General features: G+C 70.3%; 53 protein-coding genes and 3 pseudogenes (1 of these 56 cut by a window edge). 21 read left to right on the top strand and 35 right to left on the bottom strand.

The window, feature by feature from the left end; genetic code table 11:
- On the top strand, nt 1–542 hold the 3' portion of the coding sequence (locus FKV25_RS07355; protein WP_141518136.1) for a fasciclin domain-containing protein. 10 nt of this gene lie to the left of the window's left edge; only the last 542 of its 552 coding nucleotides appear in the window; its start codon lies beyond the left edge, outside the window; the stop codon is at nt 540–542.
- 521 nt (nt 543–1,063) lie between these two features.
- Nucleotides 1,064–1,453 (top strand): BON domain-containing protein, encoded by a 390-nt coding sequence (locus FKV25_RS07350; RefSeq protein WP_141518135.1) that lies wholly within the window; start codon nt 1,064–1,066, stop codon nt 1,451–1,453.
- A gap of 91 nt (nt 1,454–1,544) precedes the next feature.
- On the opposite strand, the gene FKV25_RS07345 is transcribed toward FKV25_RS07350, so the two are convergent.
- From FKV25_RS07345 to FKV25_RS07325, 5 genes are all read right to left on the bottom strand, one after another.
- Nucleotides 1,545–3,710, bottom strand: a complete 2,166-nt coding sequence (locus tag FKV25_RS07345) for an NHL repeat-containing protein (RefSeq protein ID WP_141518134.1) — start codon at nt 3,708–3,710, stop codon at nt 1,545–1,547.
- Between the two features lie 137 nt (nt 3,711–3,847).
- On the bottom strand, nt 3,848–4,621 hold the full coding sequence (locus tag FKV25_RS07340; RefSeq protein WP_211345394.1) for an MliC family protein: 774 nt from the start codon (nt 4,619–4,621) through the stop codon (nt 3,848–3,850).
- 92 nt (nt 4,622–4,713) lie between these two features.
- On the bottom strand, nt 4,714–5,364 hold the full coding sequence (msrA, locus tag FKV25_RS07335; RefSeq protein ID WP_141518133.1) for a peptide-methionine (S)-S-oxide reductase MsrA: 651 nt from the start codon (nt 5,362–5,364) through the stop codon (nt 4,714–4,716).
- 57 nt (nt 5,365–5,421) lie between these two features.
- Nucleotides 5,422–5,949 carry an adenine phosphoribosyltransferase gene (locus FKV25_RS07330; RefSeq protein WP_141518132.1) on the bottom strand — a complete coding sequence of 176 codons (528 nt, stop codon included), beginning with the start codon at nt 5,947–5,949 and terminating at the stop codon, nt 5,422–5,424.
- Nucleotides 5,950–5,960: 11 nt separating this feature from the next.
- Nucleotides 5,961–6,233: a putative signal transducing protein gene (locus tag FKV25_RS07325; protein ID WP_141518131.1), complete on the bottom strand. Its 273-nt coding sequence runs from the start codon at nt 6,231–6,233 to the stop codon at nt 5,961–5,963.
- A 124-nt stretch (nt 6,234–6,357) separates the two neighbouring features.
- Here FKV25_RS07325 and FKV25_RS07320 point away from each other — a divergent pair, with 124 nt between their 5' ends.
- The 5 genes from FKV25_RS07320 (at nt 6,358) to FKV25_RS07295 (ending at nt 11,403) form a co-directional block, all read left to right on the top strand.
- A complete protein-coding gene (locus FKV25_RS07320) occupies nt 6,358–8,121 on the top strand; it encodes a glutamine--tRNA ligase/YqeY domain fusion protein (protein ID WP_141518130.1) in 1,764 nt (587 codons plus the stop codon).
- Nucleotides 8,122–8,306: 185 nt separating this feature from the next.
- Nucleotides 8,307–8,744, top strand: a complete 438-nt coding sequence (locus FKV25_RS16670) for a hypothetical protein (protein ID WP_425462614.1) — start codon at nt 8,307–8,309, stop codon at nt 8,742–8,744.
- A gap of 23 nt (nt 8,745–8,767) precedes the next feature.
- Nucleotides 8,768–9,343, top strand: a complete 576-nt coding sequence (locus tag FKV25_RS07305) for a nucleoside deaminase (RefSeq protein ID WP_141518129.1) — start codon at nt 8,768–8,770, stop codon at nt 9,341–9,343.
- A 78-nt stretch (nt 9,344–9,421) separates the two neighbouring features.
- Nucleotides 9,422–10,483, top strand: coding sequence for a 23S rRNA (cytidine(2498)-2'-O)-methyltransferase RlmM (rlmM, locus tag FKV25_RS07300; protein ID WP_141518144.1), 1,062 nt, complete (start codon nt 9,422–9,424; stop codon nt 10,481–10,483).
- Nucleotides 10,484–10,614: 131 nt separating this feature from the next.
- Entirely contained in the window at nt 10,615–11,403 is a 789-nt protein-coding gene (locus FKV25_RS07295; RefSeq protein WP_141518128.1) for an EF-hand domain-containing protein, read from the top strand.
- 51 nt (nt 11,404–11,454) lie between these two features.
- Here FKV25_RS07295 and FKV25_RS07290 read toward each other — a convergent pair whose 3' ends face one another.
- Entirely contained in the window at nt 11,455–12,642 is a 1,188-nt protein-coding gene (locus FKV25_RS07290) for an FAD-dependent oxidoreductase (RefSeq protein ID WP_141518127.1), read from the bottom strand.
- On the bottom strand, nt 12,639–13,913 hold the full coding sequence (ubiH, locus tag FKV25_RS07285) for a 2-octaprenyl-6-methoxyphenyl hydroxylase (RefSeq protein ID WP_141518126.1): 1,275 nt from the start codon (nt 13,911–13,913) through the stop codon (nt 12,639–12,641). The genes FKV25_RS07290 and ubiH overlap by 4 nt, the downstream gene beginning before the upstream one ends.
- A gap of 164 nt (nt 13,914–14,077) precedes the next feature.
- Between ubiH and FKV25_RS07280 the strand changes: the two genes are divergently transcribed.
- The 9 genes from FKV25_RS07280 to FKV25_RS07240 all read left to right on the top strand — a co-directional run bounded on the left by FKV25_RS07280 (nt 14,078) and on the right by FKV25_RS07240 (nt 23,231).
- Nucleotides 14,078–14,683: a DUF6580 family putative transport protein gene (locus tag FKV25_RS07280; RefSeq protein WP_211345393.1), complete on the top strand. Its 606-nt coding sequence runs from the start codon at nt 14,078–14,080 to the stop codon at nt 14,681–14,683.
- Between the two features lie 21 nt (nt 14,684–14,704).
- Nucleotides 14,705–15,259, top strand: coding sequence for a cob(I)yrinic acid a,c-diamide adenosyltransferase (locus FKV25_RS07275; protein WP_141518125.1), 555 nt, complete (start codon nt 14,705–14,707; stop codon nt 15,257–15,259).
- Nucleotides 15,260–15,281: 22 nt separating this feature from the next.
- On the top strand, nt 15,282–16,208 hold the full coding sequence (locus tag FKV25_RS07270; protein ID WP_141518124.1) for a histone deacetylase family protein: 927 nt from the start codon (nt 15,282–15,284) through the stop codon (nt 16,206–16,208).
- A 115-nt stretch (nt 16,209–16,323) separates the two neighbouring features.
- The gene (gene lptD / locus FKV25_RS07265) at nt 16,324–18,717 is read left to right on the top strand and encodes an LPS assembly protein LptD (protein WP_141518123.1); all 2,394 of its coding nucleotides are present in this window, start codon (nt 16,324–16,326) and stop codon (nt 18,715–18,717) included.
- Entirely contained in the window at nt 18,714–20,051 is a 1,338-nt protein-coding gene (locus FKV25_RS07260) for a peptidylprolyl isomerase (RefSeq protein ID WP_141518122.1), read from the top strand. The genes lptD and FKV25_RS07260 overlap by 4 nt, the downstream gene beginning before the upstream one ends.
- Nucleotide 20,052: 1 nt before the next feature.
- Nucleotides 20,053–21,057 (top strand): 4-hydroxythreonine-4-phosphate dehydrogenase PdxA, encoded by a 1,005-nt coding sequence (gene pdxA, locus FKV25_RS07255; protein ID WP_141518121.1) that lies wholly within the window; start codon nt 20,053–20,055, stop codon nt 21,055–21,057.
- On the top strand, nt 21,054–21,899 hold the full coding sequence (rsmA, locus tag FKV25_RS07250; RefSeq protein WP_141518120.1) for a 16S rRNA (adenine(1518)-N(6)/adenine(1519)-N(6))-dimethyltransferase RsmA: 846 nt from the start codon (nt 21,054–21,056) through the stop codon (nt 21,897–21,899). Before pdxA ends, rsmA begins: the two co-directional genes overlap by 4 nt.
- Before the next feature lie 56 nt (nt 21,900–21,955).
- Nucleotides 21,956–22,339 (top strand): Co2+/Mg2+ efflux protein ApaG, encoded by a 384-nt coding sequence (gene apaG, locus FKV25_RS07245; RefSeq protein WP_141518119.1) that lies wholly within the window; start codon nt 21,956–21,958, stop codon nt 22,337–22,339.
- 13 nt (nt 22,340–22,352) lie between these two features.
- Nucleotides 22,353–23,231: a symmetrical bis(5'-nucleosyl)-tetraphosphatase gene (locus FKV25_RS07240; protein WP_141518118.1), complete on the top strand. Its 879-nt coding sequence runs from the start codon at nt 22,353–22,355 to the stop codon at nt 23,229–23,231.
- 20 nt (nt 23,232–23,251) lie between these two features.
- On the opposite strand, the gene FKV25_RS07235 is transcribed toward FKV25_RS07240, so the two are convergent.
- The 19 genes from FKV25_RS07235 to nudE all read right to left on the bottom strand — a co-directional run bounded on the left by FKV25_RS07235 (nt 23,252) and on the right by nudE (nt 38,717).
- Nucleotides 23,252–23,770, bottom strand: coding sequence for a dihydrofolate reductase (locus tag FKV25_RS07235; RefSeq protein WP_246071984.1), 519 nt, complete (start codon nt 23,768–23,770; stop codon nt 23,252–23,254).
- Nucleotides 23,767–24,561, bottom strand: a complete 795-nt coding sequence (locus FKV25_RS07230) for a thymidylate synthase (protein WP_141518117.1) — start codon at nt 24,559–24,561, stop codon at nt 23,767–23,769. The genes FKV25_RS07235 and FKV25_RS07230 overlap by 4 nt, the downstream gene beginning before the upstream one ends.
- A 3-nt stretch (nt 24,562–24,564) precedes the next feature.
- On the bottom strand, nt 24,565–25,449 hold the full coding sequence (lgt, locus tag FKV25_RS07225; RefSeq protein ID WP_141518116.1) for a prolipoprotein diacylglyceryl transferase: 885 nt from the start codon (nt 25,447–25,449) through the stop codon (nt 24,565–24,567).
- 94 nt (nt 25,450–25,543) lie between these two features.
- Entirely contained in the window at nt 25,544–26,044 is a 501-nt protein-coding gene (locus FKV25_RS07220; RefSeq protein WP_141518115.1) for a TPM domain-containing protein, read from the bottom strand.
- Nucleotides 26,045–26,051: 7 nt separating this feature from the next.
- On the bottom strand, nt 26,052–26,969 hold the full coding sequence (locus tag FKV25_RS07215) for a TPM domain-containing protein (protein WP_246071982.1): 918 nt from the start codon (nt 26,967–26,969) through the stop codon (nt 26,052–26,054).
- A gap of 6 nt (nt 26,970–26,975) precedes the next feature.
- The gene (locus FKV25_RS07210; RefSeq protein WP_141518114.1) at nt 26,976–27,614 is read right to left on the bottom strand and encodes a LemA family protein; all 639 of its coding nucleotides are present in this window, start codon (nt 27,612–27,614) and stop codon (nt 26,976–26,978) included.
- Nucleotides 27,615–27,736: 122 nt separating this feature from the next.
- Nucleotides 27,737–28,471 carry a TerC family protein gene (locus FKV25_RS07205; RefSeq protein ID WP_141518113.1) on the bottom strand — a complete coding sequence of 245 codons (735 nt, stop codon included), beginning with the start codon at nt 28,469–28,471 and terminating at the stop codon, nt 27,737–27,739.
- 37 nt (nt 28,472–28,508) lie between these two features.
- Entirely contained in the window at nt 28,509–28,889 is a 381-nt protein-coding gene (locus FKV25_RS07200) for a diacylglycerol kinase (protein WP_141518112.1), read from the bottom strand.
- Between the two features lie 107 nt (nt 28,890–28,996).
- Entirely contained in the window at nt 28,997–30,016 is a 1,020-nt protein-coding gene (locus tag FKV25_RS07195; protein WP_141518111.1) for an isoaspartyl peptidase/L-asparaginase family protein, read from the bottom strand.
- Between the two features lie 60 nt (nt 30,017–30,076).
- Nucleotides 30,077–31,312, bottom strand: coding sequence for an ABC transporter permease (locus FKV25_RS07190; RefSeq protein WP_141518110.1), 1,236 nt, complete (start codon nt 31,310–31,312; stop codon nt 30,077–30,079).
- The gene (locus tag FKV25_RS07185; RefSeq protein WP_141518109.1) at nt 31,309–32,016 is read right to left on the bottom strand and encodes an ABC transporter ATP-binding protein; all 708 of its coding nucleotides are present in this window, start codon (nt 32,014–32,016) and stop codon (nt 31,309–31,311) included. Before FKV25_RS07185 ends, FKV25_RS07190 begins: the two co-directional genes overlap by 4 nt.
- Nucleotides 32,013–33,542, bottom strand: coding sequence for an efflux RND transporter periplasmic adaptor subunit (locus FKV25_RS07180; protein WP_141518108.1), 1,530 nt, complete (start codon nt 33,540–33,542; stop codon nt 32,013–32,015). The genes FKV25_RS07185 and FKV25_RS07180 overlap by 4 nt, the downstream gene beginning before the upstream one ends.
- A 91-nt stretch (nt 33,543–33,633) precedes the next feature.
- On the bottom strand, nt 33,634–34,908 hold the full coding sequence (locus tag FKV25_RS07175; protein ID WP_141518107.1) for a sensor histidine kinase: 1,275 nt from the start codon (nt 34,906–34,908) through the stop codon (nt 33,634–33,636).
- Between the two features lie 25 nt (nt 34,909–34,933).
- On the bottom strand, nt 34,934–35,644 hold the full coding sequence (locus FKV25_RS07170) for a response regulator transcription factor (protein ID WP_141518106.1): 711 nt from the start codon (nt 35,642–35,644) through the stop codon (nt 34,934–34,936).
- Between the two features lie 162 nt (nt 35,645–35,806).
- A complete protein-coding gene (locus FKV25_RS07165; protein ID WP_141518105.1) occupies nt 35,807–36,106 on the bottom strand; it encodes an Mpo1-like protein in 300 nt (99 codons plus the stop codon).
- A gap of 10 nt (nt 36,107–36,116) precedes the next feature.
- Nucleotides 36,117–36,467 carry a hypothetical protein gene (locus FKV25_RS07160; protein WP_141518104.1) on the bottom strand — a complete coding sequence of 117 codons (351 nt, stop codon included), beginning with the start codon at nt 36,465–36,467 and terminating at the stop codon, nt 36,117–36,119.
- Nucleotides 36,468–36,502: 35 nt separating this feature from the next.
- A complete protein-coding gene (mazG, locus tag FKV25_RS07155; protein ID WP_141518103.1) occupies nt 36,503–37,354 on the bottom strand; it encodes a nucleoside triphosphate pyrophosphohydrolase in 852 nt (283 codons plus the stop codon).
- 2 nt (nt 37,355–37,356) lie between these two features.
- Entirely contained in the window at nt 37,357–38,169 is an 813-nt protein-coding gene (gene cysQ / locus FKV25_RS07150; RefSeq protein ID WP_141518102.1) for a 3'(2'),5'-bisphosphate nucleotidase CysQ, read from the bottom strand.
- A complete protein-coding gene (gene nudE, locus FKV25_RS07145) occupies nt 38,166–38,717 on the bottom strand; it encodes an ADP compounds hydrolase NudE (protein ID WP_141518101.1) in 552 nt (183 codons plus the stop codon). Before nudE ends, cysQ begins: the two co-directional genes overlap by 4 nt.
- 68 nt (nt 38,718–38,785) lie before the next feature.
- Between nudE and bioA the strand changes: the two genes are divergently transcribed.
- Nucleotides 38,786–40,207, top strand: coding sequence for an adenosylmethionine--8-amino-7-oxononanoate transaminase (gene bioA / locus FKV25_RS07140; protein ID WP_141518100.1), 1,422 nt, complete (start codon nt 38,786–38,788; stop codon nt 40,205–40,207).
- Nucleotides 40,204–40,941 carry a 16S rRNA (uracil(1498)-N(3))-methyltransferase gene (locus FKV25_RS07135; RefSeq protein WP_141518099.1) on the top strand — a complete coding sequence of 246 codons (738 nt, stop codon included), beginning with the start codon at nt 40,204–40,206 and terminating at the stop codon, nt 40,939–40,941. Before bioA ends, FKV25_RS07135 begins: the two co-directional genes overlap by 4 nt.
- A 29-nt stretch (nt 40,942–40,970) precedes the next feature.
- On the opposite strand, the gene FKV25_RS07130 is transcribed toward FKV25_RS07135, so the two are convergent.
- From FKV25_RS07130 to FKV25_RS16665, 4 genes and pseudogenes are all read right to left on the bottom strand, one after another.
- Complete coding sequence (locus FKV25_RS07130) at nt 40,971–42,068, bottom strand: acyltransferase family protein (RefSeq protein ID WP_281286212.1); 1,098 nt, start codon at nt 42,066–42,068, stop codon at nt 40,971–40,973.
- Nucleotides 42,065–42,562, bottom strand: coding sequence for a chemotaxis protein CheW (locus tag FKV25_RS07125; RefSeq protein ID WP_141518098.1), 498 nt, complete (start codon nt 42,560–42,562; stop codon nt 42,065–42,067). The genes FKV25_RS07130 and FKV25_RS07125 overlap by 4 nt, the downstream gene beginning before the upstream one ends.
- A gap of 11 nt (nt 42,563–42,573) precedes the next feature.
- The gene (locus tag FKV25_RS07120) at nt 42,574–44,340 is read right to left on the bottom strand and encodes a chemotaxis protein CheB (RefSeq protein ID WP_141518097.1); all 1,767 of its coding nucleotides are present in this window, start codon (nt 44,338–44,340) and stop codon (nt 42,574–42,576) included.
- Nucleotides 44,333–46,678 (bottom strand): annotated as a pseudogene (locus FKV25_RS16665) (response regulator); the annotation flags it as partial. The pseudogene FKV25_RS16665 and the gene FKV25_RS07120, both read right to left, overlap by 8 nt.
- Nucleotides 46,679–46,992: 314 nt before the next feature.
- Here FKV25_RS16665 and FKV25_RS16660 point away from each other — a divergent pair.
- Nucleotides 46,993–47,469, top strand: a complete 477-nt coding sequence (locus FKV25_RS16660) for a pentapeptide repeat-containing protein (protein WP_425462613.1) — start codon at nt 46,993–46,995, stop codon at nt 47,467–47,469.
- A 367-nt stretch (nt 47,470–47,836) separates the two neighbouring features.
- On the opposite strand, the pseudogene FKV25_RS16655 reads toward FKV25_RS16660, so the two are convergent.
- The 5 genes and pseudogenes from FKV25_RS16655 to FKV25_RS07095 form a co-directional block, all read right to left on the bottom strand.
- Nucleotides 47,837–50,656: pseudogene (locus tag FKV25_RS16655) on the bottom strand (Hpt domain-containing protein); the annotation flags it as partial.
- A gap of 113 nt (nt 50,657–50,769) precedes the next feature.
- Nucleotides 50,770–52,779, bottom strand: a complete 2,010-nt coding sequence (locus FKV25_RS07110; protein WP_425462612.1) for a methyl-accepting chemotaxis protein — start codon at nt 52,777–52,779, stop codon at nt 50,770–50,772.
- An 8-nt stretch (nt 52,780–52,787) separates the two neighbouring features.
- Nucleotides 52,788–53,399: a chemotaxis protein CheW gene (locus FKV25_RS07105; RefSeq protein ID WP_141518094.1), complete on the bottom strand. Its 612-nt coding sequence runs from the start codon at nt 53,397–53,399 to the stop codon at nt 52,788–52,790.
- A gap of 20 nt (nt 53,400–53,419) precedes the next feature.
- On the bottom strand, nt 53,420–53,785 hold the full coding sequence (locus FKV25_RS07100) for a response regulator (RefSeq protein WP_141518093.1): 366 nt from the start codon (nt 53,783–53,785) through the stop codon (nt 53,420–53,422).
- 18 nt (nt 53,786–53,803) lie between these two features.
- Entirely contained in the window at nt 53,804–54,217 is a 414-nt protein-coding gene (locus FKV25_RS07095) for a response regulator (protein ID WP_141518092.1), read from the bottom strand.
- A gap of 222 nt (nt 54,218–54,439) precedes the next feature.
- Between FKV25_RS07095 and gshB the strand changes: the two genes are divergently transcribed.
- Together gshB and FKV25_RS07085 are read left to right on the top strand one after the other, a co-directional pair.
- Nucleotides 54,440–55,399 (top strand): glutathione synthase, encoded by a 960-nt coding sequence (gene gshB, locus FKV25_RS07090; RefSeq protein ID WP_141518091.1) that lies wholly within the window; start codon nt 54,440–54,442, stop codon nt 55,397–55,399.
- A 46-nt stretch (nt 55,400–55,445) separates the two neighbouring features.
- Nucleotides 55,446–55,828 (top strand): annotated as a pseudogene (locus FKV25_RS07085) (energy transducer TonB); the annotation flags it as partial.

Raw genomic sequence — 55,828 nt, 5'->3', positions numbered from 1 at the left:
CGCGATTCATCCTTGCAGTCTCACTTGCCCTGCTGGCCCCCACCGCGTTCGCCGCCACCCCCGCTGCGACCGCAGCGGCGGCATCGACGGCGCGCCCGTCGACCGACATCGTCGGTGGCGCCATGGCCTCGCCCGACCACGGCACCCTGGTCGCCGCGGTCAAGGCCGCGGGCCTGGTGGATACCCTCAAGGGCAAGGGCCCGTTCACCGTGTTCGCGCCCACCAACGCGGCCTTCGACGCGCTGCCCGCGGGTACGGTCGAGACGCTGCTCGAACCGGCCAACAAGGCCAAGCTGGCGTCGGTGCTCACTTACCACGTGGTCGCCGGCAGCGTCGACGCCGCGACCCTGGTGGGACAGATCGAGGCCGGCGGCGGCAGCGCGACCCTGACCACGGTGCAGGGCGAAGCGCTCACCGCGCGCCTGGCGAACGGCGGCGTCGCCCTCACCGATGCCCAGGGCAACACCGCCCGGGTCACCGCCACCGACCTTCGGCAGTCCAATGGCGTCATCCACGTCATCGATACGGTCCTGATGCCCTGACCTCGCTCCTGGGCAGGGCATCCCCGGAGGCGTACTCCCCGCCTCCGGGTTCTTCAACGGGCGGCTCCGCGCCTCGTCGTGGTGTCTCCTCTCCGCGGAGTCGCCCCCCTTTTTTTTCTTGACCCTTTTCCCGTTCCAGGACGGTCCGACGAAGACACGGCATCCCATCCCGGCACGTGCCTTGGCATCACCCGCGAGACCCGCGGTCGCTGCGTGGATGAACCACAGCGCCTGCGCCCCCCGGTCTCGGGCGCGCTATCGTTTCCCGTCCGCGCCCTGAACGCCGTGCGGGTTGCGTTCGATCGTTCAGCCGCGCGTGGGCCGGAAGTGTGACGCGTTGTCGCGTTACACGTGGATTTCGCGGCATTTGAACGCCTGCGCAACGCGTCGCGCACGCATCGTTAACATGACCCTCCCTCGTCGTTCACTGCCGCCTGCGTAGCGTCGGCACTGGAGTTTCCGCACGGCGTCATCCCACGCCACCACGCGGAAGCCACCCCACAAACGACGAGGAGTTCACCATGCGCATCAACACCCGGAACACCAAGCGAATCTCGAACATCGGCGCCAGCACCCTGATGGGCGCGATGCTGCTGGTCGGTACCGGCTACGCGGTCGCCAACCCGGCCGGGCAGCAGACCGAGCCGGAGGAGACCGTCAACGACGCCGAATCGGCCCAGCCGATGGGCGATACCTGGATCACCACGAAGGTGAAGAGCCAGTTGCTGGCCGACGACCTCACCAAGGGCACCGAGATCGACGTCGACACGCTCAATGGCGTGGTCCACATGTCCGGCGCGCTGGGCAGCCAGGCCGAGATTGACAAGGCCGTCGAGATCGCCCGCAGCACCGAGGGCGTGACCGACGTCGACACCAGCGACCTCACCCTGTCGAACGCCGACACCAAGTAAGCACGCCCACGCGGCGCCGCGTCATCGACACAGGTGGGCGGCCTGGTAGCCGGCACGCGAAGGCCCTGCCCCGGCAGGGCCTTCGTTCTGTTCAGGGCGTGGCCGCACTCGCGGCCGGGGCTGGCCGCGGCAGGATACGCACCGGCAGGTCGCGTCCCGCCTGCGCCTCGTTGCCGCTGTAGTCGCGTGCGTGGACGCGCAGCAGGTAGTCGCCCGGCGCCATGTCGTCCGGACGCCAGGATCCGCTCGCGATGCGGCCGTCGCGAACGGTGTTGGTCAAAGCGTAGCGGAAGCGCGTCACCGCGCTGCCGTGCACGGTGATCCCGCTGCCGGGCGCGTAGGCCATGAGCACCGCGTCGTCCTGCGGCGGCATGCGGTTGAACTCGATGTTGAAACGCGGCGCGTCGAAACCCGCCAGGGGCCGGCCGTCGGCATCCAGCCACTGGTAACCGAGCGCATACAGGCCCAGGCGGCGACGCGGCAGGTTGTCGTCGACCTGGTCCCAGGCTTCGACCACCATCTGCAGGTCGCCGGCATCGGGCGCGACGTCCACCCGTCCGTCGACACGCGGCAGCGAACGCCCCGATGCGTCGACGAGTTCCACCGCGTCGATGCGGGGCGGCACCCGGTCGGAGAAGTTGGCGAAACCCAGCGCGATCGCGTTGCGTTCGTAGCCGCTGTTGCCCACCACCAGGTGGACGTGGGCCATGCGGTTGATCGTCCCGAGCATGTCGCCGGCGCGGAATCGCGCGCCCCGTCGCACGCGCACGCGGGCAGGCGTGCCGTCGTCGCCCGCCACCAGTTGGAAGCGCTCCGGGTCGAGCAGGTCGCCGCGTGGCGTGCGGCCGACCCGCATGTGGATGTACTGCAGGGTGTCGAGCGCGAAGCCCTCGCCCAGGCGCTCGATGCCCCAGGCCGCCAGCGGCAGGTTGACCTTGGCGTCGGCGATGGCGAGGACCGGCTGGCCGACGTCGCCGCGGATGTCCAGGCCGCCATGGAGGTGGTGACGGCTTTCGCCCTGATAGTTGCCGCGGACCTCGCCCAGCGTGCCCACCACCTCGTGCCATCCCCGCTGCGGGCGCAGCGGCCAGCGTCCGCCCGTGGCCGGAAGGGGATCGTCGGACGCAGGGCCGTGCTCCGGAAAACCCGCGCCCTCGCCCGCTGCAGGATCGCCACCGGCGCGCGCCCGCGGACGGCGCGACGCCCGTCCCGCCTGGACCATGCGGTGCACCCGGTAGGCCCCCGCGTCGCTGACGAAGACGCCACCACGGCGGTCCACGGCGATGCCGACCGGTCGCGAGAAGCGCGCCTCCGGGCGCTCGTCGCTCTGCAGGACGCGCCAGCGGCCGTCGCGACCGGCCTGCAGCACCCGGCTCGGCCAGATCCCGGCTACGTGGAGCACGCCATCGTGGCTTCGCGCCAGACCGATGGGGACGCTGGGCACGTCGGCCAGCACGGTCGAGACACGTCCGCCGCCGTCGACGTGGCGGATGGCACCGTTGCCGCTGTCGGCGATCCACAGCTCGCCGCGCACACCGGCCACCAGGTCGGTCGGCGTATCGAAGCGGGCGACGGCACCCGGGCCGTCGGCGGCGCCGGTGCGACCGTCGCCGGCCAGGGTGGCGACGCGACCGTCGGGCTCGATCACCCGGATCCGGTCGTTGTAGGTATCGGCGACGTACACGCGCCCGCTGGCGTCGACCGCCACGCCCATCGGCGCATCGAACTGCGCCTCGGTGCCCGGTCCATCGCGATACCCGCGACGACCGTTGCCGGCGAGCGTGCTCACCGTTCCATCCGGATGCAGCTTGCGGATCGCATGGTTGCCGGTGTCGGCGACGTAGAGGTTGCCGGCCAGGTCCAGCGCCAACCCGGAGGGCGTGTCGAAGGCCGCCAGCCTGGCGGGACCGTCGAGGAAGCCTTCGCGCCCACCCGCCAGCGTGACCACGGTGCCGTCCGGGGCGATGCGGCGGATGCGGTTGCCCTCGCCCCCGTCGGCCACGAACAGATGGCCGTCGCGAGAGAGCGCCAGCCCCCAGGGGTCGGCGAAACGGGCGCGACGTCCCTCGCCGTCGAGCGTGCCGCGAATGCCCTCGCCCGCCAGCAGGCGCACCCGCGACGGCCCACCGATGGGGGTGGCGGGCGGTCCTGCGTCCTCGAAGCGCGGCAGGGGCGCCGGGGGAACGAACAGGAAGGTGGCCGCGAGGGCCGCGAAGGTCGTGGCGACGACCAGCCAGAGCCACGTGCTGCGGGTCATGCGATGGAAGATCCTCGGCCGGGACGCGACGACGGCCGCGATGACGTCCGATTCTATCCACCCGCGCACGCGGGGGGCGCCTCCTTGCCCGCGCCGATCGACCGGCGCCGGGATGCCTCAGCCCCCGGCGTGCCTCGTCATTGGGCCGCGCGGCAGCTCAGGCGCGTGCCATAGAAGTCGACGGTGGCTTCGCCCTGGTGCTCCCAGAACTCCACGCCCTCGCGTCCGTAACGGCTGCCGCTCGCGGCCGGCTGGGCGATGGCGATGGCCTGGTCGTCGCCCAGGGTCAGCACGGCCGCGCGCGGTTCGATGTCGTTGTAGAACGTCGCCGTGAAAGGCTGGCGATTGCCGTCGCAGGTGAACTCGACGGGCGTGGGCACCATCACCTCGCCGCTGTCGATCTGCAGTTCGACCAGGCGGGTCTGGTAGGCCTCGCGTATGCAGCGCTGCGTGTCCTCGGCCTTGCCGCACTCGTCGCGACCCTTGACCCAGCCGCGCTGCATGGCCTGGAGGCGATCGTGGTCCGCGCCCGAGGTCGCCGCCAGTCGCCGCCCGTACAGGGCCTCGAGTTCGCGATCGAGCGCAGCCAGCGCGGGGTCGGAACACACCATCTTCTCGCTCGAACTGCTGGCGCGGCTGCAGTCGAAGGAGGGACCGCTCGCGGGATCCGCGTCCGCCGGGGACATGATCGAGGGCGGGGCCAGGTCGGCGTCACTCATGCCTTCCGGCGCGCCGATGTCGTCGGCATCCATGCCCTCCGCCGCCCCCATCTCCGAGTCCGTCATGCCAACCGGCGCCGACGCGGCGTCGGCAGTGGCGGCCTCGTCGTCGCCCGCGGGGGCCTGGGGTTGGCAGGCGGCCAGGGCAAGGATGCCCAAGGCCAGGAAAAGCGGGGGGATGGCGTTCTTCACGGAAAACCTCCTTGGATTGGCTCTATTCCGGGCTGGAACGCGAAGCGTCCGCCGCGGCGCGTGAGCGTGGGGAAAAGGCCGGGCGCGTTCGTTCAGGCCGCAGTGCCGACGGGACAGCTGACACCGGTGCCCCCCAGCCCGCAATAGCCGCCGGGATGCTTGGACAGGTACTGCTGGTGTTCGTCTTCGGCGTAGAAGAACCGGGGTGCGGGATACACGATTTCGGTGGTGATCGCGCCCAGCCCTGCTTCGTCCAGGCGGGCCTGGAAGGCCTCGCGGCTGGCCAGCGCGGCGTCGTACTGGGCCTGGTCCGTGCAATGGATGACGGAGCGGTACTGGGTGCCCACGTCGTTGCCCTGGCGCATGCCCTGGGTCGGGTCGTGGCCCTCCCAGAACGCCTTCAACAGCACGCCGACACCGACCCTTGCAGGGTCGTAGACCACCCGGACCGCCTCGGTGTGACCGGTCTGCCCGCTACAGACCTCCCGGTACGTCGGGTTCGGCGTCTGCCCGCCGGCGTAACCGACCGCCGTGGTGACCACCCCGGGGATCGACCAGAACATCCGCTCCGCGCCCCAGAAGCAGCCCATGCCGAACTGCAGCCAGGCCAGGCCCTCGAAGTCGTCGCGAAGCGGCCGGCCGTGCACGTGGTGGGCATTGTGCAGCGGCAGGGGCTGGTCGCGACCCGGCAGCGCATCGCCGGGCGCGGGCAGGCGTTGTTTGTAGGCACCGATGCCGAGCATGGATCCTTCTCCATCGTTGTGGACAGGGGCGACGATCGGCGACCGCCGCGGGTTCGTTCAGTAGTGCAGGACCGCGTGCAGCGGCACGTCGCACGGCCACCGCGCGCGTCCGGCGAGCGCTTCGATCTCGATGACGACCGCCGCGCCGGCGACGCCGGCACCGAGGCGCCCGACCAGTTGATGGGCCGCGGCGAGGGTTCCGCCCGTCGCCAGCACGTCGTCGACGAGCAAGACGCGCCTGGCCCCCTGCAGCGCCCCCGCCGTGGCCTGCAGCCGGTCGGCGCCATACTCGAGCGCGTACTCGACCTCGACCACCGGAGGCGGCAGCTTGCCCGGCTTGCGCAGGGGCACGAAGCCGGCGTCGAGCCGACGCGCGAGGGCGGCGCCGAAGATGAAACCACGCGCCTCGATCCCGCAGACCGCCTCGATCCCGGCGGCATGCCACGGCGAGGCCAGCGCATCGATGCAGCCGGCAAAGGCCGCGGGGTCCGCCAGCAGGGGCGTCAGGTCGCGGAACAGCACGCCTGGGGACGGGAAATCCGGGACGTCCCTGACCTTGTCGCGCAAGGCCTCGATCGATGCCATCGCGGCCACGCTCAGGCCGGGACCCAGCCCGCGCCGTCGAGGGGCGCCGCGTCCGCGGCCGGGGTGGCATCGGCCTCGGCGATGGGCAGCGTGGCGACGATCTCGCTGGCCTCGGGCCAGGCGCTGTCGGGCACGCATACCGCGATCACTCCGAACAGGGGCAGCTCGCCCATGCCGCCGACGAGGTTCTCGCCGCGCAGGAACACGGGGATGCCGCTGTCCTCCAGGGCGTGCTTGACCAGGTGGGCATCGATCAGGTTGGCGGCTTCGTAGACGACCTTCATCGTCACACCTTATGCGAGGGGGCCTGAATCGAGCATACGCCTGCCGTCAAGGGGCGCGCGTCAACGCCGCCCCCGGCGGCGTAACCCGCTAAACTGGGCGATCCACCCCGCCTGTGCCCCACGCATGTCCGCCACGCCCGATCGTCCCGCCACCGCCCACCCCGCCACCGACCCGGCGCCCCCGAAGCAGGACTTCATCCGCCAGATCGTCCGCGACGACCTCGCGAGCGGCAAGCACACGGCGATCAAGACGCGCTTCCCGCCCGAGCCCAATGGCTACCTGCACATCGGCCACGCCAAGGCGATCTGCCTGGACTTCGGCATCGCCAGCGAGTTCGGCGGCGTATGCAACCTGCGCCTCGACGACACCAATCCCGCGAAGGAAGACCCCGAGTACGTGCGCGCCATCCAGGAGGACGTGCGCTGGCTGGGCTTCGAGTGGCATTCCCTGCGCCACTCCTCGGACTACTTCGAGGTGTATTACCTCGCGGCGGAGAAGCTCATCGCGCAGGGCGATGCGTTCGTCTGCGACCTGAGCGCGGAGCAGGTGCGCGAGTACCGCGGCACGCTGACCGAGCCGGGCCGCGACTCGCCCTGGCGCGATCGCGGCGTCGAGGAGAACCTGGACCTGTTCCGGCGCATGCGCGCGGGCGAGTTCGCCGACGGCACGCGCACGCTGCGCGCGAAGATCGACATGGCCAGCGGCAACATGAACCTGCGCGACCCCGCGCTGTACCGCATCAAGAAGGTCGCGCACCAGAATACCGGCGACGCCTGGCCGATCTACCCGATGTACGACTACGCGCACTCGCTGGGCGATGCCATCGAGGGCATCACCCACTCGTTGTGCACGCTGGAGTTCGAGGACCACCGCCCGCTCTACAACTGGTGCGTGGAGAAGGTCGACCTGGCCGGCTCGCCGGAACTGCTCAAGCCGCTGGTCGATGCCGGCCTGCCGATGGAAGCCAGTGCGCCGCGGCAGATCGAGTTCTCGCGCGCGAACCTCAACTACACGGTGATGAGCAAGCGCAAGCTGATGGCGCTGGTCCAGGCCGGCCTGGTCGACGGCTGGGACGACCCGCGCATGCCGACCCTGCAGGGCATCCGCCGCCGTGGCTATACACCCGCGTCGCTGCGCCTGTTCGCCGAACGGCTGGGCATCAGCAAGCAGAACTCGGTCATCGACTACTCGGTGCTGGAGGGTTGCCTGCGCGAAGACCTGGACGCGGCCGCGCCGCGCCGCATGGCGGTCATCGAGCCGCTCAGCCTGGTCCTCACCAACCTGCCCGACGGGCACGAGGAATCGCTGGCCTTCCCGAACCACCCCAAGGACGAAAGCTTCGGCGAGCGCCAGGTGCCGTTCTCCAACCGGTTGTGGATCGAACGCGAGGATTTCGCCGAGGTGCCGCCCAAGGGCTTCAAGCGCCTGGTCCCCGGCGGTGAAGTCCGCCTGCGCGGCGCCGGCATCGTCAAGTGCGACGAGGTCGTCAAGGACGCGAACGGCGACATCGTCGAGCTGCGCGGCAGCCTCGATCCGGAGTCGCGGCCGGGCATGGAAGGCGCCAACCGCAAGATCAAGGGCACCATCCACTGGGTCAGCGCCACCCACGCGGTGGCGGCCGAGATCCGGCTGTACGACCGCCTGTTCGACGTCGCCGATCCCGATGACGACACCGACGGCAAGACCTACCAGGACCACATCAACCCGGACTCGCGCCGGGTGGTCACCGGCTACGTCGAGCCCGCAGCCGCATCGGCGGCGCCCGAGCAGGCGTTCCAGTTCGAGCGCATGGGCTATTTCAGCGCGGACCGCAAGGACCACGCGCCCGGTGCGCCGGTGTTCAACCGCGCCGTGACCCTGCGCGACACCTGGGCCAACAAGGGCTGAACGCAAGGACGACGCCGTGCAGGGGGCTGTCGTACCCTGCACGCACGGGCTCGCCCGGCGGCACGCCGGGCACCGGAACCGCCAGGGAGCTTGCCATGCTTGATGCATCCACAGCGCGCACCGCCGCGCGCCGCCGCGACCGGGCCGGACATGTCCGGTACCGGGCCCTCCTGCTTGCCGCCCTGATGCTCGCGCTGGGTGCCTGCGCGGCGCCCTCGGGCGAGACCGCGGTCGCGGGGGCGCAAGGGCCGGGCACGGCCGCCGAGCCCGCCCCTCCCCAGGCGCCGCCGGTCGTCGCGCCCGGGGCATCAACCCTTCCTCCGCAGCCCGACGCGCCACACGCGCCATCGACGGATGCCGAGGCGCCCGCTCCGGCGCAAGGCCCCGTCCAGGTCGATCGCAGTTGCCGGACCGACGCCGATTGCACGGTGAAGAACGTCGGCAACTGCTGCGGTGCGTACCCGGCCTGCGTCAACGTCGACAGCCCCACCGATCCCGAGGGCGTGCGCGCGGCCTGCGCGAAGGACGGCATGATGTCGACCTGCGGTTTCCGCGAGATCCAGGGCTGCCAGTGCGTCGCCGGCAGCTGCACGGCCAACGACAACGGCGTACAGCTCCAGTAAGCCCGACGCCGACGAGGTTCCCGATGCTGTATGCACAGGTCCACCTGACCCTGCCCGCCTGGGTCCACGAAGCCGTGGACACCCGGGCGGTCCACCCCATGGACGAGGACAAGGTCGCGCTGGCGATCGCGCTGTCGCGGCGGAACATCGACGCCGGCAGCGGCGGCCCCTTCGGCGCCGCCGTCTTCGGCGCGGACGATCGCATCATCGCGATCGGGGTGAATCGCGTACTGCCGCACAGCTGCTCGCTGGCCCATGCCGAAACCATGGCCTACATGCTGGCCCAGCAACGCACCCAGCGCGTGCGCCTGAACCTGGACGCGCAGGGCCAGCCGGCCGGTCCGATCACCCTGGCCACGTCCTCGCAGCCCTGCTGCCAATGCTATGGCGCGACGGTCTGGGCAGGAATCGACCGCCTGCTCATCGGTGCGCGCAGCGAAGACGTCGAAGCGCTGACCGACTTCGACGAAGGGCCGTTGCCCGTGGACTGGGTCGGGGCGCTGGAACAACGCGGCATCGAGGTCGTGCGCGACATCCAGCGCGATGCCGCGTGCGACGTGCTGCGTCGCTACGGGGAACTCGACGGCCCCCGCTACTGAGTCCGGCCGCGTCGCCGACCCGGTCGCGCCACGGGGATGCGATCATGGGGGCCGTTCCCGCTTCCCATCGCCATGAGCATCGACGCCCTGTTCTGCCATTGCCGCCCCGGCTTCGAGCCCGAGCTCGCCGCCGAGCTGGCCGAGCGCGCCGCCCTGCTCGGCCATGCGGGGTATCCGAAGGCGGCCCGGGGCAGCGGGCATGTCGAGTTCATCAGCGACGAAGCTGCGCAACTGGCGCGTCGCCTGCCCTTCGCCGACCTCGTCTTCGCCCGCCAGAAGCTGTTGCGCCTGGCCGACCTCCGTGGCCTGGACCCGAAGGACCGGATCAGCCCGATCCTGGCGGCGCTGGAAGCCAACGTGCCGGTGCGCGACGGGCCGCCGTTCGGCGAACTCTGGGTCGAACACCCCGACTCCGACGAGGCCCGGCCGCTTTCCGGTCTCGCGCGCAGCTTCGGCAACGCATTGCGTCCGGCGCTGCGCAAAGCAGGCTGGCTGAGCCCGCGCGACGATGCACGTCGCTCGCGCCTGCACGTGGTGTTCCTCGCCGGCGACCACGCCGTGCTCGGCCGCAGCCACCCTGGCGACAGCGCGCCCTGGCCGCAGGGCATCCCGCGCCTGCGGATGCACGCCGATGCGCCCAGCCGCTCGGCGCTGAAGCTGGAAGAGGCGTTGATGACCTTGCTGGACGACGACGAACGCGACGCCCGGCTGCGCGACGGCCTGCGCGGCGCGGACCTGGGCGCGGCCCCGGGCGGCTGGACCTGGGTGATGCTGCGCCACGGCCTGCACATGACCGCCATCGACAACGGGCCGATGCGCACGCACCTGTTCGATACCGGTCGACTCGAACACCTGCGCGTGGACGGCTTTCGCTGGCAACCGGAGACGCCGCTGGACTGGATGGTCTGCGACATGGTCGAACAGCCCCGGCGCGTGGCCGCGCGCATGGCCGATTGGTTGCGCGAGGGCTGGTGCGCGCAAACGGTGTTCAACCTCAAGCTGCCGATGAAGAAACGCTGGGACGAGACCCGACAGTGCCTCGACCTGTTCCAGGCCCAGGCCGGCCGTCCGCTCGTGGTGCGTGCCCGCCAGCTGTACCACGACCGCGAGGAAATCACGGTCTACGCGCGACCCGCCTGACGCGGTCTGCGTAGCCTCGTTGCGGGCTGGATGTCGTGCCACCCGCGGTTCAGCGGAGGTTCCCGAATTTGACACCGGATTGACCCCCGCCTGCCTAGCGTTCGTGGCGTCCCAACGAGGAGTCCACGACGATGATCCGCTCACGCCAAGTCCATGCCGCGCAGCCCAACGCTATCCACGCGCGCTCCCTGCTCGCCGTCGCGCTGTTCGCCGGCCTCGCCATGACCGGCGCCCCGGCGTTCGCCCAGGCCCAGTCCGAGGTCGTGGCCAAACAGGATGCCGGTGCCGAGGCCGAGATCGCCGTCGGCGAGGCCCGTGCCGCGCGGCAGCAGGCCGCCGCCGCGCAGGAAGCCGCCGAGGCCGCTGCACGGACCCGTGATGCCGGCGCGCTGTCGGCCCATGGCGCCGCCAGCGCGCAGGCCCAGGCCCACGTCGCGACCCAGTCTTCGATCAACGCCGAGCAGGCCGCCAACGAAGCCGCCAATGCGGCCAACCGGGCGCTCGGCGCGCAAACGGTCGCCAAAAGCGGGACCAACCCGGTCGCCGCCGCCTACGAGGCGCGCGAAGCGGCCAACGAGGCGGCCAATGCCACGGCCGCGGCGATCCTTGCGACGTCGCAGGCGCAGGCCGCCGCCGAGGCGACCGCCGAAGCGGCGACCGCCACGCCGGCACCGGCGGCAGTGGCCGCGGTCCCTGAACCCGTCGCCCCGCAACTGACCGTGCGCTCGATCCCCTCCGGCCAGGCCGTGGCGTTCCCGGCGGCCGACTTCGGCGTGCTCGATGGTGACCGCGATGCATACCTGAGCGCCACCGAGGCCTCGGCCCACGTCGCCGTGGCGGAACATTTCCAGCGCATCGACGCCGATGCCGACGGGCGCCTGTCGACGACGGAGTTCGAAGCCTGGGCGAACGTGCGCTGATCGCACACCCTGCGCGCGGCCTGCCCGATGGGTGGGCCGCGCCTTCGTCCGTCAGATCCCCGCGGCGCGACGCCAGAGGGCGTGGGTCGCCGGCGCCCACCTGCCCAGGAGGCCCATCGCGGGCCCACGCAACAGCGTGGGCAACACCGCGTCGTTCGAGAACAGGCGGTTGAGCCCGTCGAAGGCATGCGCGGCGAGGGCGTTCTCGCTGCGCCGCACGCGTGCCCAGCGGGCGAGCCGCGATGGCGCGGCGATGTCCGTGCCGCGACGCGACGCATCGCGCACGACCGCGCGTAGCGCGGTCACATCGCGCAGCCCCAGGTTGACGCCCTGTCCGGCGAGCGGATGGACGACATGGGCGGCGTCCCCGACCAGGGCGACACGCCCCGCCAGGCAGGTTTCGGCCAGTTGCCGCTTGAGCGGAAACGCCGCGCGGGCCGATACCGACGCCATCGGGCCCAGCGGGCCGTCGAAGGCGCGATCCAGTTCGAGCAGGAAGGCGGTTTCATCGATGTCCCGCAGCCGCAGGGCTTCGGCTTCGGGCAGCGTCCAGACGATCGAGCTGCGATGACCGCCCTCCCCTTCGAACGGCAGGAAGGCCAGCGGACCGCTGGGCAGGAAGCGCTGCCAGCATGTCGCCTGGTGCGGCCGTCCATGGTCGACGAAGGCCACCAGGCCGCTCTGGCCGTGGTCTCGCACGCGCGTGTCGATCCCCGCCATGGCGCGGAGCTGCGAGTCCCCGCCGTCGGCGGCGAGCACCAGGCGCGCGCGCAGGCGCAGGCCCGATTCGAGTTCCAGGGCGGCGCTGTCGGCGTCCTGCTCCAACTCGCGCACGCGCTCGGGGCAATGCAGCTGCACGCCGGCCGGCGCGAGCGCGGCCCACAGGCGGTCGACCAGCAGCGCGTTCTCGACGATCCAGCCAAGTTCGCGCCGGGCCAGGGCGTCGGCATCGAAGACCAGGGGCGCGCCACCACCGGCATCCCACACCCGCATGGCGCGATAGGGTTGCGCGCGTGCGGCGACCACCCCCGACCATATGCCCAGGTCGTCGAAGAAGGCGGCATTGTCCGGCGCGAAGGCATACACGCGCAGGTCGGGGGCATCGGCCCGCCAGGGCTGCGGCGCCCGTGCCTCCACGAGCGCCACGCGCAGGCCGTCGCGCGCGAAGGCCAGGGCCGCGGCCGCGCCGACCACGCCGGCACCGACCACGACGACGTCGTAGAGGTCACGGCGACTCATGCCCGCCCTCCCTCGCGGCACAGGGCGGGCACGTGGCCGCGATAGCCCAGCGCGCCGCCCACCAGGGACGCCTGCACCGAGGGCAGGCGATCGAGCGCGAACATGCCGAGGCTCCGCACGGGGCCGAGCAACGGCGAAGGATTGGCGCTGAGGCGGGCCAGGCCATCGGACAGTGCCACCGTTTCGTCGCGGTCGACGCGGCGGCGTTCGACGTACGCCTCGAGCAGCGCGCGGTCGCCGCAGTCGGCGTGCGGGTCGGCCGCGCGGGCCGCACCGATCAGCTCGGCCAGCGTCAACGCGTCCCGCAGGCCCAGGTTGAAGCCCTGCGCGCCGACCGGGTGGATGGTCTGGGCGGCGTTGCCGACCAGCACGGCGCGCGGGGCCACGCTGCGTTCGGCCAGCAGCCGGATTGCCGGGTACATGCTGGGCCGACCGCAGGACAGGAAGCGACCGACGCGCCAGCCGAAGGCGTCCTGTGCGCGCGCCAGGAACGCCGGTTCGTCCAGCGCGGCGACGGCGTCGGCCTCGGCGCTGTCGACACCATGGACCAGGCCGAAATGACGGTCGCCGCGAGGCAGCAGGGCCGTCGGCCCATGCTCGCCGAGGCGCTCGTAGGCGGTACCGTCGGGCGCGCGCTCGGTGCGCAGACGGGTCACGAACAGGGTCTGCCGGTAGTCATGGCTGTCGGATTGGATGCCCAGCGCCTCGCGCACCTGGCTGCGGGTACCGTCGGCGGCGACGAGCAGCCGCGCGTGCAGGACGCGCTCGCCGCCCTGGTCGGCGACGCGTACCGAGCGATGGCGCGCCAAAGGCGAATCCTCCAGGCCGACGAAGCGCACCGGCCGGTAGCGCACCAGCGACGGCAGTTCGGACAGGCGGGCCTCCAGCGCATCGCCGAAATCGCGCGCGACCACGACCTGGCCGAAGGCCTCCCGGCCATGCGCGGCGGCATCGAGGGTGGCGCGTCCGAAGTCGCCACGGCGGCTGACGTGGATGCGCCGGATCGGGCCGCTCGGCGCGTGCAGCTTCTGCATGACCTCGAGCGCGGTCAGCGCATTGACGGTCGCCTCGGCGAAACTCAGGTTGCGTTCGTCGAAGACCGCCGGCAGCGAACCCGGCGGCGCGGCTTCGATCAGGCCCACGTCAAGGCCATGGCGCTCGAGCGCGATGGCCAGGCTGGCACCGACCAGGCCGCCGCCGACGATCAATACGTCGTGGCAGGGCCCGGGCGTCGATCCGGAAGTCGCGGGGGGCTGGGAATCTGTCGCCATGTCCTGTCTATCGGGTGTCCTGTCCGGCTTGCGGGGAGTGCGGGTGCGGTGTTCGCCCGGGGGGCAACCCGGTCGACATGGTGCCATGCAACACGCATCCACCGGGTGAGCGCGCCAGCTGCGGTATGCTAACGGCTTCCCGTCCGCACCCCAGTCACCGCCCCATGAACCGTAGCACCCCGCTTGCCCCGCCCCCCTCAGACTCGCCCCGCCGGGGCACCTTCGCGGCCGGGCCGCTGGTGCTGGTCGCGTTCATCCTGGTGGCCGCGCTGACCCGCGTCCTCCCGCACCCGCCGAATTTCTCGCCGGTGGCGGCGATCGCCCTGTTCGGCGGCGCCTATTTCGCCTCGCGCCAGTGGGCGTTCATCGTGCCGCTGGCGGCGATGCTGCTGTCTGACCTGGTCCTGGCCTCGATCAACGGAGGCCTTTACGCCAGCTGGTTCGGCGGCTTCGGCATCTGGCTCGGCTACGCCTGCGTGGCGCTGGTGACGGCGCTGGGACTGCGCCTGCGCGGCAAGGTCAGTGGCTTCCGCGTGCTGGGCCACGCCCTGGCCGGGTCGGTGCTGTTCTTCGCGGTCAGCAACTTCGGGGCCTGGCTGGCCGACCCGACGTATCCTGCGACGGTGGGCGGCCTGGGCATGGCGTATACCGCCGGCATCCCGTTCTTCCAGTGGACGGTGCTGGGCACCCTGTTCTACTCGGCCCTGTTGTTCGGCGGCTTCGCGCTGCTGCGCCATCGCCTGCCGGCGCTGCGCGCGCAGACGGCCTGAGCCCCGCATCCCAGTCCGCGCATGGGTAACCGGCTCTCGAAGATCTACACGCGCACCGGCGACGACGGCAGCACGGGCCTGGGCGATGGCAGCCGCACCGGCAAGGACTCCGCCCGGGTCGCTGCCTACGGCACCGTCGACGAAGCCAACTCCTGCATCGGCATGGTGCTGGCCAGCGATGTCCCGGACGACGTCCGCGAGCTGCTGACCGCCGTGCAGCACCAGATGTTCGACCTGGGCGGCGAGCTGTGCATCCCGGGCCATGCGGCGATCACCGGCGAGGACATCGATCGCCTCGAAGCCCGCCTCGACGCCTTCAACGCACCGCTGCCGGCGCTCAAGGACTTCATCCTGCCCGGGGGCGGCGAGGCGGCGGCGCGCTGCCACGTCGCCCGCACGGTGGTCCGACGGGCCGAGCGCGAAACCGTCGCGCTCGCCCGCGTCGAGGCCGTGCGCCCGGAAGCCATCCGCTACCTGAACCGCCTGTCCGACCTGCTCTTCGTGCTGGCCCGCGTCCTCGCCCGGGCCAGCGGCCACGGCGAGGTCCTGTGGAACCACGACCGCCGCCAGGCCTGATCGCACCGAGCCCGGCCCCGTGATGCGCATCTATTCCCATCCGGCCTGCCTGCTGCACGATCCCGGCGCCGGCCATGCCGAGCAGCCTGCCCGCCTGCGCAGCGTCATCGATGCGCTGCGCGAGGCGTTCCCCGCGCTGGACTGGCACGACGCCCCCTGCGCATCGCGTGGCCAGCTGCTGCGCGTCCACGACGATGGCCTGCTGGCACTCGTGCTGGACACGCCCCTGCCCGACGGGCAACCGATCCCGCTCGATCCCGACACCGTGCTGGGCCCCCACTCGGCCGAGGCGGCGCTGCGCGCCGCGGGGGCCGGCGTGGCCGCGGTCGACGCCGTGCTGGGCACGGGGCCGGCGACCGTGTTCTGCGCGGTCCGGCCGCCGGGCCACCACGCCACCGACACCGTCGCCATGGGCTTTTGCCTGTTCAACAACATCGCCGTGGCGGCGGCCCACGCGATCGAGCGCCATGGCCTGGCACGCGTGGCCGTGGTCGATTTCGACGTCCACCACGGCAACGGCACCCAGGCCATCTTCGCCTCCGATCCGCGCGTGATGTACCTGAGCTCGCACCAGATGCCCCTGTACCCCGACAGCGGCCATGCCGACGAGCGTGGCGTGGGCAACGTCGTCAACGCGCCGCTGGCGCCGGGATCGGGCAGCGAAGCCTTCCGCCACGCCTGGCGCGATACCCTGCTGCCCGCGCTGGACGGCTTCCGCCCGCAGTTGCTGCTCGTATCGGCGGGCTTCGACGCCCACCGGCGCGATCCGCTTGCCCAGATCGAGCTCGAGGCGACCGACTTCGAGTGGCTGACCGGTGAGTTGCTGGCCATCGCCCGGCGCCACGGCGGTGGTCGCGTGGTCTCCATGCTCGAGGGCGGCTACGACCTGCAGGCGTTGCGCGAATGCAGCGTCGCGCACGTCGGCGCCCTGGCAGGCGCGCGCCCGTAACGCCGGACACACACCGCCTTCGACAACATGAACGGCGGGGCTGCGGGCGTCATTGCCGCCCCACCACCGATGCGGCAAGCTAACCGCCGCTTGACCTCCAAAGCCGGAAAACCGCGTGCGCAAATCCCTTCGCCTGCTCCCCCTCTCACTCTGCATCGCCCTGGCCCTGCCGGTCCAGGCCGCCGAAGACGAGGAAGACTGGAGCCTGTGCCCGGTCGGCGACGCCATCCCCGCCTTCGACGACGCGCCCGCCACCGACGCGAACCCGGCCGAACGCCCCAACGCGCCCACTGACATCGAGGGTGGCACCCTGTCGCGGGCCGCCACCGGCGAGAACGTGATCGTCCAGGACGATGTCCGCCTGGTGCGCGGCGACCAGTTCCTGAATACCGACGCGCTGACCTACAACGAGGAAACCGGCGACTACAGCGCCGAGGGCGGCGTGCGCTACCAGGATTCCGGCCTGCGCATCGTTGCCGAGAAGGCCACCGGCAACCAGAACTCCGACACGCATACCATCAGCGACCTGCGATACCAGCTGGTGGAGCGGCGCGGCAACGGGGGCGCCGAGCGCATCGAACTCAGCGGCGAGCAGGGCGCGCTGGTCGGCTCGACCTACACCACCTGCGTGCCCGGCCACGAACAGTGGCAACTTCGCGCGCACCGCATCGACATCAACACCGAGGAAGGCATGGCGGTCGCGCGCAATGCCGTCCTGCGGGTCGGGAAGGTGCCAATCCTCTACGTGCCCTGGTTCATGTTCCCGACGGACGACCGCCGCCGCAGCGGCCTGCTGTATCCGTCGATCTCGGTATCCGGCCGCGATGGCTTCGACTGGGAACAGCCGATCTACTGGAACATCGCGCCCAATTACGACGCGACGATCACCCCGCGCATCATGACCGATCGCGGCGCGCAGCTGGGCACCGAGTTCCGGTGGCTGTACCCGGAAGGCCGTGGCGAGGTCTACGGCGAATGGATGCCGACCGACAAGCTGCCCGGACGCGAACCGCGCGATTACCTGTTCTATCCAAATGGCCTGCCGATCCCCGGCGCGACCCTGCCCGAGGACGACCGCGGCCTGTTCCGGCTCAAGGCCCTGCACAACCTGGACGACAGCTGGTTCGGCGGCAACTGGCACGCCCGCGCCAACCTGGGCTGGGTCAGCGACACGCACTACCTGGACGACTTCAGCAACAGCCTGTTCGGCCGCTCGTCCTATTCCCTGGTCAGCACGGTCGGCCTGTATGGCCGCGGCCGCTACTGGGACGCGGGCCTGATGGCCGACCACCAGCAGCTCACCGACTACACCGTCAGCGAGGCGAGCCTGGCCTACGACCGCCTGCCACGCGCCTACCTGAACTGGTCTCAGCCTTTCGGCCGCTGGTTCGAGGCGGGCGTCAACGCCGAGGCCGTCGGCTTCAGGCACGACGTCCGCAACGAAGGCAGCCGGCTGGACATCAAGCCCTACGTCAGCATGCCGCTGGAGGGCAACAGCTGGTTCCTGCGTCCCACCCTGGCCTGGCGCTACACCACCTACGACCTCGACGAGAACCTCACCGCGATCGCCGGCGACAAGTCGCCCAGCCGAAGCATGCCCATCTTCTCCGTCGACGCGGGCCTGTTCTTCGACCGCAACACCGAGATCGGCGGCGAGCGCTACCTGCATACGCTCGAGCCGCGGATCTACTACCTGAACGTGCCCTATCGGGACCAGACGGGCCTGCCCAGCTTCGATACGCGGCCGATGACCTACAGCTGGGGCCAGCTGTTCCGCGACAACCGCTACACGGGCGCGGACCGCCAGACCGACGCCAACCAGATCACCACCGCGCTGACCACGCGCCTGATCAGCGAGGACGACGGCCGCGAGCGCCTGGCCGCCAGCATCGGCCAGATCCAGTACCTGGACGACGTCCGCACCACCCTGGGACGCGAGCAGCCCATCGAGAAGGGCAAGTCGGCGTGGATCGCCGACATCAGCGTGTCGCCGAACGACCGCTGGAGCATCGACGCCGGCTACCAGTGGGACCCGAAGTTCCGCGGCGAGGACCTCGCCAGCCTGCGCGTACGCTACCTGCTCGACAACAGCGGGGTGGTCAACCTGGGCTACCGCTACCGCCTCGACCCCACCTCCCGCGAGGACCTGCTGGAACAGGTGGACTTCTCCTTCCTGTATCCGGTCAACGAGAACTGGAGCCTGGTGGGGCGCTACTACTACTCGCTGCTGGACGACAAGCTGCTCGAGTCCATCGCCGGCGTGCAATGGGAAAGCTGCTGCCTGGCGGTGCGCCTGATCGCACGGCGCTACATCCGCAACCGCGACGGCGACCTGAACGACTCCCTGCGCCTTGAGTTCGAACTCAAGGGCCTGGGCTCGGCCGGCCAGAAGACGGAGCGCGAATTGCGCCGTGCTATCCTCGGCTATGACCGTGACGACCTGTACCTGGTCCCGCCGTCCCTCATCACCGACGACAACGTCGAATCGTCTCCTGATCCGATCCTATGAAGAAACTCCTTGCCTGTGCCCTCGCCGCGGCCCTCTCGGCGACCTCCGTCCAGGCCCAGCAGGCGCCACCCTCCAGCCAGGTCCAGCCGATCGACGGCATCGTCGCCATCGTGGACGAGGACGTCGTGCTGCGCAGCGAGCTCGATCGGGCCATGCAGAACATCCTCTCGCAGTACGCCGGCCGCGAGGCGCAGCTGCCGCCGCGCGACGTGCTCGAGCGGCAGGTGATCGAGCGCCTGGTCCTGCTCAAACTGCAGGTCGCGCGTGCCGAGAGTTCGGGCGTGCGGGTCACCAGCCAGGAAGTCGACCAGGCCCTGGCCAACATCGCCGGCCAGAACGGCATCAGCATCGACCAGCTGAGCGCCCAGCTCGCCCGCGACGGCAGCACCTTCGACGAGTTCCGCACGTCCATCCGCGAGGAACTGCTCGTCCAGAAGATGCGCCAGCGCTACGCCCAGACGCGCGTTTCGGTGAGTGACGCGGAGATCGACGCGGCCATGGAGGCCCAGCAGGCCGGCGGCGTCCAGTACCGCCTGGCACACATCCTCGTGGCCCTGCCCGAGGGCGCGACGCCGGAGCAGATCAAGACCGCCCAGGGCAAGATCGATGGCATCAAGTCCCTGCTCGACCGTGGCGAGATGGACTTCGCGGCGGCCGCCGTGCGCTATTCCGACAGCCCCAACGCGCTGGAAGGCGGCGACCTGGGCTGGCGCAGCAGCGACGAGATCCCGAGCGCTTTCGTGCAGATGGTCAGCAACATGAGTCCGGGGCAGGTCAGCGACCCGCTCCGCGGCCCCAGCGGCTTCCAGCTGCTGCAGATGGTCGAATCGCGCAACGCCAGCCAGGACGCCAGCGGCCAGACCGTCACCCAGTACAAGGCCAGCCACATCCTGGTCCGGGTCGACGAGCAGACCAGCGACGCCGAGGCCAAGGCGAAGATCGACACCCTCGCCGCGCGCCTCGCCGGCGGCGCGGATTTCGCCGAACTGGCCGGGCAGGAGTCCCAGGACCTCAACAGCAAGGTCCGCGGCGGCGACCTGGGCTGGTTCAACGCCGACGCCTTCGGGCTCGAGTTCGGCGGACAGATCACCCGCCTTGGCGACGACGAGGTCTCCCAGCCCTTCCGCACCTCCACTGGCTGGCACATCATCAAGCGGACCGGATCGCGCCAGACCGACGTCAATGCGCAGAACAAGCGCAACCAGATCGCGGAGACCATCGGTCGCCGCAAGCTGGAGGACGAGTGGAACCGCTACCTGCGCGAACTGCGCGGCGAGGCCTACGTGGACATCCGCGTCGGACCGCAAGCCGCAGACAACGCCACCGGCGGCTGACATGGCCCCCGTGCCCCGGCTCGCGCTGGTGCCCGGCGAGCCGGCCGGCGTCGGGCCGGAGCTTTGCGTCCGCCTGGCCCAGCGCCCGCGCGACCATCACCTGACTGTATTCGCCGACGCCGACGTCCTCGACGAGGCCGCCAGCCGCCTCGACCTGCCCCTGCGGCTGGTGGCGGGCGACGAGGCGGACGGACAGCGTCCGGGGACCCTGGTCCTGCACGAAGTCGCCAATGCCGTCGCCAGCCGTCCCGGCGTCCTCGACCCGCGCAATTCGCCCGCCGTCATCGACGCCCTGGTGCAGGCCGCCGACGCCTGCCAGCAGGGGCGATTCGACGGCCTGGTCACCGGTCCGGTGCACAAGGCGGGCATCAACGAAGGCGGCATTGCCTACACGGGGACGACCGAACTGCTGGCCGGACGTGCCGGGCTCGACGTGGTGATGATGCTGGCCAACGACATCGTCCGCGTCGCCCTGGCCACCACCCACCTGCCCCTGCGCGAGGTGGCGACGGCAATCACCCGTCCCGGCCTCGAACGCAGCCTGCGCGTGCTGCACGGCGCCCTGCGCGGCGACTTCGGCATCGCCGAGCCGGTGATCGCGGTGCTCGGCCTCAACCCGCACGCCGGCGAGGCCGGCCACCTGGGTCGCGAGGAAATCGACACGATCGGGCCGGTGATGGACGGCCTTCGGGCCGAAGGCATGCGCCTGGTGGGCCCCCTGCCCGCCGATACCGCCTTCCTGCCGGCCAAACTGCGGGGCTTCGATGCGGTGCTGGCCATGTACCACGACCAGGGCCTGCCGGTGCTCAAGTACAGTGGGTTCGAGCAGGCGGTCAACATCACGCTTGGCCTGCCCTATCCGCGCGTCGCGGTGGACCACGGCACTGCACTGGAGCTGGCCGGCAGCGGCCGCGCCGACCCCTCCAGCCTGTTCGCAGCCGCCGATGCCTGTGCCGGCTTCGCCCGTGCCCGACTGCACGCCCGCACCACCGGGGATCCACGATGAACCGACGATCCGGCAACGACCACCGCGGCGCGCGTACGGAAGGCAGGCCGGCCTCGAAGGGCTTCGCCGCCGAGGCGAAGAAGCACCTCGGCCAGCACTTCCTGCACGAGCGCGGCATCATCGACAAGATCGTGCAGGCGGTGGATCCGCGGCCGGAAGACCGCCTGGTCGAGATCGGTCCCGGCCAGGGCGCGATCACGTTCCCCCTGCTGGACCGGCACGGGCGGCTGACGGTGATCGAGTTCGATCGCGACCTGATCTTCCCGCTCACCGAGGCGGCGCGGGCGCATGGCACCCTGCGGATCATCCACCGCAACGTGCTCGACGTGGACTTCACCGCGCTGGCCGGCGAGGAGGGTCCGCTGCGGCTGGTCGGCAACCTGCCCTACAACCTGTCCTCGCCGATCCTGTTCCACGCGCTCGAGCACGCCGCGGTCATCCGCGACATGACGTTCATGCTGCAGAAGGAAGTCGTCGACCGCATGGCGGCCGGCCCCGGCAGCAAGACGTATGGCCGCCTGAGCGTGATGCTGCAGGCCAGCTGCGAGGTCGTGCCCCTGTTCAACGTGCCCCCTGGGGCCTTCAGCCCGCCACCCAAGGTTGACTCGGCGGTGGTGCGGCTGGTGCCGCGGCCCGCCGACAGCATAGGCGTGGACGATCCGGTCCGTTTCGCCGCCGTCGTGCGCGATGCCTTCGGCCAGCGCCGCAAGACGCTGCGCAACGCCCTGTCGCAGCAATGCACGGCCGCCGAGATCGAAGCCGCGGGCATCCGCCCCGACCTGCGCGCCGAGCAACTCGAGGTGGCCGACTTCATCCGCCTCGCCAATCGACTCCACGACTGAACGCCCCGCCGGCGCGCGCGGCTCATCGCCCTTGCCGCGCCGGGTACACTGTCACCATGAACCCCCCGACCGAATACGTCTTCGACATCGAAGTCGCCACCCGCTACCTCGACGACCAGTCCGAACCCGAGCAGGACCGATACGTCTTCGCCTACACCATCAACATCCGCAACCGCGGTTCCATGCCCGCGCGCCTGGTCGCCCGGCACTGGATCATCACCGATGCCAACGGCAAGGTGCAGGAAGTCGAGGGCGAGGGCGTGTTGGGTGAACAGCCCTGGTTGCAGCCGGGCGAGAACTTCGAATACACCTCCGGCGCCATGCTCGAGACCGACCTGGGCACGATGGAGGGGCACTACCGGATGCTCGCCGACGACGGCACCCACTTCGATGCCCCCATCCCCGTGTTCACCCTGACCGTGCCGCGCACGCTGCACTGAGGGGAGGACCGGGATGAGCATCTGGGCCATCGGCGACCTGCAGGGTTGCTACGACGCCACCCAGCGCCTGCTGGAGAAGATCGCGTTCGACCCGGCCGATGACCGGCTGTGGTTCTGCGGCGACCTGGTCAACCGCGGCGGCCAGTCCCTGGAAACCCTGCGGCTGGTCCACTCCCTGCGCGAGCAGAGCGTCGTGGTCCTGGGCAACCACGACCTGTCGCTGCTGGCGATCGGGCAGCGCAGCGAGGAAGAGCAACGCAAGGTCAACCCGGACCTGCAGCGCGTCGTGCTGGCCGAGGACCGGGACACCCTGCTCGACTGGCTGCGCATGCAGAAGCTCTGCCACGTCGACCGCAAGCTGGGCTGGATGATGGTGCATGCCGGCCTGGCGCCGAAGTGGACCCCGGCCATGGCCGAGCGCCACGCGCGCGAGGTGGAGCAGAAGCTGCAGGGCGACCAGTTCCGTCGCCTGCTCAAGAACATGTACGGCGACGGCCCGGTCTGGAATCCGCGCCTGACCGGCACCGACCGCCTGCGCGCGATAATCAACATCATGACCCGCCTGCGCTATTGCACGCCGCGCGGCCGCATCTCGTTCGAGGAGAAAGGCACCCCCGGCACGCAGCCCGCGGGCCTCTATCCCTGGTTCGAGGTACCCGGCCGCGCCGAGCGCGACCTGAAGATCGTATGCGGCCACTGGTCGACGCTGGGCCTGTTCATGGGTTACGGCGTCCATGCGCTCGATACCGGCGCCGTGTGGGGCGGCAAGCTCACCGCCATGCAGCTCGATGGCGAGGACGTGCGGATCGTGCAGGTGCCGGGCCGCGACGAGCCCGCGCCGCCGCCGCGCCAGCGCCAGAAACCACGCAACGAGCGCGGCCCGCGCCGATAGCCGCCGCGCCGCCCGGCGGCCTAGGCCGGCAGGCGCTCGTAATCGACGAACGCGTAGTCGAAGGCGTGGCGATCGTCGGCGCGATGCGACTCCCGTGCCACGATGCGCCAGTCCGCGGGATCGAAGCGCGGGAAGAAAGCGTCGGCGCCGGCCACTTCGGTAGCGACATGGGTGAGCCGCAGGCGCGCGGCCAGCGGCAGGCACAGGGCATAGACCTCGCCTCCGCCGATGACGCACAGTTGCGCGGCGGCATCGGCCGCGGCGAGGGCCCGGGCCTCGTCCACGCTGGCCACGGCCTGCATGCCCTCGAACGGCACCCGGCCGCTGCGCGTCAGCACCAGGTTGCGACGCCCGGGCAGCGCGCGCCCCAGCGACTCCGCGGTGCGTCGCCCCATCAGCAGCGGATGCCCCAGGGTGATCGCCTTGAAGCGCTTGAGGTCGGCGGGGAGGCGCCACGGCAGGTCGTTGTCGCGCCCGATTGCATGCCGGCGGTCGAGCGCGGCGACCAGGACCAGTTCGACCGCGTCGTCGGCGCTCAAACCGCCACCGGCGCCCTGATCGCCGCTTGCGGTGAATAGCCTTCGATGGCGATGTCCTCGTAACGGAACGCGAAGAGATCCTCGATCGCCGGATTGAGCACCAGCCGGGGAAGCGGCCCCGGGGTCCGCGACAGTTGTTCGCGGGCCTGCTCGAAATGGTTGGAGTACAGGTGGGCGTCGCCGAGGGTATGCACGAAGTCGCCCACGCCCAGCCCGCAGACCTGCGCCACCATGTGCGTGAGCAGGGCGTAACTGGCGATGTTGAACGGCACGCCGAGGAAGATGTCGCCGCTGCGCTGGTACAGCTGGCAGCTGAGCTTGCCGTCGACGACGTAGAACTGGAACAGCGCGTGGCAGGGCATCAGCGCCATCTCGGGCAGCTGGGCGACGTTCCAGGCCGAGACCACCAGGCGGCGCGAATCAGGATTGCGGCGGATCTCGTCGACCACCCAGCGGATCTGGTCCACCTCGCCGCCCCGACCGTCCGGCCAGTGGCGCCACTGGTGGCCGTAGACCGGCCCGAGCTCGCCGTTGGCGTCTGCCCACTCGTCCCAGATCGACACCTTGTTCTCTTTCAGGTACCCGATGTTGGTGTCGCCCTGCAGGAACCACAGCAGTTCGTGGACGATCGAGCGCAGGTGCAGCTTCTTGGTCGTCACCAGCGGGAAGCCCTCGGCGAGGTCGAAGCGCATCTGCCAGCCGAACACGCTGCGGGTGCCGGTGCCGGTGCGATCGCCCTTGTCCGAGCCTTCTTCCAGGACATGGCGCAGCAGGTCGAGGTACTGGCGCATCGCTTACTCCTGGACCGGGGCGGCGGGACGCGGCTCGAGGACCGGCGCGCGGCGTGAGCGCCACAGCCAGTACACGCCCACCAGGATCAAGGGCATGCTGAGCACCTGGCCCATGGTCAGCCAGCCGAAGGCGAGGTAGCCCAGTTGCGCGTCGGGCACGCGCACGAATTCCACCAGGAACCGGAAGCAGCCGTACATCAGCGCGAACAGACCCGACACCGCGTAACGCGGGCGCGGCCGGCTGGAGAACCACCACAGCACGACGAACATCACCAGGCCCTCCAGCGCCGCCTGGTACAGCTGCGAAGGATGGCGCGCGAACATGTCCAGGCTACCGCTCGCGTGCAGCTCGCGCAGGCGCTCGCCCGGCATCGAGGCGAAGGGTTGCGGCAGGCTGCCGGGGAAGACCACGCCCCAGCCGGCCTCGGTCGGCTTGCCCCACAGCTCGCCGCCGATGTAGTTGCCCAGGCGGCCGAACCCCAGTCCCGGCGGCACCAGCGGCGCGACGAAGTCCATGACGTCGAAGAAGTGCAGGCGGTGCCGGCGCGACCACCACAGCGCGGCGACGAGCACGCCGATCAGGCCGCCATGGAAGCTCATGCCGCCTTCCCAGACGCGGAACAGCATCAGCGGGTCTTCAAGCAATGCGTCGAAGGCGTAGAAGAAGACGTAGCCCAGGCGGCCGCCCAGGACCACGCCCAGCATCCCGTAGAACAGCAGGTCGCCGAAGCCCTGTTCGTCGACCCCGGGCAGGCGTCCGGCACGGATGCGGCGGCGGCCGAGCCACCAGGCGGTGGCGAAGCCGAGCAGGTACATGACCCCGTACCAGTGGACGCTCAACGGACCGATATGAAAGGCGATCGGGTCGATCTGGTGCAGGACGGTCATGCGCGACAACGGCTCCGGGAGGGACGACGCGTCCTATTGTGCCCGAGCCGGGTCCACATCTGGGCCGGGGCCGCCCCCGCGGGCGCCGCGCGGTTCATAGCAGGTGCGGATCGTCGGGCAGCTCGTTGGCATCGGCGGCATCGGCGGCGCGCGGAAAGTGCATCGCCACCAGGTCCGACAGCGCCTCGATGCCGGCCACCACGGCCGCTTCGGGCTCGCCCGCCCGCATCCGCGCTTCGATCGACTCGCAGACACCGCGCCACTGGGCCTCGCTGACGCGCCCGTCGTAGCCGCGGTCGGCGATGATCTCGATGCGGTGCTCGGCCAGCAGCAGGTACAGCAGGACGCCGTTGTTGCCGGCGGTGTCCCACACCCGCAACTGCGCGAACACCGCGTGGGCACGCCCGCGGGCGTCGGCACCGGCCCAGGCCGCCGACGGCGACAGCGCGGACTCGACCGCGAAACAGATCTCGCCGTGGTGGCGTCGCTCGCCGTCCACCACCGCGCGGCTGATCCGCTCCAGCGACGAGGCCGGGAACAGGCGCCGGGCGTCCGCTGCGAACAGGTGCCGTGCCAGTCTTTTCAGGCGTCCCATGGCGACCTCACCAACTGCCGGAGGCGCCGCCGCCCCCGCTCATGCCGCCGCCGCCGGACCAGCCGCCCCCGCCGCCCCCGGACCCGCCCCATCCACCGGAAGACGAACCTCCGCCGAAGCCGCCCCAGCCGCTGTCGCGGGCGAAGCGACCGCCGCGACCGCCGCCGCTGCTGGCGCTCGCGAGGCCGATGAAGAAGCCCAGGGCCGCCCCCACGCCCCCGACCAGCATGGCCGAGGACAGCAGCCACGCGATGCCTCCGGACAAGGCGCCCCCCAACAGGCCCCGCGGGAACGTGGGAACACCGCGGAAGATCGCGCGGACGAGCTGCGCGACGACGAAGGCCGCGAACAGCGCGCCCAGCCAGTTGCCGCCCCCGCCCCGGTCGTCGCGACGCTCCGCCATCGGCGCGGGCAACGACTCGCCCTCGACCAGGCCGGCAAGGACCCGGGTCGCCTCGTCGACGCCCCCTGCGAAGTCGCCCGCGCGGAAGCGCGGCACCAGGTACTCCTGGATCACGCGGTGGGCGGTCGCATCGGGGATCGCGCCTTCCAGGCCATAGCCCACTTCGATGTGGACGCGGCGATCGTCCTTGGCGACGACCAGCAGGACGCCGTCGTCCACGCCCTTGCGGCCCAACTGCCACTGCTCGAACACCCGCACCGCGTACTGGGCGATCTCCTCCGGCCCGGTGCTCGCGACCATCAGCACCTGCAACTGGCTGCCCTTGGCCGCCTGCAGGGCCCGCGCACGTGCTTCAAGTGCCTGCCGCGTCGCCGCGTCCAGGGTCCCGGTGGTGTCGACCACCGGGCCGTCCAGCGGCGGCACCGGCGCCAGGGACTGCGCGGACGCCGCGGGCAGCAGCGCCAGCAACAGGCCGGCGATCGCGAGCAGGCGGGCGATGCCCGGCAGGCGCGTGCGGCTCACGCGCGGTCAGCCGCCGGCGGGTGCGTCGCGGCCGAAGTCGACCTCGGGCGCCTGCTGGATCGCGGCTTCGTCCTCGACGCTGAAGTTCGGTTTGGGCTTGTAGCCGAAAACCATCGCGGTGAGGTTGGTCGGGAACTGGCGGATGTAGGTGTTGTAGTCCTGCACGGCCTGGATGTAGCGCTGCCGCTCGACGCTGATGCGGTTCTCGGTGCCTTCCAGTTGGGCCTGCAACTGCAGGAAGTTCTGGTCGGCCTTGAGCTGCGGGTAGGCCTCGCTGACCAGCAGCAGGCGGCCGATCGCGCTCTGCAGCTGGGCCTGGCCCTGCTGGAAACGCTCGACCGAGGCCGGGTCGTTGGCGTCGACGTTGATGCTGCCGACCCGGGCGCGCGCCTCGGCGACCTCGGTGAAGACCGCCTCCTCGTGCTCGGCGTAGCCCTTCACCGTGGCGACCAGGTTGGGCACGAGGTCGGCCCGTCGCTTGTAGACATTGAGGACCTGCGACCAGGCGGCGTTCACCGCCTCGTCCTTCTGCTGGATGGTGTTGTAGCCGCAGCCGCTCAGCGACAGCGCCACGACCAGCACCAGGAACGTCCTGAAGGCCCCCGACGGAAGGCGGAACGGTGGGACGGCGCGCGTGACGGCCATGGCGGTGTTCCTGGATGGGCGGGACTGCGCACGATTGCACCACTGTCGTGAGCGCCGCGCAACGCCGTCGCCCACGCCGCTCTCACGCCGCCTTCACCTCGCCGCCGGTGGGGGCCTGGCGCTTACGCGCGCCCGAGCCGTTCCTGTTCGCGCCGCTTGGCCCACAGGTTGAGGCACTCGACCAGGGCCGAGAAGCCCATCGCGCCATAGATGTAACCGCGCGGGATGTGCTGCTCGAAGCCATCGGCGACCAGGTAGACGCCGACCAGGACGATGAACGCCAGCGCGAGCATCTTGATCGTGGGGTTGTTGTCGATGAACTGTCCCAGCGGCCGCGCGGCCAGGAGCATGACGCCCACCGCCAGCAGGATCGCCACGACCATGATCACGCGCTGGTCGGCCAGGCCGACGGCCGCGATGACCGAATCGAGCGAGAACACGATGTCGATCACCGCGATCTGGGCGATCACCATGCCGAACGAGGCCGCGGGCCGCGTGTGCACGTCCTCGGAGTCCGGTGAGCCATGGACCAGGTCCCGGATTTCCATGGCGCCCTTAACCAGCAGGAAGCCGCCACCGATGATCAGGACGAGGTCGCGGACCGATATGCCCTGGCCGAACACGTTGAACAGGTCATGGGTCAGCCCCGCCAGCCAGGCCAGCGTCAACAGCAGGCAGATGCGGGAGATGCAGGCCACCGCGATGCCGAACTTGCGCGCGACCTCGCGCCGGTGCAGGGGCAGCTTGCTGACCGCGATGGAGATGAACACCAGGTTGTCGATGCCCAGCACGATCTCGATGGCACTGAGCGTGAAGAGCGTGATCCAGGCATTCGGATCGGTCAGAAGTTCAATCACGGGGGGCCGCGGGTTTCGTCAGGCAGGGCCGCCCATTCTAGAACAGCCGGGGCAGGAGGATGCTTCCCCAGACCAGCAGTACGTTCATCATCACCACGAAGACCGCCGCCGAGCCCATGTCCTTGGCCCGGCCGGCCATGAAGTGGTGTTCGTCGCCGAAACGCGCGATCACCGCCTCCACCGCGGAATTGAGCAGTTCCACGCTGAGCACCAGCAGCATCGAGCCGACCAGCAGGACGCCTTCGACCGGGGTCTCGGCCAGCCAGGCCGCCAGCGGGGCCAGCACCACGAACAGGCAGACCTCCAGTCGGAAGGACGACTCGTGCAGCCAGGCCGCCTTCAGGCCCTGCATCGACCAGACGGTGGCCTTCATGATCCGACGCGGGCCGCGCGGCAGGTGTCCGAATTCATCGGCCATGGATTACGGACCTCCTGGGGTCGGGCATGGTGCGCGGCACGGCGCCGGCCACGGCGGGCAATTCTGCCACAGCACGATGACAGGGCGCCGCCGCATGCGGCACGGGATCAGTCCGCCTCGTGGATCGCCGTGCCGCGGCTGCCGTCGGGCCGGATCCAGCCACGGAACATGCTGCCGGTGTTGAACGGCATGGCGATGTTGCCGTCGCGGTCCAGGGCGATCGCCCCGCCATCGCCACCGGCCGTGGTGACGATGCGGTTGACCACCTCCTCGGCCGCGTCGACGAGGCGGTCGCCGCGGTAGGCCACCCGTGCGCAGATGTCGTGGGCGACCGCGTTGCGGATGTAGTACTCGCCCCAGCCGGTGCCGGAGACGCCGCAGCCCGCATCGGCCCAGGTGCCCGCGCCGATGACGGGCGCATCGCCCACCCGCCCGAAGCGCTTGTTGGTCATGCCCCCGGTGCTGGTGCCCGCGGCTATATGGCCTTGGCGGTCGAGGGCGACGGCCCCGACGGTGCCGAAATAAGCCGGGGCGTCGTCGTCGGCCGAACCGGTGCTGGCCTGCCGGGCCTTCTCCAGCGCGCGCCGCCGGTGCTCGGTATCGAACCAGCTGTTCTCCACGCGCTCGATCTCCGGCCGGGTGTCGGCGAAAGCCTCGGCGCCCGCGCCGGCCATCATCACGTGCGGGCTGTGCTCCATGACCGCGCGCGCGAGCAGGATCGGACTTCGGACCGTGCTCACGCCGGCCACCGCCCCGGCGCGCCGGGTGTGCCCCTCCATCAAGGAGGCATCGAGTTCGTGGCCGCCGACGGCGTTGAAGACCGCGCCCTTGCCGGCGTTGAAGCGCGGCGACTCTTCCAGCACCCGGATCGCCGCCTGCACCGCGTCCAGGGCGGCCCCGCCGTCGGCAAGCACCGCGTTGCCCGCGTCCAGCGCCTGGTCCAGCGTGGCATGGATGTCGCGCAGGTCATCGTCACCGAGCGACTCGCGCGGCACGAAGCCGGCACCGCCGTGGATCACCAGGGCGGTCCTGCCTGCCTGCGGCGGCTCGGGTGCGTCCTGGGCGCGTGTATTCATCGCCAACCCCATGGACGACACCAGGAACAACATGGACAACGTACGACGCATCGGACCCTCCCGCCCAGGCGCAAGACACCAGGTCCGGAGCATACCGCGGCGAGCGACGGCCTACTGCTGCCGCAATGCCTCGATCGGGTCCAGCTGCGAGGCCTTGCGCGCGGGGTAGTAGCCGAAGAACAGGCCGGTGGCCACGGAGAAGCCGGCCGCCAGTGCGATCACCTGGCCGTCGAGCGCCACCGGCAGCGAGCCCAGGCGTCCCACCAGCAGGGCACCGGCGATGCCGATGACGATGCCCAGCGCGCCCCCGACCAGGGAGATCAGCATGGCTTCGGCCAGGAACTGGCGGCGCACGTCCGAAGGACCCGCGCCGACCGCCATGCGCAGCCCGATCTCGCGGATGCGCTCGGTCACCGAGACCAGCATGATGTTCATGATGCCAATGCCGCCGACCACCAGCGAGATCGTCGCCACCGCGCCCAGCAGCAGCGACATCAGGCGCGTGGTGGCGGTACGGGTCTCGATGATCTCGGCGATGTTGCGGACCCGGAAATCGTCCTCCGCGCCCGGCTGGATGCGATGGCGCTGGCGCAACAGCGCTTCCACCTCGCCCTGCACGTAGCCCAGGTCGTCGGCGCGGGTCACCCCAAGTGTGATCTGCTGCACCGCGCCGGGCGGCAGGGCCATCGCGCCCATCAGGCGGCGGCGGCTGGTCTCCAGCGGCACCAGCAGCACGTCGTCCTGGTCCTGGCCCCAGCCGCCCTGGCCCTTGGGCTTGAGCGTACCGACGACGGTGAAGGGCACCCGGCCCAGGCGCACCGTCTGGCCCACCGGGTCCTCGTCGCCGAACAGCTCGCGGCGCACGGTATCGCCCAGGATCACCGACTTGGCGGCGCTGCCGTAGTCGCGTGGCTCGAAGACGGCGCCGCTGGCGATCTCCCAGCCTTCGATCGGGAAGAAGTCCGCCTGCACGCCCTGCCACTGGGTGGACCAGTTGTTCTCGGCGAACACCACCTGGGTGCCGCCGCGCAGCGATGCGGCGACGTACTGCACCTCGGGGATGTCCTGGCGGATGGCCTCGGCATCGTCCTCGTCGATGGTGAAATAGCTGCTCGCGCTCATGCGCGCGCCGCCAGGACCGCGCCCGGCGCCGGGACTGATGTCGAGGCGGTTGGATCCCAGGCCGGATACCAGCTTGTCGATCTCCGCCTGCGTGCCCTGCCCCACCGACACCATCACGATGACGGCGGCGATGCCGATGATCACGCCCAGCGAAGTCAACGCGCTGCGCACCCAGTTGCCGCGCAGTGCGAACACCGCCGTGCGCAGGACTTCCAGGAAGTTCATGGCCGCCCCCCTGCCATTGCGCGGGCCTGCTCGTGCAGCGCTCCGTCGTGCATCTCGAGCACGCGGTCGCAATGCTCGGCGACGCCGGGGTCGTGGGTGATCAGCACCACGGTCTGGCCTGCGGCCTGCAGGCGCTTGAACAGGCCCAGGATCTCTTCGCCGGTGTGGCTGTCAAGGGCGCCGGTGGGCTCGTCGGCGAGCAGCAACGCCGGCCGGTTGACCAGCGCGCGGGCGATCGCCACGCGCTGCTGCTGCCCGCCGGAGAGTTCGCTGGGACGGTGTCCTTCGCGTGCCGCCAGGCCCACCGAGTCCAGCGCCTCGCGCGCACGGCGCAGGCGCTCGGGACGCGGTACGCCGGCGTAGCCCATCGGCATGGCGACATTCTCCAGCGCGCTCATGCGGCTGAGCAGGTTGAAGCCCTGGAACACGAAGCCGATGGTGTCCAGCCGCAGCCGCGCCCGTTGCTCGGCGTCGAGCGTGGCGACATCCACGCCCTTGCACAGGTACTGTCCGCTGCTGGGCGTGTCGAGGCAGCCGATGAGGTTCATCAGCGTCGACTTGCCCGAACCCGAGGGACCCATGATCGAGACCAGCTCACCGGCGTCGATGCGCATGTCCACGTCACGCAGGGCCACCACCTCGGCGGGCGTGCCGGGCGAGTAGACCTTGCCCAGCGCGCGCGTTTCGATGACGGTGCCGCTCATGGCGCGCTGCGCGCACGGCCGGTGATCACGACCTCGCCCTCGGCGACCGGTCCCGATACCTCGCTGAAGCTGCCGTCGCTCGCGCCCACGCGGACCATCACCGCGGTGGGCTCGCCGTCGCGCAGCAGGTACAGCGGCGCCCGGCGAGCGCCCAGCAACGCGCCGATGCCGGCGTCCCAACGCGCCTTGCGCTCGTCGTCGAGCAGGGCGGTGAAGTCGGCGAACTGCTGCGCGACGCGTTCCTGGATCCGCTGCCGCATCGCGCCGCTCATCGCGCCCGAGCCGCTGGCCGTGGACGGACGCCCGCCCGGTCCGCCGCCGAACAGGACGCTGCGACCCCCACCGCCCTCCGCGGAGGGGGCGGCCCCCTGGCGGGAGGCGCGCTGCGCCGCCAGCCGCTCAAGCGCGGCATCGAAGGCCGCCTGCTGCCGGGCGTCGAGCTCCAGCGATGCGGCGATGCGGGGCAGTTCGTCCTGCATGCCCCCGCCGGCGCCGCCGCGGGTCGCCGGGGCGGCGATCTCGCCCTCCTCGGGACGGAAGCGCAGCGCGGCATTGGCCACCCGCAGTACGTCCTCGCGGTGGTTGACCTCGATCTCCGCGTTGGCGGTCATGCCCGGCAGCAGCGACTGGTCGGCATTGTCCACCGAGACCACCACCGGATAGGTGATGACGTTGTTCGTGTTGGTCGCCGACAACCGCACCTGCTGCACCTCGCCGCGGAACTGGCGATCGGGGAAGGCGTCGACGGTGAACGACACGCCCTGCCCCGCGCGTACCTGGCCGATGTCGGCCTCGTCGATCGCCAGCACGATCTCCATCTTCGACAGGTCCTCGGCGATCTGGAACAGCACGGGCGCCTGCAGGCTCGCCGCGACGGTCTGGCCGGGCTCGACCGAACGCGTCAGCACCACCCCGTCGACCGGCGAGCGGATCACCGCGCGGTCAAGGTTGAGCTGGGCGGTGCGGGTGGACGCGATCTGCTGGTCGATCTGCGCGCGCGCCGCCTGCACCTGCGCCCGCGCCTGGTCGCGCGCCGCGCGGGCCAGGTCGGCGTCGCTGCGGGCCACCAGCTGGCGACCGACCAGTTCGCTCTTGCGCGTGTAGTCGGCCTCGGCATTTCGCAGCGCGGCCTCGGCGGTCGCGAGCGATGCGCGGGCATTGGCCACGGCGGCGGCGCCCTGCGCGATCTGCGCCTCGTAGGTGCTCGGGTCGATGCGGGCGATCACCTGGTCCTTGCGGACCCGGTCGTTGTAGTCGGCCAGCACTTCGGTGAGCTGCCCGGAGATCTGGCTGCCGACGTCCACGGTGGAGATCGCCGACAGGCTGCCGGTGGCCGAGATGCCGACGCGGATCTCGCCGCGATCGACGGTGGTGGTCCGGTAGTCGCCCTCGGCCGCTTCGGCGCCACGGTGCTGCCACGCGTATGCGCCGGCGACCAGCACCAGCAGCGGGACCAGCAGCCAGGCGACCCGCTTGCCCCAGGCCGGGGTGCGCTCGGGACGGGACGGAGCGGAGTGTCGATTCATTCGGTCGGTCGGTGGTGGAAGGGGACCCTTGCGTCAACGCGCGCGCCGCAGTCGCGTTGACGCGGCCGCCGCACGATCGTGCGGTCGGGGTTCAGGCAACGAAACGGATCGTCGCGGTCGTGCCCTTGCCCGGCTCGCTGAAGAGCTGGACGGGCCAGCCGAAGCGCTCGCCCAGGCGCCGGACGATGGACAGGCCCATGCCCTTGCCTTCCTCGCGCTCGGGGTCGGCACGGTAGAACGGGTCGAATGCGCGCCCCAGCGTGCCCGCGTCCATGCCGATGCCGGTGTCGCGCACCTCGATGCCGTCCGGGGACACGCGCACTTCGATGTGCCCGCTTTCGGTGAAGCGCGCGGCATTGCCCAACAGGTTGCCGAGCATGACGTTGAGCACGTTCGGCGGCGCGTAGAGGCGCGGACCGCCCTGGTCGACGATGGTCACGTCCACCGGCTTGCCCTTGAGCAGCGGCTGGATGCGATCCACCTCGTGGTGGACGATGTCCATGACGTCGAACTCTTCGCTCTGCGGCGCGATCTCGGCTTCGCGGGCCAGGATCAGGAAGGCCTCGATCACCGCTTCCATGTCGCGGCCGGCGCGCTGCACGCGGGCGAGCGAGCGCTGGGCCTGCGGCGAGGCCGACGGGTCGGCCAGCATCAGGTCGGTCGCCACCCGGATCACGGTCAGGGGCGTGCGCAGTTCGTGGCTGGCATCGCGGGTGAAGTCGCGTTCTCGCGCGACGAAAGCTTCGACGCGAGCAGCGAGGCCGCGCAGCGCGCGCGCGAGCGAACGGACTTCGCGACCCGAATCCACCGGCAGCGCATTCGCCGAGATCGCCTCGGTGTCGGGGGCGCGGGGATCCCACCGCGCCACCACGTTGGCCAGCCAGCTGACCGGCGACACCAGGCGCTTGGAGGTCCGGTAGCTCAGCCAGGAGATGACCGCGATCGTGAGCATGGACAGCAACAGGCAGGCCAGGCCGGTGAGCAGGATCGCCAGTTCGATGTCGCCCGGCGTCAGCCGGAAGTAGACGACGCCCTCGGGGCGCCGGTCCACGTAGAACGTCGTATGCCGAAGGGGCATCCAGTGCAGCCCCGCCGACATGTCGCGCACGTCGGCGGGCAGGGCGGGATCGAGCTTGCCCCCGGTGTCGAGGAAACTCTCCATCGTGGAGGTCATCGGCAGCGGGTGGTCCGGGTTGCGCGCGCGCTGCGTCCAGAACGTGTCGGCCTCGGCCTGCATGCGGTGGTCGAGCACCGCGTGGCGGACCAGCAGGCCGAGCACGACGGCACCGCCGGCGATCAGCAGGCCGCTGATCAACGCATGCAGGATGAACACCAGTTTGATCTGGCGGTGCAGTCCGTGGGCCATGTCGGGAAGCGGGCGGGCGCCGCGCTCAGTCCGGCGACTGCGTGATGTCGGCGATCCGATATCCCGCGCTCTGCACGGTATGCAGCAACTGTTTGTCGAAGGGCTTGTCGATGGTCTTGCGCAGGTTGTAGAGATGGCTGCGCAGGGTATCCGAATCGGGCAGGCCATTGCCCCATATCTCACGCTCGATTTCCTGGCGGCTCACGACGCGAGGCGACTCGCGCATCAGGATCGTCAGCAGGCGCAGGCCGATCGGCGACAGTTGCAGCTCGTTGCCGCCGCGGGTGACCCGCAGGCTGGCGGGGTCGAGCACGAGGTCGGCCACCTTCAGGACCTCGCCGCCGACCTGGCGGCGCTCGCGACGGATCAGTGCACGCAGGCGGGCCTCGAGCTCCTGGATCGCGAACGGCTTGGTCAGGTAGTCGTCGGCGCCGACGGACAGGCCATTGAGCTTCTCGTCCAGGGTGTCGCGGGCCGTCAGCATCAGCACGGGCGTGGACTTGCGCGCTTCCTCGCGCAGCTTCTTGCAGACCTCAAGGCCATCCATGCGCGGCAGCATCAGGTCCAGCACGATGACGTCGTAGCTGTTGTCGGTGGCCAGCCGGTACGCATCCAGGCCGTCGGCGGCATAGTCGACCTCGAAGCCGCGGCCCTCGAGATACTCGCCCACCATCTCGGAAATATTGCGGTTGTCCTCGACGATCAGGACCAGACCGCCCTCACGTGTACCCTGCATATGGGAAACCCCTCGCTTCAGTTTCGTGAAGGCTGCGGGAGAGGCGGTGGATATCCCGTGAAAGCGAAGCCAGAACAGGGGGGCTTTTCCTGCTGGCAGATGAACATGCCGTTGCAGGCCGCGTCGAGCGAGCGCACGTCACTCAAAAACGTGATGGAAATCTCAAAATTTGATCCTTCCGCGCAGGATGTCGAGGAACATCACCCAGTCGCCGGCAAACGAATAAAAGGGGTGCCGGAACGTGGCCGGACGGTTCTTCTCGAAGAAGAAGTGCCCGACCCATGCAAAGCCATAGCCGCACGCGAGCGCACCCAGCAGCCACCACGCATTGCCGCGCACGATGGCCATCGCCAGCAGCACCAGCACCCCGCAACTGCCGATGAAATGCAGGCGGCGACTGGTGCGGTTGGCGTGTTCGCCCAGGTAGAAGGGATAGAACTCGCGGAAGCTGGAATAGCGCATGTCGCCGCCCTCAGCCGATCTCGAGCACGGTTTCGGGTGCGTTGCGCCCCGCCTCGCCATAGCGCAGCCGCGCGGTGAGGTGCCTGAGCTGCCCATGGCCTTCCAGCAGCGGCCTGACACGGGCCAGGATGCGGTCGGCATCGGGGCCGTACATGAAGAAAGTTCCGTCGCTGCCGTTCTCGGCGATCTCGTGCCCGTCGTATTCGCCGTCGCCACTGTCGCCCAGTGCCGCGCGCAGCTGTTCGCCCAGTTCGGCCAGGGCCGCGGTGTCGGGGGATCCGTAGTCGAACGAGACGATGACGGCGTGTTCGCCGTTTTCCGCGATACCGCGCTTGCCGAACCACCTGGACCACCAGCCCATACGTTCCTCCTAGCGCCCTGCGCGCACCGCGGCCTTCATTCCAGCGCCTTGACCCGTGCCCAGTACGCATCCTGCGCGTCCAGCGGCAAGTTCTCAAGTCGGAGGCCGTCGGCGGCCGCCAGGGCCTCCATGGCACGGAAGCGCCGCTCGAACTTGAGGTTGGCGCGGCGCAAGGCCGTCCCCACGTCCACCGCGCCATGCCGGGCGACGTTGGCGCAGACGAACAGCATGTCGCCGATCTCCTCCTCCAGCCGCGCCTGGGCGTCGGGGTCGGAGGGGTTGGCGCGCAGGCACTCGAACTCGGCGCGGACCTCCTCGATCTCCTCGCCCAGCTTGGCCAGCACCGGCGTGATGTCCGGCCAGTCGAAGCCGACGCGGGCCGCGCGCTTCTGCAGCTTCACCGCGCGCTGCCACTCGGGCAGTCCGCGGGCGATGCCCGCCAGCGCCGACGCGTCGGCCTCGCCGCGCGCGTCGCGCTCGCGCTGCTTGAGCGCTTCCCAGGCCACGGTCTGCCCGGCGGCGTCGCCGACCTCCTCGTCGCCGAACACGTGCGGGTGCCGGCGCACCATCTTGTCGCTGATCGCGGCCACCACGTCGGCAAAGTCGAAGGCGCCCTGCTCCTCCGCCATACGCGCATGGAAGACCACCTGCAGCAACAGGTCACCGAGCTCGTCCTTGAGGTCGCCCATGTCGCCGCGATCGATCGCGTCGGCGACTTCATAGGCTTCCTCGACGGTGTACGGAGCGATCGAGGCGAAATCCTGCTCGACATCCCAGGGACAGCCTCCGACCGGATCGCGCAGGGCCCGCATGATCGCCAGCAGGCGCCTGACGTCGCCGGGCGCCATCCCTTCGGTCGCCTCCGTCTGGCACGGTGCGCCGGCCATGCTCAGGCCCCCAGCCAGTCGCGCCAGGGCAGCGACAGGTCGCCCAGGGCGACGAACTCGCCGTTGAGGATGGTGTCGCGCTGGTTGTAGCGGAACGGGCGACCCTGCAGGTCGAGCACGGCGCCACCGGCGCCCTCCAGCACGCATTGCGCGGCCGCGGTGTCCCACTCGCTGGTCGGACCGAAGCGCGGATAGACGTCGATGCCGCCCTCGGCGATGCGGCAGAACTTGAGCGAGGAGCCCAGCCCGACCGGCTCGACCTCGCCCATGCGGCCGATGAAGCCTTCGGTACGCGTGTCGCGATGGGAGCGGCTGGCCGCCACCCGCAGGGGGGCATCCGCGGGCCGGCGGACCTCCAGCGCGCGATCGCTGCCGCCGCCGCGCCGGGTCGCGCCCTGCCCGCGACCGCCGAACCAGGACACGCCGGTGACCGGGGCCTGCACGACGCCGAAGACCGGCTCGCCGTCCTCGACGAGGGCGATGTTGACGGTGAACTCACCGTTGCGCTTGATGAACTCGCGCGTGCCGTCGAGCGGATCGACGATCCACAGGCGCGTCCAACCACGGCGCGTGGCCGTGTCGATCTCGTCGGCCGACTCCTCCGACAGCACCGGGATGTCCGGCGTCAATCGCGCCAGCCCCTCGACGATGCAGCGGTGCGAAGCGAGGTCGGCGGCGGTCAGCGGCGAGCGGTCGTCCTTGTGCTGGACGGCGAAGTCGCTTTCGTAGACCTCCAGGATCGCGTTGCCGGCGCGGTACGCCAGTTCGACGATCGACTCGCGCAGTGCCGGGGCGAGGGGGGCGTTCGGGGTCATCGGGGCTGGGTCCTGAGCCATTCGCGGGCAATGAACAACGCCGCGATGGAGCGGCCTTCGGAGAAATCCTCGCGCAGGATCAGCTGGTCCAGCGCGTCCAGCTTCCATGGCACGACCTCGAGTGCTTCGGGTTCGTCGCCAGGCAGGCGTTCGGGATACAGGTCGCGCGCGATCACAAGTTGGGTCTCGTGGCTCATGTAGGTCGGGGCCAGGGTCAAGGCGCGCAGGACCTTCAGGTCTCGCGCGCCGTAGCCGGCCTCTTCCTTCAGTTCGCGGTCGGCGGCTTCCAGCGCGGATTCGCCCGCATCGATCCGCCCCTTGACCAGGCCGAGCTCGTAACGATGCATCCCCGCGGCGTATTCACGCACCAGCAGCACCGTGTCTTCGTCGATGAGCGGGACGACCGCCACCGCGCCATGGCCGCGGTTGTGCAGGCGCTCGTAGCGCCGGCGCTCGCCGTTGGAGAACTCGAGGTCGAGCCGCTCCAGGCGATAGGGGCCGGCCTCGTGCTCGGTGATGCCGTGGATGGTCGGCAGCCGCGGGCTCATCGCCGCGCTCCCGGCCGCGCCGGGCGCGCGGGGAAGAGAAAAATCGCCGCAGGCACGATAATAGGAGGATGGACAAGTCGATTCACGATCCGCTGATGCTAGCAGAGGCCGCGGCCTCGAGCGCCGACCGCTGGCGCGAGCGCGACCTCGCCGTGCTCTGGCATCCCTGCACGCAGATGCGCGAGCATCCCCACACCTTGCCGCTGCTGCCGATCGAGCGCGGCGAAGGTCCCTGGCTTGTCGGTCGCGACGGCAAACGCTACCTGGACGCCGTCAGCAGCTGGTGGGTCAACCTGTTCGGCCATGCCGAGCCGCGCATCGCGGCGGCGATCGCCCAGCAGGCCAGCGAGCTCCAGCACGTGATCCTGGCCGGCTGCTCGCATGCGCCCGCGGTCGAACTGGCCGAGCGCCTGCTCGCGATTGCCCCGCGCGAGGCCGGGCGCGCGCCCTTCAGCAAGGTGTTCTACGCCGACAATGGCTCTGCCGGCGTGGAAGTCGCCCTGAAGATGGCCTTCCACTGGTTCCGCAACCGCGGCATCGAGGGCCGCGACAAGTTCATCGCGCTGGAAGGCGGCTACCACGGCGAAACCCTCGGCGCGCTCGCGGTCGGCGACATCCCGCTGTATCGGCGGGTCTATGCGCCCCTGCTGACGGAGGCGATCTTCGCGCCCTCCCCGGATGCCTACCTGTGCGAACCGGGCGAGTCGGCGCAGGCACGCGCCCGGCGGTCCGCCGCCGCCCTGGGCGAGCTGCTCGAAAGGCACGCGGGCGAGGTCTGCGCCTTGATCCTGGAACCCCGCCTGCAGTGCGCCGGCGGCATGCGCATGCATGATCCGCTCTACCTGCGACTGGCACGCGAACTGTGCGACGCCCATGGCGTGTTCCTGATCGCCGACGAGATCGCGGTGGGCTTCGGCCGCACGGGCACGCTGTTCGCCAGCGAGCAGTCGGGCGTGGCCCCCGACTTCCTCTGCCTGTCCAAGGGCCTGACCGGTGGCTCGTTGCCGCTGGCGGCCGTCCTCACCACCGAGGCGGTGTACGAGGGCTTCCTCGACGACTCGCGCGAGAAGGCCTTCCTGCATTCCCACAGCTACACCGGCAACCCCCTCGCCTGTGCCGCGGCGCTGGCGACCCTGGGCATCTTCGAGCAGGACCGGGTGATCGAGCGCAACCGCCAGACCGCCGGGGCAATGGCGCGGTTGTCGGCGCCGATCGGCGAACACCGCCACGTCGCCGACCTGCGCCAGGCGGGCATGGTCGTGGCTTTCGAACTCACTCGCGACGGCGACCGGCACACGCCCTTCGACCCGGCATCGCGCGTGGGGCTGCGCGCGTACCGGGCGGCGCTCGAGCGCGGCGTGCTGCTGAGGCCGCTGGGCGACGTGCTGTACTGGATGCCGCCGTATTGCCTGGACGACGACGCCCTGGACCTGTTGGCGCGCACGACCGCGGAGGTCATCGACATCGCCACCCGCGAGGCAACCGCATGAGGCTCACCCGCGTCCACGTGGAGGTGCCCCTGGTCGCCGGCCAGTCCCTCGACCTGCCCGAAGGTCCCGCCGGACACCTCGCCCGCGTGCTGCGCCTGGGCGTGGGCGATGCCTGCATCGTGTTCAATGGCGACGGCCACGACTACCACGCACGCCTGGCCGAGGTCGGCAAGCGCCACGTCCGGGTGGAGATCGGTGGATGCGTAGCCGTCGACAAGGAATCGCCGCTGCGGGTGGTGTTGCTGCAGAGCGTCGCTCGCGGCGAGAAGATGGACCTGGTCCTGCAGAAGGCCACTGAACTGGGCGTTGACGCCGTGCAGCCGGCCTGGTCGCAACGCAGCGAAGTCCGGCTGGAAGGCGCTCGGGCGGACAAGCGCCTGGCGCACTGGCGCAGCGTCGTCGTCTCGGCCTGCGAACAGAGCGGGCGGGCGTGGGTGCCCGCGGTCGAGGCGCCCTTGCCGCTGCCGGCGGCCCTGGCGGCCCTTCCCGCGACGCCGCTGCGCCTGACGCTCGACCCCGACGCCGCGCTCTCGCTGGGCCAGTTGCAGTTCGAGCCCGCTCAGCCCGTGGTCGTCGCGATCGGGCCGGAGGGCGGCTGGTCGCCCCAGGACCTGGAACAGCTGCGCGAAGCGGGCTTCACCGGGATGCGACTGGGCCCGCGCGTGCTGCGCACCGAAACCGCGGGCCTGGCGGTGCTGTCCGCACTCCAGGCGCGCTTCGGCGACCTCGCCTGAGCCCCTTGCGCCGGGACGCCCGGGCCGTCTCAGACCTTGAAGTGGATGCCTCGCGCGTCCAGTACCCTCATCACGCCCCACCAGAGGGCGACGAAGGCCAGCGCGTAGGCCAAGGACGGCACGTAAGGCCCGAAGCCCGGTGCGAGCCAGTGCGCGAATCCCTTCCGGTACAGGGGCTCGAGCCAGCCGAGTGCCACCAGCGCGTAAAGCATGAAGGCCGAGCCGGCGTACGCCGCGATCGCATTGACGCCGAAGGCCCGCCCCCAGGCCGGCCAGCCGCGGCGATCGATCGCTTCGTGTGCAAGCAGCAACAGGGCGCACGCCAGGCCACCGCTCCACAGCACGTAGGAAGGCGTCCACAGGTTCTTGTTGATCGGCAGCACGAGCTGCCAGGCCAGCGCCAGCAGCATCGCGGCCACGGCGCCCAGCAGCAGTGCCCGTCGCCGGCCGTGGCGCAGGGCGTCGCCGGCGCGCAGGCCCAGCACGGTCGTCGCCAACGCACCCAGCGTGCTGGCCAGGCCCTCGGGATCGTGGCCCAGGCCCGTGGCCGCGTCGTACTGGTAGCCGTGCACGCCCAGTATCCAGGTGTCGAAACGGCTGGCGGCATTGGTCCAGGGGGCCAGCGTGCCGCCGGCGGCAAGCAGCGCCCAGTAGCCCAGGAGCAGTGCGCCGAGCACGGCCCACTGCAGGCGCGCGGAGAGGTACAGCATTGCCAGTGCCGCGAGCAGGTAGCACAGGCCGATGCGCTGCAACACGCCCATGACCCGGTAGTGCGCCAGATCGAAGGCCCAGTAGGCGCACAGGTGCAGCAGCAGGCCGAGGCCGATGATGCGGGCGGCACGCGCCACGACGGACCGCACGAGCTCCGACGCGCGCCGTCCGTGCTCGATCTGCCGGCCCAGGGCAAGGCTGATCGAGACGCCAACGACGAACAGGAACAGCGGGAAGATCAGGTCGGTGGGGGTGAAGCCATGCCAGTCGGCGTGCAGCAGGGGCGCATACACGTTGCCCCAATCGCCGGGGTTGTTGACCAGCAGCATGGCGGCCACGGTGACGCCACGCAGGGCGTCGACCGATGCGAGCCGGACGCCCGGGGACGCACCGTCGGACGAACCGCCGGCGTTCAAGCCGCTTCGGCGATCGCGTCCACGATCCGGGCCTCCAGCGACTGGAGATCGGGCAACAGGGCGAGGTCGTCGTTGTGGACCACGCGGGCGTGTACGGCCGCGGGCAGCTCGCCCTGTTCCTCGTCGAGCGCGATACCGGTATCGGCCACCGTCACGAGGCGCGGGAAGCCCTGGGTCAGGATCGCGAAGTAGGGCGCGCGGGGATTGCCGCCCAGCGCCTTGAGCACGACGACCTTGCTGCCCAGGCCGGGCTTGTCCTGGTCGATGCCTGCAAGCTGGGAAAACGCCACCAGGGGAACCTGCCAACCGTGCCAGCGGATCCGCCCCAGCAACCAGTCCGGCGCATTGGCAAACGGTTCCGGCGCGGCGTACGAGAGCACTTCGGCGATCGTCGCGTTGGGCAGGATCAGGCGGGCGCCGGCGACCTGGATGAGCACGCCCCGGATATCGCGGACGCTGCGTTCTTCGCTCGGGTTGGATGAGGTCTGGGACATGACGGGTTTCCTCAGGCGAGCCAGCGCTCGGCCAGGCGTAGTGCGAGTTCGGCCGGCTGGCCGGATTCACCGCCCCGCGCCACCAGCTGGTCGGAAGCCGATGCGTCGTAGCAGCCTTCGGCGGATTGCCCCGCCACCAGGGCACCCCCGGCACGGTGCTTGAGTGCCTGGTCGACGTCAGCCGGATCGCTGCCGCTGAGCAGCACCACCGCACTGTCGGCGGCCGGGAGCGCGGCGAGGATCTCGCCCTCGGCGACGAACCGCATGCCATCCGCCGCGGGCTGGATGCCCAGGCCGGCAGGCAGCATGTAGACGAAACCGGCCACGGCGTGCTGGCCGGGCTCGGCCAGCTGTACCGGCAACGTGGTCGCGCGTTGCATCTGCGCCACGAGTCGGTCGTAGCGCCCCCCGTCGAGGCGTTGCTGCACCAGGACCGGTCGCGGGAAGTCGTTGGGAAGCGCGCCCAGGAGTTGGCGGACGGCGTCGGGGCCACCGATGCCGGCCATCACCAGCACGGCGCCCGGGATGCCGCCGCCGCGCTCAGCGCTGTCGTCGACCAGTTCCAGCGACGCGATGCGTTCGTCGAGATCGGCCAGGTCGCGGCCAAAGCGGTCGTCGGCCGCCCGCGTCTGAGGTGCCACATAGTCGCCATCGCCGTCGGCCAGGCTCAGTTCGCCGAAGCTCGAGCCCTTGGGCGGGAGCGGCGGTGGCTGCGGGCTCGCGACAGGCGTCGCGTCAACCGGGCCGTCCTCGGCGGCGGGCGATGGCGTGTCTCCCGACGACGCACGGATCAGGCTTTCCAGGTGTGCTTCCAGGCCATCGTCGCCATCGCGCGGCGACGCCGACGGACCCTCGTCGTCGAGCGTGAAGGTGATCTCGAAACCCGAGCCGTCGCCATTGCCCGCAGCCTCCTCGGCCTCGGCGAGTGCCGGGTCGAAACTGCTCGCAGAGAACTGGAAGTCGGCGACGTCGAGCTCGATGGTCTCGCCACCGGCTTCGGAAGCCGTCGGATCCACGGCGCGCTCTTCCTCGAGCGTCAACCCAGTCGAATCAAAGGACGCAGCCTGTCCTTCCGCGTCGCCCAGGGTGATCTCGAAGCCAGAATCATCCGCCTCCGGCAACACGGCGCCACGATCGCCGACGTCTTCGGACGCCTCGATTTCGAATGCCACGTCCTCCGCGGGACCGGTGTCGTCCTGGAACGTGAGGTCTTCCTGGCCGCGGTCCTCGAGCGACAGCCCGCCGGTCGCGCCGGCGTCGAAGACCGCGTCACGGGACGCCGCTTCGGGCGCGGTCTCAACGGCAGCTGCCGGTGCCGCGTCGGCAGCCGCGAGCTCGGGGTCGAAGTCCTGCAGGTCCTGGTCGCTGACGTCGCCCACGCTGAGCAATTGCAGCGCAACGGGGTCGGCGTCCGCGCTGCCATCGGGACGCGGCGGCAGGACGCGATCGTGGCCCTGGAGCTTCGCCAGGAGGTGCCGCTTCCAGCGCGCCTGCTCCCAGCCTTCCCGTACCGCAGCCAGCTCGGCTTCCTCGTAGATCACGTCGACGTCGGGACTGCCGAGCACGGCATCGAACCGCTCCAGCGCATCCTCGGTCTCCGGATCGAGCGCGACCAGCACGACCTGCGGGCCGGACTCGGCAAGCGCTTCGGCCGCCAGTTCGGTCGGATCGCCCTGCAGGACGCTTTCGATGCCGGCCTCGGCCAGCAGTTCGCGCAGGCGGTCACCGGCAACGCCGGGACGGACCAGCAGGGCTACGCGACGGGCGGTTTCAGTCATTCTCTTGTTCGATCCCGAGCAGTTCGTACACGTTGCGCATCAGTTCCGGCTCCTGGTACGGCTTGCCCAGGTAGCGGTTGACGCCGATTTCAAGCGCACGCTGGCGATGCTTGTCGCCGGTACGCGAGGTGATCATCACAATCGGCACGTCGCGCAGACGTGAATCGGCCTTCATTTCCGTGGCCAGTTCGTAGCCGTCCATTCGCGGCATCTCGATGTCGAGCAGCATCAGGTCGGGCACCACTTCGGTCATGCGCTCAAGCGCATCGATGCCATCCTTCGCGGTGGCGACCTCGAAGCCATGGCGCTCGAGCACGCGACCGCTGACCTTGCGCATGGTGACCGAGTCGTCGACCACCATGACCAGCGGCACGCGGCGCGGCTCGTGGCTCGGCATCGGCTCGACGTTGGCATCTTCGGGCATCGCCGCGCGGCGGCGCACCAGCGGGGCGACGTCGAGGATGACCACCACGCGGCCGTCACCCATGATCGTCGCGCCGAAGATGCCCGGCACGGATGCGACCTGGGGACCGACCGATTTCACCACGATCTCGCGGTTGCCGACCACCTGGTCGACGCAGACCGCCGCGCGCAGGTCACCGGACCGGATCAGCAGGACCGGCATCTGCAACTGGCCCTCGGCCTTGGCCGGCGCATGGCCGATCAGCTGGCCAAGGTCGTGCACGACGTAGTCTTCGCCGCCGTACTCGTAGCTCGGGGACGGGCCCTCCAGCGCTTCGCGGCTGATGCGGCCGACGCCACGCACGGAGGCAATCGGCACCGCGAAGCTGGTCTCGCCGATCTTGACGAACACCGCCTGGGTAACCGCGAGCGTCTGCGGCAGGCGCAGGGTGAAGGTCACGCCCTTGCCCGGGGTGGACCGGATGTCGAGCGTGCCGCCCAGCTGGTGGACTTCGCTGGCCACCACGTCCATGCCGACGCCACGGCCGGCCAGGCGGCTGACTTCGCTGGCGGTCGAGAACCCGGGCTCGAGGATCAGCATGTCGAGGTCGGAGTCGCCCAGCACCGCGCCTTCGCGGATGAGGCCGCGCTCCAGGCCGCGCTTGCGGATCGCCTCGCGGTCGAGGCCGCTGCCGTCGTCGGAGACCACCAGGACGACTTCCGAACCCTCACGGCGCACCGCGATGCGGATGCTGCCTTCCTCTGCCTTGCCTGCCTTGCGACGGGCCTCGGGCGTTTCCAGGCCATGCGCCACCGCGTTGCGCAGCATGTGCTCCAGCGGTGCCGTCATGCGCTCGAGGACGTTGCGGTCCAGCTCGCCCTGCGAGCCGTCGAGCTTGAGCTGGACGTGCTTGCCCAGTTCGCCCGATGCCTGGCGCACCACGCGACGCAGGCGCGGCAGGAGGCCATCGATGGGCACCATGCGGGTGCGCATCAGGCCTTCCTGCAGCTCCGAGCTCACGCGCGACTGCTGCAGGAGCAGGGTCTCGTATTGGCGGGTCAGGTCGTCGAGGGTCTGCTGCAGGCTGCCATGGTCGGCCGCGGACTCGGAAAGCGCGCGCGACAGCTGTTGCAGCGTCGAGAAGCGGTCCAGCTCCAGCGGATCGAACGCGGGTTCGCCACTGTCGGCCTCACGCTGGTAGCGCGCGACGATCTGTGCTTCGGTCTCGATCTCGAGGCGACGCAGCTGGTCGCGCATGCGGGTGTTGGTCTGAGCCATTTCCGCGATCGCGCCGCGGAACGCACCCAGCTGCTGCTCCAGGCGCGCGCGGTAGATCGCGACCTCGCCGGCGTAGTTGACCAGGCGGTCCAGCAGGTCGGCGCGGATGCGCACCTGTTCCTGCGGGGTGCGGACCATGATCTCGTCGTCGTCGTCGACCAGCGTCTCACTGCCGATCGGCGCCGACAGGCCCGGGCGCGCGACAGGCGCCTCGACCCGGGAGCGTTCGCTCGCCGCCGGCGACGGAGCGGCCTCGGGCGCATCGGCGACCGGGGACGCGGCATCGGGCTCGACCAGGGTGGTGGTCCCACGTGAGCGTGCCTCGAACTCGGCGATCATCGCCTCGGGCATCGCGATCGCCTTGCGCTCACCGACGCGGGTGACCATCGCATGCAGGCGGTCGAAGCCCTGCTCGAGCAAGGGCACGCTGTCGCGGCCCAGTTCGACGCGACGTTCGACGACGGCCTCGAGCAGCGACTCCATGACGTGGCCGAGCTCGCCAACGGCCATGATGCCGGCCATGCGCGCACCGCCCTTCAGCGTATGCAGGTCGCGCTGCATGCCGACGAGGATGTCACGGTCCTCGGGCGACTGGCGCAGCTGCGCCAGCAGGCCGTCGGAATGATCGAGCAGGTCGCCGCCCTCCTCCACGAAGATGTCGACGAGCTCCGGGTCGAGATCGGCCAGGTCGAGGTCGGCATCCGGGTCGGCATCCACGGCCAATGCGGCCAGGAGGACGTGGCTGACCGCCGGCTCGAGCGCCGGATCGGCATCGGCCGGCACAGCCACCGGCGTCTCGCCCGCGGTCGCCGTGTCCGACTCGACCTTGTCCCCGGCGCTGTCCTTGCCGGCCGCGTACTCGGCTTCCAGCCGCGCGTACTCCGCCTCTTCCTCCGCCTGGAGCCGTTCGGCCTCGAGACGCTCGGCTTCGGCGCGTTCGGCGGCGAGGCGCTCGGCTTCCGCGCGTTCGGCTGCCAGGCGCTCGGCTTCGGCATGCTCGGCAGCAAGACGTTCGGCCTCGGTCTGCTCGGCTTCCGCACGTTCCGCGGCCAGGCGCTCGGCCTCCACGCGCTCGGCTTCGGCACGCTCCGCGGCCAGGCGTTCGGCTTCGGCGCGCTCGGCTTCGGCACGCTCGGTGGCGAGGCGCTCGGCCTCCACGCGCTCGGCTTCGGCACGCTCCGCGGCGAGGCGCTCGGCTTCCACGCGCTCGGCTTCGGCACGCTCCGCGGCAAGGCGCTCGGCCTCCACGCGCTCGGCTTCGGCACGCTCCGCGGCGAGGCGCTCGGCCTCCGCGCGTTCGGCTTCGGCACGCTCCGCGGCGAGGCGTTCGGCTTCCACGCGCTCGGCTTCGGCACGCTCCGCGGCGAGGCGCTCGGCCTGTGCGCGTTCGGCTTCCAGCCGCTCGGCCTCGATGCGCTCGGCCTCAAGCAGCGCGGCTTCGCGGTTGATCGCATCTTCGGATGCGGCATCACGCGTGGGCGCCATGCGGCCGGACTGCAGCTGCTCTTCGCGCTCGCGCTCGATGCGCGCCACTTCGTCGAGTTCGGCGGCAACCGCTTCGGGGCTGCGCGCCAGATGGGACGGGACTGCGTCGACGTGGCCGACGAAGCTGCTGAGGTCGATGGACACCAGGTGGCCGGTCCGTTCGCGCTCCGGCGCTGGCGTCGGAGTGGGCGCCGGCGCCACGGGCTCCTCGATGGCCTCGATGCCGACCGGGGCTTGCACGGCCGGCAGCGCGTCGCGCAGTTCCACCACGCGATCGGCCAGGCCTTCGAACGCGGGAATGCGTGGCGCCGGCGTCTTGAGCGCCTCGAGCGTGTTGCGGATGGCATGCGCCACCGCCGCCAGGGTGGCGACGCCCTCGGCATTGACCGGCGCACCGCTCACCAGCAGGCGCTTGACGTAGCCCTCCGCCGGCGCCGTGATCTCGGTGATCACCGGCACTTCGGTCATGGCGAACGCGCCATTCAGGGTGTGGATGGCGCGTTGCAGGCCGTCGTTGACGTGCTGCGGCACGACCTGGGCGCTGGCGATCCAGTCTTCGATGGTGGCCAGGTGACCGGTGACCTCGGTGTCGAGGATCTCCAGCAGGACCGGATCGACCGAGGCAGGGATACCGACGGGGTCGGGCTCCACCACTTCTTCGACGACAGACGCTTCGGGCTCGCTCGCCTCGAGGGCGACTTCCTCGACCGAAGGCGTGCTCTCGGCCTCCACTTCGATCTCCGCTGCCGGCTCGCTCGCGGGCGTCTCGTCCGCGACGGCTTCGGCCTGGGGCTCGGGTGCGGTGTAGAAGACTTCCTCGCCCGCCGCGACCCGATCGGCGATGGCCTCCAGTCCCGCCAGATCCGCGGTGACGACCGCGCCACCCTGTAGCGCGTCGCGCAGCTGCGGCAGCACGGCGAAGGCATGCTCGACCACGGAGACGACCGCGGGACTGGGCTCGCGGCCATTGTCGGTGTCGAGCACGCGATTGAGCATGCTCTCGATCTTCCAGCTGAACTCGCCCAGGGTGCGCGCGCCGACGAGGCGGCCACTGCCCTTCAGGGTATGGAAGACGCGGCGGATCGGGCGCAGCTTTTCCTTGTCGCCCGGCTGTTCGTACCAGGTCGGCAACAGGTTGCCGAGATTGGCGATCTCCTCTTCGACTTCCTCGAGGAAGACCTCGCGGATATCGTCGTCGATGTCGTCGCTGTGCTCGAAGCCGGCGGAGGCGACGCCCGCGTCGGCGACCGGGCTGTGCGCGGCGTGACCGACCGGCGCTACCGTGTCCGCGGCCTCCGGCGCTACGGCCGGCGCGTCCGGGCTATCGAATGCCGCCTCGGCGGGAACGCCAGTGGCGCGCGCAGGCGCGCGCTCCAGCTCGCCCAACGCGCGCGACACCGCTTCGCGGGTGTCGTCGTCGATGCGCATGGCGCCGGGCAGGTCGCCGGCCACCACGTGGTCCGCGGTGCTGGGCACCGGCCAGTAGCCCAGCGTCTCCAGGCTCTGGCGGGCGATGTCGAGGATCCGCTCGCGGTTGGGGCGCTGTTCGCGCACCGCCTCGAGGTAGTACTCCAGGCTGGCCAGGCTGTCGGCCAGGGTGTCGAGCTGGCTGCCGGTCGGCACCTTGCGACGGCCGATCAGCTCCACCTCGGTGTAGCGCTTGATGCCGCGCAGGTACTCGCCGGGCAATTCGAGCTCGAGGATGCGCATCGCGCCCCCGACCTCGTCCAGCAGGCGCGGCACCTCGGCCAGTTCGTCGTGGTCCCAGTTGGTCTCGACGAAGGCCACGAAGGACTGGCGGGCGTCGCCGAAGTTGGCGATCGCCTCGCGCACCACCACGTCGAGCACCTTGCGCGATTCACTCGCCAGCAGGCTGCCTTCCTGTTCGGGGCCCTGGTGGCCCAGGCGCGACACCTGGTCGTCCAGGCTCGCGTCGACGTACAACAGGGCGCCGGCGACATCGAGCAGGGCGCCCTCGTCGGCCGGCTTCAGGCCGTTGACGATGTCGCGCAGGATGTCGCGGTGCTGGACGACCACGTTCCGGGCCATGCCCAGGCCCAGCATGCCGAGGGTGTCGCTGACCCGGGTCAGCACGTCCACCTGCTGCGCGAGTCCGCCGACGTCGTCCTGTTGGGTGCGCAGGTGCAGGTCGAGCGCGTCCTTGACGCGCAACAGGTCTTCCTTGATCGCCGCCGACACGGTGTCGAGCAGCTCGCGGTTGCGGCCGCTGAGGCTGCCGCGCGCGTGCTCGACTTCGGACTCGCTCGGCAACTGCGCGTCGAGGTTGAAGGTTTCCCGGAGCGCGTCCAGCGCCGGGTGACCGCCCGCGCTGTGCGCGACGTGGTACAGCAGCTGGCGGGTCGGCTCCGCGGCGGGACCGCTGCGCGGGCCGCTGAAATCGTCGCCTTCCAGCATCTGGCGCGCCTCGCGCTCCACGCCACCGAAGGCGTGGCGGAGGGCACGGGTGGCCGGCATGGCATTGTCGCGAAGGGCCTCGGCGACGCACTGGGCCACCCACAGCATGCGGCGCAGCGGCTCGACGGCGACATCGGACAGCAGGCCGTCGATGGCGCTCACCAGCCCGGCGGCATCGGCCGGGCCCGCGTGCTCGGGCCAGTCGTTGAGGGACTTGCGCAGCGCCGCGAGGTGCGCGCTCGCGGTGCTGCCGGGCTTGCCACTCGCCGGCAGCGAGGCCGGCAGGTCGGAAGGCAGGGGACGGTCGAGGTTGGGTGCGAACAGGACGCTTTCGTTCAGCCCCACTTCGCCGCGCATCGCACGCAGCTCGTTGAGCAGGGGCAACAGCACGATCGGGATGTCCCGGTGACCGCCCTGCAGGCGTTCCAGGTAGTCCGGGAGCTGGACGGCACCGCGCATGAGAACGGCGCAGGCTTCGTCGCGGTTCTCGATCTCGCCGTGAAGCAGCGCGAGCGACAGGCGCTCCATCTCTTCAGAGACCATCGCCGGCGCATACAGCTCCACCATGCGCAGCGTGCCGTGCACCTGGTGCAGGTGGGCGGCGCACGCGCGCATGCGGGCGGTATCGCCCTTGTTTTCCGCAAAGGCCTCGATCTCGTCGCGGGCCTGTTGCAGTGTCTGGTCCAGCTCCGGCTTGATCCAGCCCAGCGTGGTGGTGTCGATCGCGTCGCTCATCACGGTCATGGTCGGACCTGCCCGTCAGCGTGGCTGCGCACCATGCGCATCCCTGGATCGAACATGCCCGGCGTGTTCATGCTCGGTTCTCTCATCGTGCTGCCAGCCCAGCGTCAAGCCGGCAGCTTGAAGTCGGCGACCGAACGGCGCAGGTCGGCGGCGAGCTGCGCGAGGTTCCCGATCGATTCCGCCGTCTGGCTCGCACCCTGCGAGGTCTGCGCGGTGATCGACTGGATCGTGTTCATGGTCTCGGTGATGTTCGACGCCGCGCTGGTCTGCTGCTGCGCCGCGCTCGAGATGCCCTGGATGAGGCCCGACAGGTCGGACGACACCTTTTCGATCTCGCCCAGCGCAGTACCCGCATCCTCGGCCAGTCGCGCACCGGCGACCACTTCCGAGGTCGTCTGCTCCATCGAGCTGACCGCTTCGTTGGTATCGGACTGAATGGTCTGGACCAGGGTCTCGATTCGCTTCGTCGCGTTCGAGGCGCGTTCCGCGAGTCGCTGCACTTCGTCGGCCACGACCGCGAACCCGCGGCCCGCCTCGCCGGCCGAAGCCGCCTGGATGGCCGCGTTCAGCGCCAGGATGTTCGTCTGCTCGGAGATGTCGTTGATCAGTTCGACGATCGAGCCGATCTCCTGCGAGCTTTCGCCCAGTCGCTTGATTCGCTTCGAGGTTTCCTGGATCTGGTCGCGGATGTTGTCCATGCCCGCGATCGTCTGGCGCACGACGCCGGCGCCCTTGGTCGCGATCTGCACCGAGCGCTGCGCCACGTCCGCCGATTCGGCGGAGTTGCGCGACACCTGGTTGATGCTGTCGGCGATTTCGCTGATGCGGCTCGAGGCGGAGCTGATTTCCTGCGCCTGGTGCTCGGCGGCCTCGGCCAGGTGCATGGCGGTGGCCTGGGTTTCCTGCGCGCTGGAGGCGACCTGCACCGAGGTATCGGTAATGGTCTGCACCAGGCTGCGCAGCTGCTCGACCGCGAAGTTGATCGAGTCCGCGATCGCGCCGGTCATGTCCTCGGTCACGGTCGCCTTCACGGTCAGGTCGCCTTCGGCGAGCGAACCCATCTCGTCCAGCAGGCGCATGATCGCCTCCTGGTTGCGGTCGTTGAGTTCCTTCGTGGTCTGGTAGCGGACCTGCTGCGCGCGGTTGAGCGAGTACAGCAAGCCGACGATCGCGAGCAGGGCAATGGCGCCGGACACGATGCTGATCCAGATGTTGCCCAGCAGGTTCGTGTCCTTCATCGAACCGGTCGAGGTGAAGGCGTTGAACAGGGTCTTGCTGTCCGACTCCAGCGCATCCGACCCCTCGGTCAGGCTGTTGGCCGCGGCCTGCGCCTGGAACAGGTTGGGCGTGCTGCCCAGGATCGCGTCGACGTCCTTGCGCATGTCGGCCCAGAGTGTCTCGACCTGGCCGAGGGCGCTGACCGCGCCCTGGTTGCTCAGCGCGGTGATCGACGGGTTCTCGCCACCCTCGCGCAGGCCGGTCAGGACGTTGTCGAAGACCAGCACGTCGCGCGCGAGCGCGTCACCGGCCGCGGTGGCGCCGCTGCCGCCGGCCTGGATCTCGGTGATGCGGCGGGCGATCGTACCCGAGAGCACGACCTGTCGCAGCGCGTAGTAGACCTGCGAGGACGGCGAGCCGCTGGAGGACATGGCGCGGACGAGCTCGTCCAGGTTCGCCTGCAGCTGCGGCACCTTGGCGTTGAAGCTGTCGATGTTGCCGGCCAGGCCGAGCACGGCCTCTTCGCTCTGGATCAGCTTCTCGGCGCTCTCGCCCAGCGGCTGCCAGGTCTGGGTGACCTCGCGGATCGGCCCGGCGACGCCGGTGGTGTCGCCGAAGTTGCTGTTGAGGCTGCTGATGTGGCCGTCGATCTGCGCCTTGGTCGCCTTGAACGCGGTGAACGCGTCCTGCTGGCCGCCGACCGCTTCGCGGCCCTGCACGGCCATCTTCTGCGAGAGCACCTGCAGGTCCGAGGCCGCGGAGCTCGCACCGCCGAGGCGGGACGCCTTCCAGACCGAGTAGCCCGTGTTGAGGCCGAACACCACCAGGGCGATGCCGAGCACCGTCAACCAGGTGTTGACGCCGTACTGGCGGACCTTGCCAACAGCGTTATTCATGTCAGTGCTCATGATTCAACCTCAAGTGTGTTGCGATTGCCCAGTTCAGGCCGTGCGAAGTCGGCGGCGGCCTGCCTGAATTCCGGAGTGCGGGTAAGGCGATCCAGGCTGAAGACGCCCCATTCGGTGTCGTCCAGCCGATAGCTGTGATCGATGAAATGCCGGTAACGGCCTTCCGCCCAGGTGCCGGCGTCATCCTGGGACGCGTCCATGCCCGCGGCGGCGTCGTGCCGCTGCTCCTCGTTGAAGCTGCGCTGTCCGTACAACTCGTCGATCAGCACGGCGAGGTTGCCGCCGGACTGGCGCACCAGCAGGATGCGCTGCCCTTCGTGGATCACCGTGCGCTCGGCCTGCAGGAACTGCTTGAGATCGACCACCGGCAGCAGGTTGCCGCGCACGTTGGCCAGGCCGAGCAGCCACGCCTGGGCGCCGGGGACCGGCGTCACCTGGGGCAGGGTCAGGATTTCCACCACCTCGTCGAAGCCCGAGGCCAGCCGGCGGCTGCCGATGCGGTAGCCGACGCCGCGCCACAGGCCCGGCGCGTCGATCTGCTCGGGCAGGCCGACGACGTGCGCGAGGCTGCGACGCTCGTAGTCGACCAGGACCTCGAAGGGCGTCATGTTCGTGTCCACGGCCGCGCTCAGTCCCCGAGCAGGTCGTTGATGCGCGCGACCAGCTCGTCCTCGCGCGGCGGCTTGACGATGTAGTCCTTGGCGCCCTGGCGCAGGCCCCAGGCCTTGTCGGTGTCCATGCTCTTGGTGCTGACGATCAGCACCGGGATGGCCTTGGTGTCGGCGTCGCGCGACAGCGCGCGGGTCGCCTGGAAGCCGTTCATGCCGGGCAGGACGACGTCCATCAGCACCAGGTCGGGCTGTTCGCGGCGACACACCTCGATCCCGTCCTCGGCGCTGCCGGATGAAAGCACCTGGTGGCCGTTGCGTTCCAGCAACTGGGTGAGGACCGCCGTGTCGGTCGGCGAGTCTTCGATCAAGAGAATGCGTGCCATGGATGCCCTACCCCCCGGTCAGGCGTTGCTGGGTTCGTTGGTTACGTGCGTGCGGATGGCGCCGAGGAGTTCCTCGCGCGTGAAAGGCTTGGTGAGGTACTGCTCGGAGCCGACGATGCGCCCGCGGGCCTTGTCGAACAGGCCGTCCTTGGAGGACAGCATGACCACCGGCGTCCCCTTGAACAGCTGGTTGCTCTTGATGAGCGCGCAGGTCTGGTAGCCGTCCAGCCGCGGCATCATGATGTCCACGAAGATGATCTGTGGCTGCTGGTCGGCGATCTTCGCCAGCGCCTCAAAGCCATCGACGGCCGTGACGACGTCACAGCCTTCGCGCTTCAACAACGTCTCTGCAGTGCGCCGGATGGTCTTGGAGTCATCGATCACCATGACCCGCAGTCCATCGAGGCTGCCCTTGCGGCCCTCGTCAAGCATTCCGTATTCCCCAAGTGCGGGCGCCATTTTATTTGTGGAGCATGGCGGCGCCTCGCTTGCCTGCCTTTATTCCAAGCCTGACCGCAACTGTCAAGCACGAATTGCATCCGGGCCCTGAAAAAAAGGGCCATTCAGCCGCCGCGTTCGCGATTTTCGAGCCGTCGTCGTCGTCCCGGCGCACCGGCCTGCTACCATCGCCCGACCCGTCGCCTGCCCATTGCCATGACGCTCGACATCGTCGTCCTGATGGATCCCATCGAGTCCATCAAGACCGCCAAGGACTCGACCTTCGCCATGCTGCTGGAAGCCCAGCACCGCGGCCACCGCCTCCATTACGTCCGCCCCGGCGGGCTGTCGCTGCGCGACGGCCAGGCCTTCGCGCTGGCGGCCCCGCTGGCCGTGGAGGACGACCCGAAGCAATGGTTCAAATTGGGATCTACATCACATTTTGAGTTTGGTCCCGGACAAGCCGTCCTGATGCGCAAGGACCCGCCCGTCGACGCGGAATACATCCACGACACCCAGGTGCTCGGCATCGCCCAGCAGGCCGGGGCGCTGATCGTGAACGACCCCCAGGGCCTGCGCGACTACAACGAGAAGCTGGCCGCCCTGCTGTTCCCGCAGTGCTGCCCGCCCACCGTGGTCACCCGCGACAACGCGACCCTCAAGGCCTTCGTGGCCGAGCACGGCGAGGCGGTGCTCAAGCCACTTGACGGCATGGGCGGCCGCTCGATCTTTCGGGCGCGGGCGGGCGAGGCCAACCTCAACGTGATCCTGGAGACCCTCACCGACGGCGGGCGGCAGCTGGCCATGGCGCAGCGCTACCTGCCCGAGATCAGCGAGGGCGACAAGCGCATCCTGCTGGTCGACGGCGAGCCGGTCGACTATTGCCTGGCGCGGATCCCGCAGGGCGACGAGTTCCGTGGCAACCTCGCCGCCGGCGGGCGCGGCGAAGCGCGGCCGCTGAGCGAGCGCGACCGCTGGATCGCCGCCCAGGTCGGACCCGAGATGAAGCGGCGCGGCATGCTCTTCGTCGGCCTCGACGTGATCGGCGATTACCTGACCGAGGTCAACGTAACCAGTCCGACCTGCATCCGCGAGATCGACGCGGCCTACGGCACGCGCATCGCCGGCCGCCTGTTCGACGTGATCGAGCGCCGGATGGCGTCCGCGGCGGCATGAGCCGGCCGGTGGTGGCGATCGCGGACCGGCGCGCATCGGGGGCCCCATGAGCGGCGCTGCCGCCGCGATGGCCGGCCCGCGCGTGCCGGTACGCCCGGTGCCCGACGAGAACCAGCGCCTGACCGCGACCCTGGTGCTGTCGCTGCTGTTCCACGGCGTGCTGCTGCTGGGCGTGGGTTTTGCACTCGAGAGCGCGGCGCCGGTGGTGCCGACGCTCGACGTCATCCTGACCCAGACGCAGAGCCCGCTGACGCAGGCGCAGGCGGACTTCCTCGCCCAGGCCAGCAACCAGGGCGGTGGCGAGCACGAGAAGACCACCCGCCCGCGCGACAACCAGGCCGGGCAGGCACCCCAGGCCGAGGCCGGGGTGGCGCCGGTGCCGCTGCGCGCGCAGTCGCCCGCCGCGCAACCCCCGCCGGAAGCACGGGT

Origin of the sequence: Marilutibacter aestuarii, from assembly GCF_006546775.1 — a bacterium.
Lineage (GTDB): Bacteria > Pseudomonadota > Gammaproteobacteria > Xanthomonadales > Xanthomonadaceae > Marilutibacter > Marilutibacter aestuarii.
Note: the sequence above shows the minus strand (reverse complement) of the source record. Positions and strands in the feature narration are given on the sequence as shown.

Excerpts from the sequence above, each read along its gene's own strand:
- FKV25_RS07190 (WP_141518110.1), bottom strand. The coding sequence starts at position 31,312 with ATGAACTTCCTGGAAGTCCTGCGCACGGCGGTGTTCGCACTGCGCGGC.
- rsmA (WP_141518120.1), top strand. The coding sequence starts at position 21,054 with ATGAACCGACGATCCGGCAACGACCACCGCGGCGCGCGTACGGAAGGC.
- FKV25_RS07110 (WP_425462612.1), bottom strand. The coding sequence starts at position 52,779 with ATGAATAACGCTGTTGGCAAGGTCCGCCAGTACGGCGTCAACACCTGG.
- ubiH (WP_141518126.1), bottom strand. The coding sequence starts at position 13,913 with ATGGCGACAGATTCCCAGCCCCCCGCGACTTCCGGATCGACGCCCGGG.
- FKV25_RS07195 (WP_141518111.1), bottom strand. The coding sequence starts at position 30,016 with ATGCGTCGTACGTTGTCCATGTTGTTCCTGGTGTCGTCCATGGGGTTG.
- nudE (WP_141518101.1), bottom strand. The coding sequence starts at position 38,717 with ATGAGCCCGCGGCTGCCGACCATCCACGGCATCACCGAGCACGAGGCC.
- FKV25_RS07135 (WP_141518099.1), top strand. The coding sequence starts at position 40,204 with ATGAGGCTCACCCGCGTCCACGTGGAGGTGCCCCTGGTCGCCGGCCAG.
- mazG (WP_141518103.1), bottom strand. The coding sequence starts at position 37,354 with ATGGCCGGCGCACCGTGCCAGACGGAGGCGACCGAAGGGATGGCGCCC.
- FKV25_RS07185 (WP_141518109.1), bottom strand. The coding sequence starts at position 32,016 with ATGAGCGGCACCGTCATCGAAACGCGCGCGCTGGGCAAGGTCTACTCG.
- FKV25_RS07095 (WP_141518092.1), bottom strand. The coding sequence starts at position 54,217 with ATGCTTGACGAGGGCCGCAAGGGCAGCCTCGATGGACTGCGGGTCATG.
- FKV25_RS07325 (WP_141518131.1), bottom strand. The coding sequence starts at position 6,233 with ATGAAGGTCGTCTACGAAGCCGCCAACCTGATCGATGCCCACCTGGTC.
- FKV25_RS07180 (WP_141518108.1), bottom strand. The coding sequence starts at position 33,542 with ATGAATCGACACTCCGCTCCGTCCCGTCCCGAGCGCACCCCGGCCTGG.
- apaG (WP_141518119.1), top strand. The coding sequence starts at position 21,956 with ATGAACCCCCCGACCGAATACGTCTTCGACATCGAAGTCGCCACCCGC.
- FKV25_RS07125 (WP_141518098.1), bottom strand. The coding sequence starts at position 42,562 with ATGTCCCAGACCTCATCCAACCCGAGCGAAGAACGCAGCGTCCGCGAT.
- FKV25_RS07295 (WP_141518128.1), top strand. The coding sequence starts at position 10,615 with ATGATCCGCTCACGCCAAGTCCATGCCGCGCAGCCCAACGCTATCCAC.
- FKV25_RS07230 (WP_141518117.1), bottom strand. The coding sequence starts at position 24,561 with ATGCGCCAGTACCTCGACCTGCTGCGCCATGTCCTGGAAGAAGGCTCG.
- FKV25_RS07280 (WP_211345393.1), top strand. The coding sequence starts at position 14,078 with ATGAACCGTAGCACCCCGCTTGCCCCGCCCCCCTCAGACTCGCCCCGC.
- FKV25_RS07165 (WP_141518105.1), bottom strand. The coding sequence starts at position 36,106 with ATGCGCTATTCCAGCTTCCGCGAGTTCTATCCCTTCTACCTGGGCGAA.
- FKV25_RS07350 (WP_141518135.1), top strand. The coding sequence starts at position 1,064 with ATGCGCATCAACACCCGGAACACCAAGCGAATCTCGAACATCGGCGCC.
- gshB (WP_141518091.1), top strand. The coding sequence starts at position 54,440 with ATGACGCTCGACATCGTCGTCCTGATGGATCCCATCGAGTCCATCAAG.
- FKV25_RS07260 (WP_141518122.1), top strand. The coding sequence starts at position 18,714 with ATGAAGAAACTCCTTGCCTGTGCCCTCGCCGCGGCCCTCTCGGCGACC.
- bioA (WP_141518100.1), top strand. The coding sequence starts at position 38,786 with ATGGACAAGTCGATTCACGATCCGCTGATGCTAGCAGAGGCCGCGGCC.
- FKV25_RS07220 (WP_141518115.1), bottom strand. The coding sequence starts at position 26,044 with ATGGGACGCCTGAAAAGACTGGCACGGCACCTGTTCGCAGCGGACGCC.
- FKV25_RS07120 (WP_141518097.1), bottom strand. The coding sequence starts at position 44,340 with ATGACTGAAACCGCCCGTCGCGTAGCCCTGCTGGTCCGTCCCGGCGTT.
- FKV25_RS07275 (WP_141518125.1), top strand. The coding sequence starts at position 14,705 with ATGGGTAACCGGCTCTCGAAGATCTACACGCGCACCGGCGACGACGGC.
- FKV25_RS07170 (WP_141518106.1), bottom strand. The coding sequence starts at position 35,644 with ATGCAGGGTACACGTGAGGGCGGTCTGGTCCTGATCGTCGAGGACAAC.
- FKV25_RS07305 (WP_141518129.1), top strand. The coding sequence starts at position 8,768 with ATGCTGTATGCACAGGTCCACCTGACCCTGCCCGCCTGGGTCCACGAA.
- FKV25_RS07320 (WP_141518130.1), top strand. The coding sequence starts at position 6,358 with ATGTCCGCCACGCCCGATCGTCCCGCCACCGCCCACCCCGCCACCGAC.
- FKV25_RS07160 (WP_141518104.1), bottom strand. The coding sequence starts at position 36,467 with ATGGGCTGGTGGTCCAGGTGGTTCGGCAAGCGCGGTATCGCGGAAAAC.
- FKV25_RS07290 (WP_141518127.1), bottom strand. The coding sequence starts at position 12,642 with ATGAGTCGCCGTGACCTCTACGACGTCGTCGTGGTCGGTGCCGGCGTG.
- FKV25_RS07240 (WP_141518118.1), top strand. The coding sequence starts at position 22,353 with ATGAGCATCTGGGCCATCGGCGACCTGCAGGGTTGCTACGACGCCACC.
- FKV25_RS07105 (WP_141518094.1), bottom strand. The coding sequence starts at position 53,399 with ATGACGCCCTTCGAGGTCCTGGTCGACTACGAGCGTCGCAGCCTCGCG.
- pdxA (WP_141518121.1), top strand. The coding sequence starts at position 20,053 with ATGGCCCCCGTGCCCCGGCTCGCGCTGGTGCCCGGCGAGCCGGCCGGC.
- FKV25_RS07100 (WP_141518093.1), bottom strand. The coding sequence starts at position 53,785 with ATGGCACGCATTCTCTTGATCGAAGACTCGCCGACCGACACGGCGGTC.
- FKV25_RS07175 (WP_141518107.1), bottom strand. The coding sequence starts at position 34,908 with ATGGCCCACGGACTGCACCGCCAGATCAAACTGGTGTTCATCCTGCAT.
- FKV25_RS07270 (WP_141518124.1), top strand. The coding sequence starts at position 15,282 with ATGCGCATCTATTCCCATCCGGCCTGCCTGCTGCACGATCCCGGCGCC.
- msrA (WP_141518133.1), bottom strand. The coding sequence starts at position 5,364 with ATGCTCGGCATCGGTGCCTACAAACAACGCCTGCCCGCGCCCGGCGAT.
- cysQ (WP_141518102.1), bottom strand. The coding sequence starts at position 38,169 with ATGACCCCGAACGCCCCCCTCGCCCCGGCACTGCGCGAGTCGATCGTC.
- FKV25_RS07200 (WP_141518112.1), bottom strand. The coding sequence starts at position 28,889 with ATGGCCGATGAATTCGGACACCTGCCGCGCGGCCCGCGTCGGATCATG.
- FKV25_RS07210 (WP_141518114.1), bottom strand. The coding sequence starts at position 27,614 with ATGGCCGTCACGCGCGCCGTCCCACCGTTCCGCCTTCCGTCGGGGGCC.
- FKV25_RS16670 (WP_425462614.1), top strand. The coding sequence starts at position 8,307 with ATGCTCGCGCTGGGTGCCTGCGCGGCGCCCTCGGGCGAGACCGCGGTC.
- FKV25_RS07330 (WP_141518132.1), bottom strand. The coding sequence starts at position 5,949 with ATGGCATCGATCGAGGCCTTGCGCGACAAGGTCAGGGACGTCCCGGAT.
- FKV25_RS07345 (WP_141518134.1), bottom strand. The coding sequence starts at position 3,710 with ATGACCCGCAGCACGTGGCTCTGGCTGGTCGTCGCCACGACCTTCGCG.
- lgt (WP_141518116.1), bottom strand. The coding sequence starts at position 25,449 with ATGACCGTCCTGCACCAGATCGACCCGATCGCCTTTCATATCGGTCCG.